37 protein-coding genes, 1 tRNA gene and 3 pseudogenes are annotated in these 40,893 nt (G+C 70.2%); 14 read left to right on the top strand and 27 right to left on the bottom strand.

What is annotated here, in order from left to right:
* Window positions 1-124: 124 nt before the first annotated feature.
* Window positions 125-1,432, bottom strand: a complete 1,308-nt coding sequence (locus tag ACGFZN_RS08520; RefSeq protein WP_393857724.1) for a restriction endonuclease — start codon at window positions 1,430-1,432, stop codon at window positions 125-127.
* A 380-nt stretch (window positions 1,433-1,812) separates the two neighbouring features.
* Window positions 1,813-2,754 (bottom strand): annotated as a pseudogene (locus ACGFZN_RS08515) (serine hydrolase domain-containing protein); the annotation flags it as partial.
* A 219-nt stretch (window positions 2,755-2,973) separates the two neighbouring features.
* Between ACGFZN_RS08515 and gltX the strand changes: the two are divergent.
* Entirely contained in the window at window positions 2,974-4,347 is a 1,374-nt protein-coding gene (gltX, locus tag ACGFZN_RS08510) for a glutamate--tRNA ligase (RefSeq protein WP_393858104.1), read from the top strand.
* Between the two features lie 7 nt (window positions 4,348-4,354).
* On the opposite strand, the gene ACGFZN_RS08505 is transcribed toward gltX, so the two are convergent.
* Genes ACGFZN_RS08505 through ACGFZN_RS08465 form a run of 9 tightly spaced genes read right to left on the bottom strand, consistent with a single transcriptional unit; the run spans window position 4,355 to window position 13,432 of the window.
* Window positions 4,355-5,341, bottom strand: coding sequence for a glycosyltransferase (locus ACGFZN_RS08505; RefSeq protein WP_393857723.1), 987 nt, complete (start codon window positions 5,339-5,341; stop codon window positions 4,355-4,357).
* Window positions 5,338-5,952, bottom strand: coding sequence for an HD domain-containing protein (locus ACGFZN_RS08500; protein ID WP_393857722.1), 615 nt, complete (start codon window positions 5,950-5,952; stop codon window positions 5,338-5,340). The genes ACGFZN_RS08505 and ACGFZN_RS08500 overlap by 4 nt, the downstream gene beginning before the upstream one ends.
* A gap of 5 nt (window positions 5,953-5,957) precedes the next feature.
* Window positions 5,958-7,673: a carbamoyltransferase C-terminal domain-containing protein gene (locus ACGFZN_RS08495; protein ID WP_393857721.1), complete on the bottom strand. Its 1,716-nt coding sequence runs from the start codon at window positions 7,671-7,673 to the stop codon at window positions 5,958-5,960.
* A 17-nt stretch (window positions 7,674-7,690) separates the two neighbouring features.
* Window positions 7,691-8,482 carry a radical SAM protein gene (locus ACGFZN_RS08490; protein ID WP_393857720.1) on the bottom strand — a complete coding sequence of 264 codons (792 nt, stop codon included), beginning with the start codon at window positions 8,480-8,482 and terminating at the stop codon, window positions 7,691-7,693.
* Between the two features lie 16 nt (window positions 8,483-8,498).
* The gene (locus tag ACGFZN_RS08485; RefSeq protein WP_393857719.1) at window positions 8,499-9,617 is read right to left on the bottom strand and encodes a hypothetical protein; all 1,119 of its coding nucleotides are present in this window, start codon (window positions 9,615-9,617) and stop codon (window positions 8,499-8,501) included.
* The gene (locus tag ACGFZN_RS08480) at window positions 9,617-10,726 is read right to left on the bottom strand and encodes a radical SAM protein (protein ID WP_393857718.1); all 1,110 of its coding nucleotides are present in this window, start codon (window positions 10,724-10,726) and stop codon (window positions 9,617-9,619) included. Before ACGFZN_RS08480 ends, ACGFZN_RS08485 begins: the two co-directional genes overlap by 1 nt.
* A 3-nt stretch (window positions 10,727-10,729) precedes the next feature.
* Window positions 10,730-11,728, bottom strand: coding sequence for a D-2-hydroxyacid dehydrogenase (locus tag ACGFZN_RS08475; RefSeq protein ID WP_393857717.1), 999 nt, complete (start codon window positions 11,726-11,728; stop codon window positions 10,730-10,732).
* Entirely contained in the window at window positions 11,725-13,035 is a 1,311-nt protein-coding gene (locus tag ACGFZN_RS08470; protein ID WP_393857716.1) for a glycosyltransferase family 4 protein, read from the bottom strand. The genes ACGFZN_RS08475 and ACGFZN_RS08470 overlap by 4 nt, the downstream gene beginning before the upstream one ends.
* Window positions 13,036-13,078: 43 nt before the next feature.
* Window positions 13,079-13,432, bottom strand: a complete 354-nt coding sequence (locus ACGFZN_RS08465; RefSeq protein ID WP_393857715.1) for an ATP-binding protein — start codon at window positions 13,430-13,432, stop codon at window positions 13,079-13,081.
* A 374-nt stretch (window positions 13,433-13,806) separates the two neighbouring features.
* Here ACGFZN_RS08465 and ACGFZN_RS08460 point away from each other — a divergent pair, with 374 nt between their 5' ends.
* The gene (locus ACGFZN_RS08460) at window positions 13,807-15,252 is read left to right on the top strand and encodes a carph-isopro domain-containing protein (protein ID WP_393857714.1); all 1,446 of its coding nucleotides are present in this window, start codon (window positions 13,807-13,809) and stop codon (window positions 15,250-15,252) included.
* Window positions 15,253-15,262: 10 nt separating this feature from the next.
* Window positions 15,263-16,216: an FAD-dependent oxidoreductase gene (locus tag ACGFZN_RS08455; RefSeq protein ID WP_393857713.1), complete on the top strand. Its 954-nt coding sequence runs from the start codon at window positions 15,263-15,265 to the stop codon at window positions 16,214-16,216.
* Between the two features lie 48 nt (window positions 16,217-16,264).
* Here ACGFZN_RS08455 and ACGFZN_RS08450 read toward each other — a convergent pair whose 3' ends face one another.
* Window positions 16,265-16,969, bottom strand: coding sequence for a nucleotidyltransferase domain-containing protein (locus ACGFZN_RS08450; RefSeq protein ID WP_393857712.1), 705 nt, complete (start codon window positions 16,967-16,969; stop codon window positions 16,265-16,267).
* A 189-nt stretch (window positions 16,970-17,158) separates the two neighbouring features.
* Between ACGFZN_RS08450 and ACGFZN_RS08445 the strand changes: the two genes are divergently transcribed.
* Both ACGFZN_RS08445 and ACGFZN_RS08440 read left to right on the top strand, forming a co-directional pair.
* The gene (locus ACGFZN_RS08445; RefSeq protein WP_053637912.1) at window positions 17,159-17,512 is read left to right on the top strand and encodes a DUF317 domain-containing protein; all 354 of its coding nucleotides are present in this window, start codon (window positions 17,159-17,161) and stop codon (window positions 17,510-17,512) included.
* A 68-nt stretch (window positions 17,513-17,580) separates the two neighbouring features.
* Entirely contained in the window at window positions 17,581-18,402 is an 822-nt protein-coding gene (locus ACGFZN_RS08440) for a DUF317 domain-containing protein (protein ID WP_393857711.1), read from the top strand.
* A 255-nt stretch (window positions 18,403-18,657) separates the two neighbouring features.
* On the opposite strand, the gene ACGFZN_RS08435 is transcribed toward ACGFZN_RS08440, so the two are convergent.
* From ACGFZN_RS08435 to ACGFZN_RS08415, 5 genes are all read right to left on the bottom strand, one after another.
* A complete protein-coding gene (locus ACGFZN_RS08435) occupies window positions 18,658-19,038 on the bottom strand; it encodes a hypothetical protein (RefSeq protein WP_093682113.1) in 381 nt (126 codons plus the stop codon).
* Window positions 19,039-19,141: 103 nt separating this feature from the next.
* Complete coding sequence (locus ACGFZN_RS08430) at window positions 19,142-20,689, bottom strand: relaxase/mobilization nuclease domain-containing protein (protein ID WP_393857710.1); 1,548 nt, start codon at window positions 20,687-20,689, stop codon at window positions 19,142-19,144.
* 410 nt (window positions 20,690-21,099) lie between these two features.
* Window positions 21,100-22,389 (bottom strand): hypothetical protein, encoded by a 1,290-nt coding sequence (locus ACGFZN_RS08425; RefSeq protein WP_393858103.1) that lies wholly within the window; start codon window positions 22,387-22,389, stop codon window positions 21,100-21,102.
* Between the two features lie 211 nt (window positions 22,390-22,600).
* Window positions 22,601-23,302 (bottom strand): ATP-binding protein, encoded by a 702-nt coding sequence (locus tag ACGFZN_RS08420; protein WP_393858102.1) that lies wholly within the window; start codon window positions 23,300-23,302, stop codon window positions 22,601-22,603.
* The gene (locus ACGFZN_RS08415; protein ID WP_393857709.1) at window positions 23,299-24,231 is read right to left on the bottom strand and encodes a hypothetical protein; all 933 of its coding nucleotides are present in this window, start codon (window positions 24,229-24,231) and stop codon (window positions 23,299-23,301) included. The genes ACGFZN_RS08420 and ACGFZN_RS08415 overlap by 4 nt, the downstream gene beginning before the upstream one ends.
* Window positions 24,232-24,741: 510 nt before the next feature.
* Between ACGFZN_RS08415 and ACGFZN_RS08410 the strand changes: the two genes are divergently transcribed.
* Genes ACGFZN_RS08410 through ACGFZN_RS08400 form a run of 3 tightly spaced genes read left to right on the top strand, consistent with a single transcriptional unit; the run spans window position 24,742 to window position 27,006 of the window.
* Window positions 24,742-24,999, top strand: coding sequence for a helix-turn-helix domain-containing protein (locus ACGFZN_RS08410; RefSeq protein WP_087774237.1), 258 nt, complete (start codon window positions 24,742-24,744; stop codon window positions 24,997-24,999).
* A 45-nt stretch (window positions 25,000-25,044) separates the two neighbouring features.
* Window positions 25,045-25,425, top strand: a complete 381-nt coding sequence (locus ACGFZN_RS08405) for a helix-turn-helix domain-containing protein (RefSeq protein ID WP_393857708.1) — start codon at window positions 25,045-25,047, stop codon at window positions 25,423-25,425.
* A 51-nt stretch (window positions 25,426-25,476) separates the two neighbouring features.
* On the top strand, window positions 25,477-27,006 hold the full coding sequence (locus tag ACGFZN_RS08400; protein ID WP_393857707.1) for a LacI family DNA-binding transcriptional regulator: 1,530 nt from the start codon (window positions 25,477-25,479) through the stop codon (window positions 27,004-27,006).
* 212 nt (window positions 27,007-27,218) lie between these two features.
* Here ACGFZN_RS08400 and ACGFZN_RS08395 read toward each other — a convergent pair whose 3' ends face one another.
* The 5 genes from ACGFZN_RS08395 to ACGFZN_RS08375 form a co-directional block, all read right to left on the bottom strand.
* Entirely contained in the window at window positions 27,219-27,926 is a 708-nt protein-coding gene (locus ACGFZN_RS08395) for a hypothetical protein (protein ID WP_393857706.1), read from the bottom strand.
* Window positions 27,927-28,134: 208 nt separating this feature from the next.
* A complete protein-coding gene (locus ACGFZN_RS08390; protein ID WP_393857705.1) occupies window positions 28,135-28,923 on the bottom strand; it encodes a DUF1883 domain-containing protein in 789 nt (262 codons plus the stop codon).
* 266 nt (window positions 28,924-29,189) lie between these two features.
* Window positions 29,190-29,263, bottom strand: a tRNA-Pro gene (locus ACGFZN_RS08385).
* A 65-nt stretch (window positions 29,264-29,328) separates the two neighbouring features.
* Window positions 29,329-30,105 carry a Pr6Pr family membrane protein gene (locus ACGFZN_RS08380; protein ID WP_393857704.1) on the bottom strand — a complete coding sequence of 259 codons (777 nt, stop codon included), beginning with the start codon at window positions 30,103-30,105 and terminating at the stop codon, window positions 29,329-29,331.
* 229 nt (window positions 30,106-30,334) lie between these two features.
* Window positions 30,335-31,261 (bottom strand): metallophosphoesterase, encoded by a 927-nt coding sequence (locus ACGFZN_RS08375; RefSeq protein ID WP_393857703.1) that lies wholly within the window; start codon window positions 31,259-31,261, stop codon window positions 30,335-30,337.
* 114 nt (window positions 31,262-31,375) lie between these two features.
* Between ACGFZN_RS08375 and ACGFZN_RS08370 the strand changes: the two genes are divergently transcribed.
* Window positions 31,376-31,843, top strand: coding sequence for a GatB/YqeY domain-containing protein (locus ACGFZN_RS08370; protein WP_393857702.1), 468 nt, complete (start codon window positions 31,376-31,378; stop codon window positions 31,841-31,843).
* Between the two features lie 133 nt (window positions 31,844-31,976).
* On the opposite strand, the pseudogene ACGFZN_RS08365 reads toward ACGFZN_RS08370, so the two are convergent.
* Window positions 31,977-33,203 (bottom strand): annotated as a pseudogene (locus ACGFZN_RS08365) (transglycosylase domain-containing protein); the annotation flags it as partial.
* A gap of 324 nt (window positions 33,204-33,527) precedes the next feature.
* Window positions 33,528-34,211 (bottom strand): annotated as a pseudogene (locus tag ACGFZN_RS08360) (transglycosylase domain-containing protein); the annotation flags it as partial.
* Window positions 34,212-34,789: 578 nt separating this feature from the next.
* On the opposite strand from ACGFZN_RS08360, the gene wblA reads away from it, so the two are divergent.
* Entirely contained in the window at window positions 34,790-35,128 is a 339-nt protein-coding gene (wblA, locus tag ACGFZN_RS08355) for a transcriptional regulator WblA (protein WP_018547931.1), read from the top strand.
* 419 nt (window positions 35,129-35,547) lie between these two features.
* On the opposite strand, the gene ACGFZN_RS08350 is transcribed toward wblA, so the two are convergent.
* Complete coding sequence (locus ACGFZN_RS08350) at window positions 35,548-36,942, bottom strand: ArsA family ATPase (RefSeq protein WP_393857701.1); 1,395 nt, start codon at window positions 36,940-36,942, stop codon at window positions 35,548-35,550.
* Entirely contained in the window at window positions 36,939-37,916 is a 978-nt protein-coding gene (locus ACGFZN_RS08345; RefSeq protein WP_393857700.1) for an ArsA-related P-loop ATPase, read from the bottom strand. The genes ACGFZN_RS08350 and ACGFZN_RS08345 overlap by 4 nt, the downstream gene beginning before the upstream one ends.
* Before the next feature lie 142 nt (window positions 37,917-38,058).
* Between ACGFZN_RS08345 and ACGFZN_RS08340 the strand changes: the two genes are divergently transcribed.
* The 4 genes from ACGFZN_RS08340 to ACGFZN_RS08325 are packed head-to-tail and all read left to right on the top strand — an operon-like array spanning window position 38,059 to window position 40,462.
* Window positions 38,059-38,223, top strand: coding sequence for a DUF4177 domain-containing protein (locus ACGFZN_RS08340; protein WP_136744038.1), 165 nt, complete (start codon window positions 38,059-38,061; stop codon window positions 38,221-38,223).
* A complete protein-coding gene (locus ACGFZN_RS08335; RefSeq protein WP_393857699.1) occupies window positions 38,220-38,684 on the top strand; it encodes a RidA family protein in 465 nt (154 codons plus the stop codon). Before ACGFZN_RS08340 ends, ACGFZN_RS08335 begins: the two co-directional genes overlap by 4 nt.
* A gap of 57 nt (window positions 38,685-38,741) precedes the next feature.
* Window positions 38,742-39,635: an NUDIX hydrolase gene (locus ACGFZN_RS08330; protein ID WP_393857698.1), complete on the top strand. Its 894-nt coding sequence runs from the start codon at window positions 38,742-38,744 to the stop codon at window positions 39,633-39,635.
* Complete coding sequence (locus ACGFZN_RS08325) at window positions 39,632-40,462, top strand: MBL fold metallo-hydrolase (protein WP_393857697.1); 831 nt, start codon at window positions 39,632-39,634, stop codon at window positions 40,460-40,462. The genes ACGFZN_RS08330 and ACGFZN_RS08325 overlap by 4 nt, the downstream gene beginning before the upstream one ends.
* Window positions 40,463-40,617: 155 nt before the next feature.
* Here the strand turns inward: ACGFZN_RS08325 and ACGFZN_RS08320 are convergent.
* A partial coding sequence (locus tag ACGFZN_RS08320; RefSeq protein ID WP_393857696.1) for a transposase occupies window positions 40,618-40,893 on the bottom strand: 276 nt, incomplete at its 5' end.

The following is a 40,893-nucleotide window of genomic DNA, read 5'->3' as shown; positions in this document are numbered from 1 at the left end:
CGCCCGGCCCCCACCGCCCCCCCCCCCCCCCCCCCCCCCCCCGGGGGGGGGGGGGGGGGCCGCCCCCGCCGCGGGCCCCCCCCCCCCCCCCCGGCCGGGGGGGGGGGGGGGGCCCGGCGAACGGCTACTGCAGCAGGATCTCCTCGGGGCGTCGGTTCGTGATCGCGGTCTCCCGACCGGCGAGGACGTGCTCGATGCACGCCGCCAGGTCGCCGCCGTGGTCGTCCCTGGCCATGCTCCGCAGTTCCGCGACCAGGCGCATGCCGTTGAGGAGGACGATCGGGTATTGATCCTCCACCATCTCCGTCTGTGCCGACTCGGAGTAGGCGCCGGTGGTGACGTAGACCCCGATCCATCCGCGTCGCAGCCGGGCGACCACCCTGGCGATCTGCTCCGCGCTGATGAGGGTGTCGGGTTTGACGCACTTCGCCTGCCCGAGTACGACGAGACTCGTGCCCGCCAGGCCGCTTCCGCCGCCGAGGTCGAGACGTCCGACGAAATCGGCTCCGCCGTCACCCGACCGACGTGTGAGCCAGCCTTCGACGTATCCGTGGCCCGCCCCACGCAGCACACGGGCCGCCACCGCGGCGGCCAACGCCTCGAAGTCGTGCTTGCGGCCGTCGAAGTACTTGTAGACCATTTCCAGGTCCGCGGCTTCACCGCTACCGGGCTTCGGACGCTGATCGCGCACTTTGGCGACCTGCGCCTGGGCGACCCGGCGACGAAGTCCGGGCAGGGCCGAGGAACCGTGCTTGACCCACTCCCGCCATGACCGTGGCGCGAGGTCGAGGGCTTGAGTATGGGACATGCCCTTGTTCCTGCGGGCTTCGATCCATTCCCAATCGACCGTGTCGTCCTCGGAGGTCAGATCGATGAGGGCGATGTCGTAGACGTAGTTCACGAACGGCGTGTGCTCGCGGCCTCCCCATTGCACCAACCGCTCGGTCCGCTCGATGACGCCGAGCCCGCAGAACGCCACATGGCCCTTGGGCTTGCCGTTCCGGGGAACGGCGCGGAACAGCAGTAGAGGAGTGGCGGCGGCCCGTTCGTCGGGAGTGCGGCCCTGGTGGTCTGTGAACGCGTCGAGCAGCGCGGCGTTGCCGGTGGTGGCGCCGGGCGAGACGCTCAAACCGGCTTTGTGGTCGCCGAAGTAACGGACGTGACCGTTGTCCATGTCGAAGACGTCGTGCCAAGGCGTCTGCTCGGTGCCGGCCTTCCAAGGACTGGACCGGATGAGGATCGCCGGGCGTCGGACGCCGTCGGGGGTGGCCACCTTGGCCATCCCGTTGATGCCGGCCTCCAATAGGGCGCGCTTGTGACCCGACGAGTGGGTCACGTGGTGGAAGTTCGGGAGGCCGTCGAGCAACGCCGGTTTCGGATCTTTGCCGCTCGCATAGCGATACACCTGCCCCACCCGCAGCTTCCCGCCCACAGCCGGCCCTCTCCCCGAAGTCGCTCCCCCGATGCTTCACCACGACAGTATCGGCGGGTACCGACAGATTGAGGCGCGCCGATCTCGAGATCCGGCGAGACTCGATGTTCCTGTCGGCAGGGGGAAGGGCACTGACGACCGAGGCTCGGCCGCGCCCTGAAGCGGTCGGCGTTCCCGACCGCAAGCGCCGGTGTGGCGCACGGAGATCGGCGAATCCACGGTGGCCCTCGCCGCTTCCACCGCCTACACACGGCAGGAGCCGAACGCGCACGATCAAGGAGCCGTCGTGCGGCATTTCGACGCCTTTACCCTCGGAAACCGGGGCTGGCGGTTTTCGAGGGGCATGCCGCCGCGGTCGTCCTCGACGACGCGATGAGACGCTAACGAGATTTCGCCAGAGATCTCCGCACCGCGTCGACCAGCGACGCCGCACGCACATCGTCGGTCCCTCCGACGATGTGGTCCATCACGTAGCCGAAGGCGATGCCGTGCTCCGGGTCGGCGAAGCCGAGTGAGCCGCCTCGGCCCGTGTGGCCGAAGGCGTTCGGACCGGTCATCGGATTGGCCTCGGTGGGCAGCATGTATCCGGCGCTGAAGCGGCTCGGGACCAGCATCACCTGGTCCTTCCCGCCGGCCTGCTCTCTGGTCGCCGACGCCAGGGTCTCCGGGGCCAGTCGCACGCCGTCCACCTCGCCGATCAGCGCGGCGTACATGCGCGCAAGCGCGCGTGCGGTGCCGATGCCGTTGGAGGCCGAGAGTTCCGCGGTCTGCACCTCGGGGGAGTCGAAGTCGATCTCCGCCGGATCGGTGACCGCGTAGGCCCCGTTGCTGAAGGAGCCCGGGGCGCGCCAGGCAGCGACCTGCTCGCGGAGTTCCTCGGGAAGCGACTCGGCGGGCACGGTGGTGAGGTCGACGTCCGGCCGCCGGTACACCATGCGGGTGACCCGGTCCCGCTCGCTTGCCGGCAATCCGATGAAGAAGTCCAGCCCGAGGGGGGCCGCGATCTCGTCGGTGAAGAAGCGGCCCGGCGAGCGGCCGGACACCCGGCGGATCACCTCACCGACCAGCCAGCCCCAGGTCCGGCCGTGGTATCCGTGCGCCGTACCCGGCGTCCACAGGGGGCGCTGAGCGGCCAACGCTGCTGCCATCGGGTGCCAGGCCAACGCCTCCTCCAACGGCACTGGCCGATCCAGCGCGACCAAGCCGGCCTGGTGGGACAACAGTCAGCGCACCAGGATGTCCGCCTTGCCGTCCGCGGCGAACTCCGGCCAGTACTTCGCCACCGGCGCGTCCAGGTCCAGCGCGCCGCGCTCGGCCAGCATGCGAAGTTCAACGCTACAGAGCGCTGACCGTCGTCGACCACCCGTAGAGTCGGTCGTCGAGGCGCCGGACGCATGCCTCGTGTTGTCATGGCGGGGACGGCCGAAAAACGTTGGTGTCGGGGTAGGGCGAGTGGTCCGGGGCGTAGGCCCCGCGTCGGTACCCTGGAGCGCATGTCTACTGCCCCGGTTCGCGTTCGTTTCGCCCCGTCCCCGACCGGCATGTTCCATGTCGGTGGTGCACGGTCCGCTCTCTACAACTGGGCGGTGGCGCGACAGTCCGGCGGCAGGTTCGTCCTGCGGATCGAGGACACCGACGCGGCCCGGAACAAGCCGGAGTGGACCGAGGGCATCATCAGCGCGCTTGCGGCGATCGGCATCCATGGCGAGGACCCGGCCTTCGAGGGGCCCTACTTCCAGTCGCACAACGCCGACCGGCACCGGGAAGCGGCTCAGCAGCTCTTCGCGGCCGGCCGGGCGTACTACTGCGACTGCACCCGGGAGCAGCTGAAGGAGCGCACGGGGTCGGAGCACCTCGGGTATGACGGGTTCTGCCGGGACCGGGGGCTGGCCTTCGAGGAGGGGCGGGCGCTGCGGTTCCGGACGCCGGACGAGGGCGAGACCGTCGTGGTCGACCTAGTCCGCGGGGAGCCAGCGTTCCCGAACAGCGCGATCGAGGACTTCGTGATCGCCCGTGGCGACGGGTCCCCGGTCTTTCTGATCGCCAACGTCGTGGACGACTTGGACGAGGGAATCACGCAGGTCATCCGGGGCGAGGAGCACCTGTCGAACACGCCGAAGCAGCAGTTGCTGTGGGAGGCGCTCGGTGCCAAGCCGCCCGTGTGGGCGCACCTGCCGGTGATCGTGAATGAGAAGCGGCAGAAGCTGTCCAAGCGCCGGGACAAGGTGGCACTGGAGGACTACCTCGCCGAGGGTTTCCTGCCCGAGGCGCTGGTGAACTACCTCATGCTGCTCGGCTGGGGCCCGGGTGACGACCGGGAGATCAGGCCGTACGAGGAGCTGGAGCAGCTCTTCCGGATCGAGGACGTGAACACCGCACCGGCCTTCTTCGACGTGAAGAAGCTGACGGCGTTCAACGGCGAGTACATCCGCGCCCTGTCGCCGGAGCAGTTCGCCGCCGCCTGCGCGCCGTGGCTCGTCGCCCCGTACGCGCCGTGGCGGCCGGAGGCGTTCGACAAGGACGTCTTCGAGGCGGCGGCTTCCCTTGCACAGACCCGGCTGGCGCTGCTTTCCGAGATCACCAGCTATGTGGACTTCCTGTTCCTCGACGAGCCGGTCGAGGACGAGGCGTCGTGGAACAAGGCGATGAAGGCGGGCGCCGGCGACATCCTGTCGGACGCCCGCGCCGAGCTGGCCGACGTCGCGGATTGGAAGGCGGACGACCTGAAGGCCGTCCTGCTCGCCGTCGGGGAGAAGCACGGGCTGAAGCTGGGCAAGGCCCAGGCGCCCATCCGGGTCGCGGTCACCGGCCGGACGATCGGACTCCCGCTGTTCGAGTCCATGGAGTTGCTCGGCCGGGACCGCGTGCTGGCCCGTCTGGACGCCGCCAGCAAGAAGCTGGCCGCGCAGGCTTAGCCGCTGGTCAGGCGACCTGCGCCAGGAGGTTGCCCCAGGCGTCGCCGAAGTAGTTCAGGTCGAACCGGGCCAGGGCCTCGTACGCGGCCTTGGCCTCGGTGCGGCGTGTCGCCGCGCGCTGCCGGACCTGTGCCGGGAGGCGGCGGAGGTCCGGGGCCGGCTGGCCAGCCAGCGCGGCGAGGTCGCCCAGGCCGGCCACCGGGCGGATGAGGCAGGGCAGGCCGAGGAGTAAAGCCTCGGCGGCGCAGCGGCTCCAGCCCTCCCGCATCCGCGGGAGGAAGACACCGACGTCACAGGCGCGCAGCAGACGCAGGTACCGCTCGCGCTCGACGTCGTAGTGCGCGCTGTCGAGGCCGATGGTGTTGCTGCCGCTGGTGATCACCCGCAGTCCGGGAACGCCGGCCAGGGCTGCCGAGACCTCCTCGGTCCCCTTCCAGTGCACGGCTTTGCCCGCGTAGACGCCGATCACGTCGGGTGGCAGGCCGAACTCGGCGCGGCACTCGGCCCGGTCGTAACCGCGTGCCTGCTCTACTTCGGCCATGTCGAAGGCGTTGTAGATCACCCGTACGTTGCGGACGCCGCGGGCGCGGAGCTGGTCGGCCCAGTACGGGGCGACGCACACGACGGCGGCGCACTGCGGCAGAACGCGGAACAGCCGCTCCCAGAGCATGGCCTCGATGGGGGCGGAGTCGTGTTGGAGCGGCTCGTAGTGGTGCAGGAGGAACACCGTGCGGGCGCGCATCTCGGGCGTGAACAGCAGCAGGCTGAGGTCGTCCCATACGAAGGTGCCGGTGGTGCCGTGCAGCGCCCGTATGGAAGGGGCCAGGCGGGCGAGGTGGCGGAGCTTGCGCCAGCGGCGGACCCGGTAGGTCCGCTTGTGGTCCGGGACGGTGCGCCATTCCACGTCGTTGGCCGTCACCTCGTGGAGAATTCGTAGGTAGACCCGGCCGCCGGTCCGGCCGATCGGGTTCATCGAGTAGACGACCCGTTTCACGGACGTACCTCCTGTATGTGGTGGACGTACTCGTCGTGCAGACGCGCGTGCATGGTCTCCAGATGGGTGTCGAGGCCGCAGGCGGCGTCGGCCAGGGGGAGGTGGAAATCGCCCAGGGTCTGGAGGAACCGTCGGCGCCGGTCGAGGTTCGGGGACGCGGCGAGGTCGCGCAGGTTGTGCAGGCGGTCGGCGAGCCGGACGAGGAGGCCCTCGGGCGGGAGCGCGGCCTGCTTGGCGCGCCAGCGGGTCTCGTCGCCGACGGACTTGGGGCGCTGTTCGAGGCGGTGGTCGGCCGTCATGGCACGCAGGCGGGCCGTGAAAGGGCCGCCGAGGTGATGGACGAGCAGTGCTTCCGACTCGGGCGCTACCTCCAAGGCGTCATGGAGGAGGGCGAGGAGGAGGGTCTCGGGGCGCCGGACGCCGATCTCCGTTCGCAAGAGCCTGACGACGGCCAGCGGGTGCTCCAGGTATGGCGTGCCCTGGTCGCGGGTGTGGCCGTCGTAGACCGTGAGCGCGAGGCCGGCGGCCACGCGGGCGCGGGACTGCTCGTCCGGGCTCCACGCGGCGGCACCGAGCACGGTCAGGACGTGGTCGAGATCGATGGGGTCCATTCGCCTCACCTCGTACGAAGGGACGCGGCACGGGGATCGGGGACGTGATCGGCGAGCAGCAGGGTGTCCCCGACGGCGAGGGCGTCGAGGCGCAGCTCCACCGCCGCCGCCACGGCTTGCTCAGCGGTCCGCAGGATCGGGGTGCCTTTGCGGTTGAAGGATGTGTTCAGCAGCAGCGGCAGCCCGGTGAGGTCGCGGAACTGCTCAAGGAGATCGCGCAGGCCCTGGTGGTCGGCGGCGACGGACTGGACGCGGGCGGTGCCGTCGTGGTGGGTGATCCCCGCGACGCGGTCGGCTCGGCACCGGCGGACGGTGGCGACACGGTTCATGAAGGGGTCGCCGGCCGACATGAACCATTCCGTGGCGTGCTCTGCGAGGACGGCTGGCGCGAACGGGCGGTACGCGGCTCGCTTCTTGATCGCGTTGAGCCAGTCCCTCGTTGCGGCGCGACCGGGGTGGGCGAGGATCGAGCGATGGCCGAGGGCACGCGGCCCGAATTCGAGCTGTCCCTGCACCCAGCCGACGATGCGGTGCTCGGCCAGCAGTGCCGCCACTGTGGGTGCCAATCCGGGCCCGAGGTGGGGCAAGGCGTGGTAGCCGGACGGCACCGTTGCCGTCGGCAGCGTGCCTGGGTTGGGGCCCCAGGCCGCGTCGGTGGGAACCGGCAGGCGCTCCTGCCCGAGTTGGTAGTGCCAGCCGTAGAGCGCGGCGCCCACGGCTGTGCCGGCGTCGTGCGGGGCCGGTGCGACGAAGAGGGTGTCAAAGCCGCTGTCGGCGGCCAGCTGGCCGTTGAGGTGGGAGTTCAGGGCGCATCCGCCCGAGAACACCAACGCTGAGGCCCGAGTGAGTCGTTGCAGATGGCGGGCGATGTGAACGACGGATTCGGCGAAGACCTCCTGGACGGCGGCGGCCAGGTCGGCACGCTTGTGCTCCGGCTGTTCCGCGACGTTGTCGGCGGTCCAGGCCCGGTCATCTAGCAGCAGCGGTGTGCTGCCGTCCGCGGAACCCCACGGGTGGTCGATGCGGACCTCGCCCTCGTCGCCGAGCCGGACCAGTTCGCGGATGTGTGCTCCGTAGCGCTGGGGATCGCCGAAGGCCGCGAGCGCCATCATGCTGCCCTCGGGCTCGTCGCCGGGCGGGATCACCCGCCGGGCGAGGTTCCGGTAGAAGTGCCCGAGGGAGGAGTGGACGCGCCGGGGCCCGACCGGGCCCGGCACGACGGCGGGCATGCCCTGGTAGAGGCGGTCGATGCGATCGGGCCACAGGTCGTACCCGGTGATGCGCTCCCGGCCAGGGCCGAAGTCGGAGCCCAGTGAGGAGCCGCCGGCGTCGATGACGAGGCCCGCGGCGTGCTCGTGCCCGGAGAGCAGGTAGCCGGAGAGCACGTGGGCCGTGTGGTGGGAGAGGAGGCGGAGGTGTTCGCCGAGCGGGGCGGGCAGGAGGGCGGCGAGTTCCTCCCGCTCCTCGGCCAGCCACCAGCCGGCCGCAGGGTTGGGACGCATGGAGGCGGCCCAGACGGCGTCCACGTCCTCCGGTTCGATGCCGGCGGCCTCCAGGCACCACTGGAGCGCGCGGGTCGAGGCTGTGAGCGTGCCCTTGCGGCTGGGGTGGTTGTGCTTGACGCCGCTCCAGCGCTCCTCTTCGGCCGCGTAGAGGCGGCCGTCGACGACTAACGCGGCGGCCGTGTCGTGGTGGAAGTTCAGTCCGAGGACTGCGGGCATGGTGGTGCACCTCCCGGTCAGACGGTTAGGGCGGGGACGAGTGCGGCGCCGGAGTCGGTGTACTCGTGGCAGCGCAGGCAGAACCGGAAGTGGTGTCTGCGGGGCGCGAACACCTTGGCCGCGAAGTCCTCGTCCCAGATGCTGAGCTCGCTGTCGTCCTTCGCCATGGCGTTGAAGCAGCGGTAGCAGGACCCGTCCATCTCGATCATCAGGTGCTGGTCGAGGTAGCGGTCGCAGAGGCCGCGCAGCTCGTTCGTGGGTTGGCCGACGTCGACGTGGTGCACGTGGTTGGTGACATGGATGGCGCCGTACTTCTCGCACAGCGTCCCGAGCTGTGTGAGCCGGGTGGAACTGATGCCTTCCAGGACGCTGTTGACGACCACGGTCTTGCCGGCTTCGCGGAGGCGGGGCACGACGGCGTGCACCTCGTCGTAGTTCCCGTGTTCGTCGTCGCAGCCGATGAGGATCTGGTCGTAGGAGCGGAGGGTCGCCTCCATGATCGGCTTGTTGCGGGCCAGGGTGATGGCGTTCGTGCCCAGGACCATGACCCTGTCCGGCAACCGCGTGCGGGCGGCGTCGCTGAGTGCCGGGAAGTCCCGGTGCACGGTGGGTTCGCCGCCGTTGATGTGCAGCTGCTGGAAGGGGATGGTCTCCAGCCGGGTCAGGATGGTGGAGAACAGCGACAGGGACATGTTCTCGCCCTGGGCGCCGTCGGCGAAGATGCAGAAGTCGCAGTGCCGATTGCACTTCGTGGTGATCTTGACCTTGGCCGTTTTGAGGGTGCGGGGCACCGGCGCACGCGCGGTCATGGCGAGTCTCCTTGGGTCAGAGGTGGACGTCGTCGGGCGTGAGGCTGAGGAAGTCCTGGACGGTGGTTTTCTGCTGCTGCCAGCGAGTGAGGGTTGCGCGGAGGGTGTCGGCGGTGGTCGGTCCGGTGGGGATCAGCGCCGCCATTCGGGCGGCCAGCCGCTGGGCGGCAGTCGCCTCGTCTGCCGCGAGCACGGTCAGGGTTTGTGCGGCGGAGGTAAGTTCCTTCGCCTCCCGCCGGATCAGGTACTCGGTCGCCACGCCGGGCGGCGGATCGAGGTAGTACAGCCAGCGGGCGACGCGTACACGGAGCATGCCGGCCGTCATCACCCAGTCAGTACGAGCGTGCTCATGCCCTTGGCCGTCTGGGCGGCCCCCGTCAGGAACGCGGCGCATGGCCGCCTCCAGAGCTACATGGGCCGCGCGGAGCAGGTGGCGCGGACTCCGCGGTCGGAAATCGGAGCGGTTCTCTGAGTGCCGGAGGAACAGCTCGGCGTATCCGTCCAGTCCCTCCGGCCGCCACTGGGTGAGGGCCGCCGTCTTTCCGGGGCAGCGGGTACGGGTGGCGAGTGCGGCGGCAGCGAACCAGCACGGGGCGAGGTAGTGCCACGCCACGCAGTGGCGTCGGTACGCGGCGATGTTCTCCACCACGTTGTCCGTGCTGTCTGCGGCCAGCTGGTATCGGCCGCCCATCCGAGCCTGGAGGATTCCCCGGTAGAACCGTTCATCGACCTCGCACCAGGGCGCCATCTGGGCCCGTGACTTCCAGCGCTGGAAGTCCCGCGCGCTGCCGCTGATCAGTGACCAGGTCGCGAGTTCGGGCGCGGAGACGAGTCTCCCGTCCGCCTCCGTCATGGTGAACGCGAAGCCGGGTGGGTGCTCCAGGAGACGTCGGTGGCAGACCTCTCGGCCGACCGCAGTGGCGTGTGTGGCGGCCAGGCGGTGGTTCCACTCTTCCCAGTCCGCAGGTGCCTGGCGCAGGATGACGCGTACGTCGATGTCGGAGTGCGGAGCCAGCAGGTCGGCCGGCTGCCACTTGTGGGTGAGCATCACAGCCCCGACGCCGTGAGCGTCCAGCTCGCCTTCGTACAGAGCGCCGAGTCCCTGGTAGAGAGGCGGCGCGTCGACCACGACCATCACCGCTCCCCGGTGGAGGCGCGGGCGCAGGAGGGGCCAGCCGCCCCCGTGGGGAGGACGGGCAGCAGGGGCAGGACCGGGGTGCCTTCAGGGCGCTCCATCCGGTCCCAGCGCAGGTCGTAGTCGACATAGTGGAAGCCCTGCCAGGCGTCGTTGGTGTTGCGGTCGAGCATGGCCTGGAAGAGGTGAGCGAAGGCGTCGCTGAGGGTGTCACCGGCGAGGTGGGGCTTCAGGGGGATGTCGCGGTTGTGCAGGATGCAGGGTCGCGCCACTCCGGTGGGCGTGATCTTGATCCGGTTGGCGTCGGAGCAGGTGGCGCAGCTGGAGTTGGAGATGAAGCCGATCGATCCTGACCACCCGTCGGGACGGAGGTACTGACCGGGGCTGCGGACGCCCAGCTGGTCCCGGGGGACTTCGCCGGCGTTCGCGAACCACTCGTGGAGACGGTCGCGGACCTCTGCCTCGGTAATGAACTCGGTGTCGAAGAGCGCCTGGGCGGGGCCGATGTTCTGGAGTTCGATCAGGCGGACGGCGACGGGCAGGTCGCGGGCGAGTTCGGCCACGGCGAAGGCGTCGTCCAGGTAGGTGCGCTGAAGAACGCAGTTGATCTTCACTCGCAGGCCGAGGGAGAGGGCGGCGTCAAGGGTGCTCCGGGTGATGCGTGGGTCGCCACCGCCCATGATCGCGGCGGACCGCGCCGGGTCGAGGCTGTGGAGGCTGAGGTTGAGGTAGGTCAGGCCGGCGTCGTGGAGCTGTTCGACGCTCAGCCCCCGGCGCAGGTTGCCGTGGCTGGTCATGCCGATCGCGGCGTCGGGCCCGAGGCCGTCGGCGAGGCCCGCGATGACGTCGAGGATGTCGGCTCGGAGGGTCGGTTCACCGCCGGAGCAGTGCGCCTTCCTGATCTTCCAGGCCCCGGCCTCGGTGGCGATGGCCGCGTAGTCGGAGGCGATCAGGGGCCGGTCCTTGTGCCCGTAGTCCGGCATGCACCGGGGCTTGCAGAACACGCAGTCCAGGTTGCACAGCGAGTTCAGGGTGAAGGCCAGGTAGGGGTGGTTGCGGCCTGCGGCGGCGAAGGTGGCGGCCAGGTCGTCGTGGTCTGCGGTGGGCATTGGTCAGCCTCCTACGAGCGGAGAGCGGGTGGGGGGCGCCTCGGACAGGCCGTTGAGGGGCCGGCCCGAGAGATAGCGGTGCAGGTTGTCGGCGAAGAACGACACCGCCTCGTCCATGTACGCGTGGCAGAACACCGAGCTTTTCGGGGTGAGTACGACCCGGGGGTGAAGCCGTAGCGGATGGCGGGCGGGAAGCGGTTTCGGATCGAACACGTCCAGGGCCGCGCCGCGCAGGTGACCGGTGTCGAGGGAGGCCAGGAGGGCCGACTGGTCGACGGTTGCGGCGCGGCCGAGGTTGAGGAAGAGAGAGCGGGGCTTGCACGCCGAGAAGAGTTTGCGGTCGAAGTAGCGTTGCGTGGCAGGGGTTGCGGGCAGCAGATTGACCACTACGTCGGCGACGGACACCGCCTGGTCCACCGCCGTCGTGTGCACCCACGTGATCCCGCCCTCGGAAGCCGCAGGTGGTGTCCGGCGCACTCCGATGACGTTCATGCCGAAGGTCCGAGCGGCCTGGGCGAGGTGGCGTCCGACGCTGCCGCAGCCGACGATGGTCATCGTCGCCCCCGCCAGGTCGAAGAACTCCTCGGCCAGATCGTCCTTCCACCAGGCACGGTTCCGCTGGACGCGCTGGCTGGTGAACAGCCCGCGGGAGAAGCCCAGGACCAGGCCCATGGCGTGCTCGGCCATGGGCCTGCCGTGGAAGCCGTACGAGCGGGTCAGGGCCACCCCGACGGAGTGCGCCTCGGCGACGGGCAGATGGTCAGTGCCGGCGGCCGGGGAAGCGATCCACTTCAGATGTGGCGCGGCGAACAGCCACGATGGCGCGAATCGCCACCCGAGGTAGACGTGTGCGTCGGCCAGCTGGTGAGGCACGGCCTCCTCGGTCGCCCTGCGGAACTCGACGCCGGGGAAGGCGGCGGATAGCGCACGCTCGTGCTCGGAGGACAGCCGCCAGAATGAGTGCGGGGACTCCAGGCTGATCAGCACCACCGGCTGGTTCATCGCGCGCGGCCCTCCACGGTGGCTGACCGCGCCATCGCCCAAGGGGCGATGCGGTCCATGACGGAACCGACGCTGGCCTCGTAGTCGTGGCGGGAGCGCACCAGGGCCGCCCCGGCGCTCCGGAGTCGATCGCGTTCTCGGGGCAGGACGGTCAGGGCCCGGTGCAGGGCGGATGCCAGGGATCTGGGGTCCTGCGGTGCGGCTGTGAAGCCGGTCTCGCCGTCGATGACGGTCTGAGCCAGGCCGCCGGCCGTGGTCGCGACCACCGGGCCCGCACCGGCTGCGAACGCCTCCAGGGGTATCCGGCCGAAGGGCTCCTCGCGAGAGGGAACGATGACCGCGCGCAGGGCCGGGCTGTGCAACCAGGCACGGATCGCGGGGGTGAAGCGAGTGATCAGAGTCGCGTCCAGATCGTGCGCGCGGATGTGTGCCGCCAGGTCCTGCTGGTACGAGGAGGGGTGCTTGTGTTCCTCCGAGGTCACGGCAGCCAGCAGCAGGTGAGGAAGGGGGACACCGCGTTCCTTCAGCAGGCGCAACGCCTCCAGCAGGTCTTCGAAGCCTTTCGTCGGGACTGCGCGGCCCATGGCGAGAAGGAATCCGGCGCGGGCCTTGAAAGGCAGCGGCAGAGCCGTGGTCGGCCTGACCATCTCCTCACGGATCAGTCCGTTCGGGATGCTCACGATGCTCGACCGAGGGACGGCGTAGTTGACGACGAGGTGGCCTCGCATGTGGGAGGAGATAGCCCCGACGCGCGCACCTCGGAGTGTCGCCGCCCGCAGGGCGTCCCGCTCCCAGCGGACGCGGGAAACGTCCTTGGGCCGCGTCAGCGCGGTCGTGGAGCGGGGCACGAGCAGCAGGTCCGTGGTCGGCGACGTGTAGGGGGCGAGCCCGAGGAACGGGATGTCGAGGCCGATGAGGAGGCACCGGCCTGCCCGCGCGGCGATGCGTATGGCCGCCTCGCCCGCCAGGTCGCACAGCTGAACCGAGCCGCGGACCGAGTCCGGCGGCGCGTTGACCGCCGGGATCGTGATGACCTCGGCTGCGACCTGTCGCAGCATCTGCCGCACCTCGCCGGCCCACCGCTGATCGTGCGCTCCCGCGGTCTCGGGCACGTGCGGGGTGATCACTGAGAGGCGGCCTGTCGGCAGGAGCCGGGCCAGTGCCGTGAGGAAGGCGCGGTTGCTGAAGCCGGTGCCCGACTCCGCGCCGTAGAAGCCCTCGTGGAGAGCGACGACGACCCTGGGCTGGCGAGCGGCCTCCGGCACAGCCGCAGGCGAGGGTGGGGAAGTCGCATGGTCGATGCGCACTGTGTGGTGCCTCCTTGAAGGACGGTTTGGGCAGGCGTGGACATCAGGCGCCGACAGACGAAGAGCACGGCCTGTGGGTGAGTCGGCACCAGGCACGAGACCTGTTGGCGCCAGTCGTCAGTGACCAGGCATCGGCCAAGGCATCGACGATGACCAGCCCCCGTCCTGATTCGGCCTGCTCGTCAGGAGCGGTAGGAGAAGCGGGTGCGGGTCGGGAACAGCCGCCGTCGGTGACGGTGATCTCGATCTCCAGGCCGCCACTGGCCAGACTCCTGCGGTCGACGCACAGAACCAACGGCGGACTGCCCGAGACGAAGGCGTTCGTCGCGAGCTCCGACCCGATCAGGCGGGCATCGGCAAGTACGTCCGCCTCAGTGCCACGCAGTGCCAGCGTCACGGCGCCCCGGGCGACCTCGGCCGCTTCCGGTCCGTACGGCAGATCCGTGATCAGGGAGGTCGTGCCCTCTCCAGCGACAAGCCCGTCTCCGGGGGCGGAGGTTGGTCGTCCGGCGTCACGGTCCAGGACACCGCCCGGTCGGCCTGGGGAGGTGCTCGTGTGCTGTCTCAAGGCCCACCTCTTTCTCCGTCGGCTCGGAAGACGGGCGCCTCCGCCGGGATCCAAGAACACAGGAGAGGGAAGGTCAGACAGGACCCGATCAGTGGGTCAACTCGGTCAACTTCCGTGCGGCGGTGGTGAATCGTCCGTCCAGGGGCATCACCATGGGGCTCGCGAAGTGATGGACGAACCACTGGAGCGAAGGGTGGTCGCACGTGGCACCGCAGACAGGCGAGCCCAACGTCGTACTGGCGGGGTGCCTCGACGAACTCGGGTGGAGCCCGAAGGCGCTCGCTCGCAAGCTCAACCGGGTCTTCGGCGCAGGGACGGTGGCCGAGTCGGCGCCGTACCACTGGCGGGACGCCGGCTCCCTGCCGCGCTCGCCGTTGCCGATGATGGCCGCCTACGTGCTCTCCCAGGAGCTGGGTAGGAATGTCTCGGTGGCCGAACTGTGGCAGGGCCGTGTGGGCGACTCGTCAGCGCTGGTCCCGGCGGACACGGATCTCGCGCGGCCTTGGACCGCGCAGGGCATGGAGGCGATCGTGGAGGACTGGGTGATGGGAGGGCTTGTCGACCGTCGTCGGTTCCTCGCGATCTCGGGCGCGGGACTCCTCGCGATCGTCGCCCAGTACCTCGACGGCACTGCGGGACGCGGTCAGTACACGCCTCGAATGACGTCGTCGCTCGGCACCGATCCGCTCGTGGACCAAGTCGAGCAGCACCTTCCCATGCTCCAGTTGCTCGATGACGAGCACGGAGGGGCACGTCATCTGCCCTACGTCGGAGCACAGTTCCGGGCTGTCGGGCTGCTGATTCGCGAAGGCGGTCACTCTCCGGCTGTCGCGAGCCGTCTGATCCGCGCGCTCGCGGAGATCGGCCAGCTGGCCGGCTGGATGGCCTTCGACGCGGCCGACCACGGACTGGCGCAGCGCTACTTCGTCACGGCGCTCCGGGCCGCCCATCAGGTAAACGACCTTGCCCTGTGCGCCCACATCCTGGGCGACCTCTCCTTCCAGGCGGCGAGTCGAGGACACCCCGCGGACGCCATCGCCCTCGGAGAGGCCGCCCGCCGTGCGAGTGACGCCGCCCCGCTGGCCGTCCGGGCGTCCGTCCTGTCCCGGCTCGCCTACGCGTACGCCGCCGCCGGCCGTGACAACGACTTCGCCCACACTCGTGGCGCTGCCCGCGAACTGATCGCAAGCCGGGACGGCGGCCAAGAAGAGCCCCGCTGGATGTACTTCCTCACCGACAACCACCTGGACTGTCAGGCCGGTTACGGCCTCATCCAGATGGGTCGTGCACAGCAGAAGGCGGAGAGCGGAAAGAAGAGCCGCCGCTTCCTCGCCCAAGGGACCGAGATGCTCAGATCCGGGGCGTACGACGTCCCGCGCGGCGACCCCAGCCAGCGCCGAGCCATGTTCGAGGGAGCCTGGCTGGCCCTGGGCCACAGCGCCCACGGAGACCTGGAGGCAGCCTGCGAGATCGGCCAGATCGCCGCCGACCGCCTCGATGTCGTCCGCTCGCCTCGCAGCGCGGCGCTGCTCCACCAGCTTGCCGCCGACCTCCGCCGCCGGCAGCGCAACCCTCACGTGCGCGGCTTCCTGCCAGCCCTGGAGGACGCCCTCGCCCAACGCGCCCCATCGACGCAACCCGGCCGTTAGGGTCGGGGTCATGACCGCAGGGGAGCGCGTTGTCGTTGTCGGGGCTGGGGTGGCTGGGCTCACCACGGCCGTTGTTCTCGCCGAGGCCGGGGCCTCGGTGCACGTGATCGCCGAGCAGGTGCCGGGGGTCACGTCGATGGCGGCCGGGGCGATGTGGGGGCCTTACCTGGTCGAGCCGAAGGACAAGGTCGACCAGTGGGGACAACGGTCCCTGGAGATCTTCCGAGAGCTGGCCCAGGACCCGGCGACGGGCGTCCGGCTCACCAGTGGCATCGAGGCATCCCGCACGGCCGAGGCCGCGCCGGACTGGGCCACCACTTTGCCGGGTTTCCGACCGTGCGAGCGAGCCGAACTGCCGGCCGGGTTCACGGCGGGCTACCGGTTCACCGTGCCACTGATCGACATGCCCATCTACCTCGACTACCTCCTGCGCCGGCTCCGCGATGCCGGGGGTGTGGTCGAGCGGCGACGGCTGACCTCGCTATCGGACGCCGGTCCGGCTTCGGTGATCGTCAACTGCGCGGGCCTCGGGGCACGCGACCTGGTTCCGGACCCTGACCTCCGGCCCGTCCGCGGCCAGCACGTCGTGGTCACCAACCCCGGGCTGACCGAGTTCTTCTCCGAGGACACCGGCCTTTCGCCCGATCTGCTGTGCTTCTATCCTCACGGCGACACCGTCGTCCTGGGCGGCACTGCGATCGACGGCGAGGGCGATCTGGCCCCCGATGACAAGGCGGCGGCCGGTATCCTCGCCCGCTGTGCCGAGGTCGAGCCCCGACTCGCCCAGGCCCGTGTCCTGGAGCACCGGGTCGGCGCTCGACCGACCCGCGCCACGGTCCGTGTGGAGGAAGAGGTGGGGGAGGACGGCACCGTGGTCGTGCACAACTACGGGCACGGAGGTGCTGGCGTCACGCTGTCGTGGGGGTGCGCCGAGGAGACTCGGGATTTGCTGTCGATCGCGTGATCTGCACGTGGAGGAACAGACGTTGCGACGTCCGCAGCGCGGGATCGCTCAGGGCGCCCCGACACGCTTGTAGCCGAACCACAACCGGCCACCGGTCTGCCCGAGCACCTCGTCCACGACGGCCACGAGGGTCTCGACTCTCCCGTCCAGTACCTCCTGTAGGCCGTGGTGGAGGCGTGTGCTGAGCCCTGGCGCGGTTGTCTCAAGGCGGCGTGCCAGCCACTTCCCACCGCCACCCCACGAACCGCCAACGGCCAGTGCCAGCTCACCGGTGCGTCGCACCAGTTCGGTCGCGATGAACAGGCGCTCGCTCTGGTCGTCGCTTCCCGCGAGGTCGTCGAGGAGGTCGGTGATCGCGTAGCGGCGGTCGTCGATCTCTTCCGACGACACCGGGGGTGGTCCGGCGGCGGTCAGCTTCCGGGCTTGTGCGGCGAGGCGGGCTCCGAGTCCATCGGTGTCGAAGAGCAGCAGCCCGTCGGCACACATCCACAGCAGCGGTGACCGGCGCTTGCGCAGCTCCCTTTCGACGTAGGCGTGCCACGTCGCCTCGGTGTGAACGAACATCTCCACTGGCCAGTCGGCGTACTGGAGGCTCGCCCGGTAGGGGGCTGGGGCGCCGTGGAGCAGGACCACGACGTCGAGGTCCGAAGTGGCCGTTCGGCGGCCGGTCACGACGCTGCCGCCCAGGAACGCGGCTCGTGCTTCGGGGTGATGTTCCTCTACGACAGCGCGTGCGGCCTCGATCGCATCCATGCGGCAACTATCAGCACTGTCCCCGCCGCGCGCACGCTCTTTCTCTGTGCGACTGCGATGTCTCGCCCTCTGCGTCTCAGTTCGCCGGGGGCAGACAGCGAAGATCCACGAATGACTGGCCAACGCGGCAGCGGCATGTGAACCTGGACGACCTTCTCGCGAAGCACCAGGTCAGAGAGGTGATTGTCTGTGACTGCGGCGCCCCAGGGGCCCGGATTCTCCACCACTGTCGAGGCCCTGCGGCTGCGCGAGTGGCTGCTCGGCCCGGGCCAGGCCACGCTCGTGATGGATCAGTTCTCCGCCGACGACTTCCACCTGGTCGTGGACGACCGCGCGGACGTACACGTCAATTCGAAGGACGGTCGCTTCTACCTTGGATGGTTCCCGCTCGGGCGCCCTGGCACCGACGGCGAGGGATGGAAGATCGCCGTCACCGGTACGGCCAAGGTGCGCGGCTACCAGATGTCCTTCGACACCGAGACGCCAGCCGATGTCGTCGCCGCCGCTGTTGCTCGCGTACTGGAGACGTCCCAGCAGCTGTGACTGCCAGAGGCTCCAGCCCCTCGGGCGCCCTCGACGCCCGCGCTAGCGGCATCAAAATCACCAAACTCTTGGAGGGGTACCTGCATCCCGACTTCCCGATCGGCCCACCCAGCCCGACGAACGTCCCGTCCGCGTACTGGGTCGGTCCACGGCACCTGGCCGGTGACGACGGGCGCCTGTACGACGCTGTCGCCGATACGCTCGCCGGCCTCGGCTGGACGAGCCTGACGATCGTCCGCGGGCGCCAGCAGCCGGACGAGGCGCTGGAGGACCGACAGGTCCTGCGCAGCACCGTCCTGCACATCAGTCCCGACTCCCTGCGGTGGGCGCAGTGGGTCTTGCCGGACGAGCCGTTCCACCTGGGGAACCTGCCGATCGCCTGGCAGGTGTCCGCTCGTTCGGACCCGAGCAGCCCGCTCGCCCAGTGGTCGGCCTACTTCACCCCCGATGTGCCGGGAGAGGTCCTCGGCACCTTCCTCGACGCGCTCGACGCCCGCGATCAGCCGGCCATGCCGCTCGGTGGCCCCGAGGTGGTCCTCGACGCGGTTACGGCGCACGGGTGGCTGCGTGACGTAGACCAGCCCGGCACGGGAGGGGTGGACCCGACGTTCGCCTCCCACGTCCGCCTCGGCGAGGTGCCGCCCCTCATCCAGGATGGCGACCCACTCGCGCTGGTGGCTGAGGCGGACGAGGCGGCCCTGGCCGGGTGGCAGGCGTGGGCGGAGCCGGTGCTCGGAGCGGGCTACCTGTGGGCGGCGTCCTTCGGCCCCAGCGTGCCGCACGACCTCGTCGCCGCCTTCGCCGATTCCCTCAGTTCCAGCGCACCGGTGCTGCGTCGGGTGGTGCCGGAGAGCACCCATGACCGGCTCCTGCGCGCTCCAGCCGGCTGAGGGCCATCCAACGCATAGAAGCCGGGCCTCCCCTCGGGGAGGCCCGGCTTCATGCTGCTGTGTCCTGGTCGGTGTCCTCGTGCGTCACGGTCTGAGGTTGTTGAGAGCGGTCCGCCTCCACGCCTGGTGCTTCGTTCGGCGTGACGAGTCCTACCGGCTATCGCATGGGACGCACACGCCTCTGTGTCAGATGCCGGATCGGTCTTTGGAGCCGGTCACCAGCGCGTTGGGTACGTATCGGCGCGGGGGCCAGGGTCAGAAGGCGTAGGGGGTGAAGGGGCGGATTGGGTCGACGATGAGCCCGAGGAGGCGATCGAGCTCGGCTCGCTCGTCCTCATTCATGAGCTCGACGGCGTTGCCGAGCCTCTTCACGTCGAGTCGCTCCCAGAACGGGGCCAGGAACTGGTCGAGGGCATCCGGAGCTTGGTCCATCGTGCGCCGGTAGTCCTCGTATCGCTTGTGCTGCGTCCTGATCTCGTCGAACTCGGCGCGAGTGGCCCTGCGGAGGAGGCTCAGCTCGTCCTTGCTGAACGGGCGTCCGTCGAGGTGGTACCACTTGCTGGTCTCACGCTGGCGCTCGACGTCCGTGTCGCAGAGCAGGACGACGATCTCCGGTCGGGCTTGGGTCTTGGGCATACGGGTGCTCCTCATGGGATTGGGTGGGTGGAGGCATCAATGGTCCGGAGGATCGCCGTTTTGCCCAACCGGCGATCGTCGGCTATGTTGCGCCGCTTTCCGGTCAGCGGCGGCGGCTGGAATGGTTCACAGTGCCCTGCGTCAGCGGCGTGCTGGGCGCCGAGGGCCCCTGGCGTCCACTGTCTCGGGCGGGCGTCTCGTGGGAGCTTTCGGGTAGGGCGGGCAGGTGGGCGCTGCGGCGCAGGCGCCAGACGAGGACGTCGCTGATGGAGGTCGCGGTGTCCAGCTCGCGCCGTCGGGCGGCTTCGGTCAGCAGGGCGGCCGGGTCGTGGCCGGCTTTCCGGGCGTCGTCGAGGGTGGCGGCCAGGGCGGGCCAGTCGTCCTCTGTCCGGATGCGTTCGGCAAGCTCCGGCAGCACTTGGTGGAGAAGGTCGGCTTGCCGTTGCCGAACACGCGGGGCCATACGGCGGCCTCGCTGGCCGAGTGCGGCCATGGATTCACTTGCGGCGGCCTGGTAGGCGGCGCGCAGATGTTCGGCGGCTTGCCGGGCGGCTGCGGCCTGCTGGCCGTGGTGCTTCTTCGCGTGCCAGTTCGCCGCGGCCATGGCGAGGAAGAACGCCATGTCTATGAGCATGGCGGTGGTGGCGCCATCTTCCCCTCGGCCGAGGGCTGACCCGCTGTGGACCAGATCGCGGGCGGCCTGGCGTAGGGCCCGGTCATGCCCACGTGCGGCTCTCACGTGGGAACGGCTGGCCCGCTCGAACGCGAAGGCTGCCTCGCGGAGTTCAGCGCGGGTGTGAGCGGCGGAGGTCTTGGCGAGCGCGTCCAGGATCTCTCCCGTCGCGGCGATCTGGGCAGCTGCCGTGCCGTCATCGCCGTGGTCGATGATCACGAGGGCCTGCCAGGTGGCGGCGGAGGCTCGGCGCCGCGCGAACGCGGGGCCGGTCACGTCCGGCAGGACAGGCTGCTCCGGCCCTGAGCCGTCCGCCGAAGCGGCCTCCGCGGGCAGCGCCCAGCGTTCACGGATGCGGGGCAGGGACAGATCGGGCGCGAGCGTGGAGCCCGCGTAGAACACCGGCTCCTTCTCACCGTTGCGGTCGTCGGGCAGGGCGACCTTGTAGCCGAGCAGGTCGCCGGAGGGCGCGATGCGCTTGCGGATCAGCAGGCCGGCGGCGGCCAGACGGTCGAAGAACTCCTCCGTGGAGGTGGTGCCAGCGACGGCGCGGCGCACGGTCTCACGCAGTTCCTCACGCGCGGTGCGCTTGCGGTCTTCCCGTTGGGCTTTGTGGCGTTCGGCGCTGGTGGGCGGCTGGGCGGCGGTGCCGTCGCCGGCGTGGAGGCGGCGCAGCCCGTAGTCGATCTCGATCTTGCGGGCTTCGGCCTGGGAGCGTTTGCCGTCCTGGCGGAGGCGGGCCTGGCGGCCGTCCTCGCGGACGATGGTGGCGATGATGTGAATGTGGTCGTCGGCGTGCCGGACGGCCGCCCAGCGGCAGGCGGCGTCGTCGCCGTCGGGGGCGATACCGGTTGCGGCGACCATCCTGCGGGCTATCTCGCCCCACTGCTCGTCCGACAGGATCGGGTCCTCGGGGGCGGCGCGTACCGACAGGTGCCACACGTGCTCGGCGGGCCGCCGGCTCTCGGGCAGGGCCATGACCGGCTGGTCGAGCAGCCGCTGCAGATCGCCGTACGTGGCGCCGGGGTCTCGGCCGGGATCGGGGGCACGTACTCGTCGTCGTTCATGCGGCAGCTGGGCTGGCGCACACGCTTCTTCTCATCACGCAGACGCTCACGCTGCTGCACACGGGGCTTCGACGGGACAGCGTGAGCGCAGTCGATGCTGTGGCAGGGACGCGGTTCCTCCCTCTCAGGATGCGATCCGCCCTCGGTCGCATCCTCAACGGTCGGCGCCCCCCGGTGCTGATCCGCTCCTGCACCAACTTGCTCCCGATGGGGCAGGGTTGGGCGGCAGGGATTCCTCGGGGGCCATGGGGTCTTCGGGGTGCGGGGGCTGCATGGGGCCTTCTGGTCGGGGTGTGGTCGGGAGTGCTGGTGCTGCGGGGATCAGCGGAGTGGATCGCCGGCTGCTGCCTTGAGCTGGGCCTTGAACTCGCGGACGACTCGTCCGACGCCGTCGCTGGAGACGGTGTAGCCGGCGGCGCGCAGGGCGTCCTCGACCCGGTCGCGGCCGACGCTGCCGGTCTCCTCGTAGATGCGGCGAGCGTGCTTGAGGATGACCTCGTCGGAGGCACGGGCTTTGCCGGCGTCGCGCTTCTTCCGGGCAGCCCCCTTCCGTTCGCGCTTGCCCGACACGCTGCCCGGGCTGTTGCCCGTCGGCGCCGGGCTCTCTTCAGCTTCTGCCCGTGCGGACAGCCCGGGCACCGGGCGGGCAGTCTCCGGGCGGGCAGCCGGAGGCACCTCGTCGTCACCCGCGTCCGATGGGTGTGGGCGGGCAACTTCCTCTGCCCGCGGCAGTGGTGCCGGGCGGCTGTAGCGCGGGCGGCTGTGTCCGGATTCCCGGAGAGGGATGGAGGCCGGAATCTGCCAGCGCGGCGGCAGCGTGATGGAGGCGAGGCCGAGGGCCTGCTTACGGGTGGCGAGCTTGCGCAGCAGCAGCTCGTCCTGGAGCGGGTCGCCGTCGACGCCGGCCCGCTCCAGGGCCTCGTGCAGGCGTTCCGTCAGGCGTCGTTGCCGTCGCTTGCCGCGCTGGCGGTCGGTCATCGACTCGGCGCGCAGGATCAGGGCGACGGCTTCGCTCAGGGCGCGGTCGCGGATGAGGCGGGCGGCATCGGCGTCCTGGTCGGCGATGCCGAGCCGGGCGAGCAGGCGTTCGCGTGCCTGGCGGACGAGGACGGCGGCCAGGCCGCGTGAGGCGGCGTCGGGGGTGCGGTGGCGCAGCTCGATGCCCATGGCCAGGTGCCACAGCATCGCGGCCATGACCGGGCCGACGAAGGCTCGCACGGTGCCGCCGACCAGCCCGGACTCGGCGTAGGCGGGCAGGATCTGCACGGTGGTAATGACCCAGGTGAGGGTGCCGGGCAGGCCGGGTGCTTGCTTCGGGCCGTTGAGGTTCTGCCGCGCCATCAGGGCGGTGGCGAACAGGGCCAGCTCGGCGGCGGCGAACATCGCGACGCGCTCGGCGGTGCCGCCCATGTCGAGGTAGTCGGCGGCGAACCGCCAGCTGGTGTCCGCGCTGTAGGCGGTGCAGCCGAGCGCGGCCATGGCCGCGACGGGCACCGCGACGGCCCCGCGCCAGCGTTTGCTGCCGGGCGGCCGGCGGCGCTGCTGGCGAATCAGCCATCCGGCGAGCAGGCCCAGCAGCACGAGAGAGATGAGGAGCGCCAGGGTTGTCACCGGGGAGGTGACCCAGTCCGGGCGGAGCGGCGTGCCGCTGTTCCGGGTGGCCAGGGAAACGAGGGTCAGAGAAGGCAGGAGGGTCTCCAAGGTGTAGAGGAACCGGGGAGGGCCGGACAACCACGGCGGAGCGTTGAGCGGTCCTGCCGCGCGGGCCGGCGCAGGCCAGGCGTGAGAGCGCGCGGCGCGGCGAGGCAGGTGGGGAGGCCGGTCAGGCGGAGGGCGCGGTGCGGCGTCGTCGGTCGGGGCCTTTGAGGATGACGCGCTCGGTCATCTCGGCGAGGCGGGAGGCGACGCGGTCACCGAGGGCGACGCGTAGCTGCTCCGTCGGGAGGTTGGTGGTGATGACGGTGGGGAGCATGTGCTCGTACCGGTGATTGATGAGCCGGTAGGTGAGCTCCTCGGTCCACTCGCTGGTCTTGGCCGCACCGAGGTCGTCCAGGAACAGCAGCGGGCAGCGCGCCAGAGTCTGCAGTTCACGTTCGGCGTCATGGCCGGCGCGTGGACGCAGGCGAGCGTGGAAGTCGGCGGTGGTGGTCGCCTCCCAGCGCAGGCGGACGCCACGGGCGAGCAGGGTGCGGATGGCGCCGTACGCCTGGTACGTCTTGCCCGTGCCCGTGGGGCCGGCGATCAGCAGCGACGGGCCTTCGGCGATGCCCGGCCCCCCGGGGCCGGGGCGTCCGGCGCGGGCGATCTCGTCGGCCCAGGCGGTGACCTTCGGGTGGTCGGCCAGGGCTCGGCGGTATCGGGCGGGGATCCTGGCGTCGGCGAGTTCCAGCGCGGTGACGGGCTCGGCGTGCCCTTCTTCGACGGCCGCGCTGGCGAGGTCGATACCGCGACTGGCAAGGATGCCGTTGAGCCGGTCGGCGAGCGGGCCGACCCGGTGGGGCTCGCGGGTGAGGGTGGCGGTCAGAGGTCACCTCCGTAGGCGGCTTCGACATCGGCGGGGTTTGTCCACGCCCTGTGGACAACCGGCGCGGCGGGGGCCGCGTTCATGGCTTCGTGCACGAGGCTCGGCAACGTGCTGGGGTGCAGGCCCTTGGCGCGGTGCAGTCCGAGTCCGGCCCGGATGTGATCGGGGGCTATGCCCTCGTCGAGCAGCTTGCGCACCTGCTGGCCGAGATGGCCCAGGACGTCCTTGGGTGGCCGGTGTGTGCAAGCGGCGGCGTACTCGGCGATGAGCTGGTTGGCCGAGACGGTGCGAGGTGCGGGTGCGCTCGCGCCCCCCGAAGGGGTATCTCCTAGATCCATGATCCTAGGTCCTAGATCCGGACCGTGAGGCGTCACCGCTCCCCCACCGAGCCCTCCCTGCTTCCTCACGGAGGACTCCGTGAAATCGTCCTGACCTGCAGGTTCACCATTCGGAGCGGGATTCACCGCAGGGTTGCGTACTTGCCCGGAGCCCTCACGGAGGGCTCCGGGAGACAGCGGTGCGGGCTCCGTGACGCCAGCCCCCGCAGTCGGCGTGGCGACACCGGAAGCGGTGCGAGCCGGCGTGTCGTGGCGCGGGCAGGCTGGCAGGCGGCTCGCGCTGGGGCGGTTGATCTTCTGATGCTGCCGCCAGGTGACGATGTGCAGGTAGCGCTTGTCATCCGGGCCCTTGTAGCGGCATATCAGCCCGGCGTCGGCGAGCTGGGCGAGGTCCTGCTCGACGGCGGAGGGCGTGTGTTCCGGGCGAAGGACCCACAGTTGCCCGGCGATGATCGCGGCGTGGTCACGGTGGCGGCCCTGGTCGTCAGCCTGGGTGAGCAGGCCGAAGAAGGTGCGCTCGGCGGTCAGGGAGACTGCGGCCAGGGACTCGGAGACGAAGGCTTCCGGCTTGATGGTGCGGATTCGTGCCAAGAGGGGTGGTCCTCACTCGGTGGCCGGTGGGCTGGGTGCCCACGGTTCACCGTCGGTCGGGGGCGGAGACGGGTGTGAAGGGCGGGAATGTACGGCCGTTGACGCGGGAGCGTTGATGGCCGCTCGTGCTTTCCGGGGTGTCGTCAACATAGCCACACCCACGGCGCGCAAGTCCAGCCCTATCCGGCGCAATCTCTCACGGCAGAAATGCCGCTGGAAATCGAATCGGCGAGGGCGGTGCGAAAACGGTAGGGCACGATCGGCGGTTGACCAAATAGTTGCCCCGAGTCCCGATCCGGAAGGATCACATCCGGAAGCCGTTGACACCCCGTGCACGGCGAAGCTACAACACAACACCCCACGTCAGAGAGGGTCTCTGGTGTTGGGACCCGTTCGGGGATCCGGCCTTGCGTAGCACCCCGACCGCCTCGCTCACCGATTGAGCGCGGCGCAACATAGCCGACGATCGCCGGTTAACCAAACCGGCGAATGCACGCTACAACTGGAGCCATGGCAGCACGATCTCTGGAAATAGGACCCGCAGGAATGCTGGCGGCTCGCACCATCGAAATTCTCCGCACGGAACGCGGCCTTGGGCAGCGCCAACTCGCCGCGCGATGTACCGCTTTGGGCCGTCCTATGTCCAACACGATGCTGTCCCGCATCGAACTCGCCAAGCGGCGATGCGATATCGACGACCTCGTCGCCATCGCCGAAGCCCTGCAGGTATCGCCCCTCGCCCTCCTCCAGGGCCCGGGCGCCACCTGAGCCGCCCACGCATCCCCGCCGCCCTCGCGACCAGGAGCCGCCCCCTTGCACCGACCCACGCCCGCGCCCATCCCCCACAGGCCGTCCGACGCCCCTCCACCCCGCCTCTACCGCCCCGAGGAGATCGCCGACACCCTCGGCTGCTCGTCCTGGTGGGTCAAGGACCGAGCGCGACGGCGCCTGATCCCGCACACCCGGGTCGGCCGCGCCTACCGCTTCACCGCCGAGCACCTCGCCGAGATCATCCGCCTCTACGAGGAGCGGCCGGCACAGCCTGCGCAGACAGCCGCCCGGGCGACCGAGCCGCTCTCCGAGCCCGGTACGCAGACCGACTCCGCGCAACGTCGCCGCCCCGCCGTGGCGTCGACGACTCGCCTGCGAGCCCGCCCGCCGCGTCGACAGCAGCAGTACAGCACTGTCGCGTGACCCGATCGCATCTGCCGTAGCCGAGGACAATGAAGAGGGGGACAGCGGGACTTGGGTTTCGCGGAGAAGCGCGGAAACTACTGGCGCGGCCGGTACAAGGTCGCGCCCGGCAAGCACAACACGGTCGTCGACGAGAACGGCAAGGCGATCAGGTTCGCCACCAAGGACGAGGCCCAACGGGCAGCGGCCGAGGCCGAGAACAAGTACCGTCGCGGCGACTGGCGCGACCCGGCCCTCGGCCAGGAGACCTTCGGCGAGTACGCGAACCGCTGGTACGAGGCCCAGGACCTGGCCGCCTCCACCATGCAGAACTACAAGCGCCACATCGAGGAGCACCTGCTCCCCGAGTTCGAGGACAAGGCGCTCGCCGGCATCCTGCGCACGGACGTCGACCTGTGGGAGAAGAAGGAGAAGGCCCTCTACGCGGCGTCCAGCGTCAAGACCTGGCGCTCGACGCTCCACCTGATCTTCGAGGACGCGATCGACGAGGGCTTGATCACGTCAAACCCGGCCGCTCGGCGTCGCGGACGGGGCAAGCGCGCGGGCCGGTCCCGAGACCGTGGTCCGGAGAAGGTGGTCACCGACGCGCTCGGCATCCTGCTGACCGCCGAGCGCGCCGCCCTGCTCTCGGGCCGTGACGACGAGTTCGTCGCCGTGGTCCTCAAGGGGTACACCGGCATGCGCTGGGGCGAGATCGTCGGCCTGGAGACCGCGTTCGTCCGCCCTGGAGCCGTCCGCGTCGAGTGGCAGCTGTACGAACTCGACACGGGGGAGTTGGTGCGTTGCCCGCCGAAGGATGACAGCTACCGCACCATCGACTCGATGGACTGGCTGTCCGCGCTGGTCGCCAACCACATCGCCCGCACGAAGCCCAAGCCGTGCCCCTGCCACGGCAAGACCTACGTCTTCCGAGGGCAAGGTGCGGCGCGCACGGGTGGTCACCAGGGCGCGAAGCTCGTCGACGTCGCCCGTCGTGCCGGCGTTTCGACCGGCACGGTGTCCAACGTCCTCAACCACCCCGAACGCGTCACCGAGGCCACGCGAGAGAAGGTCGAGCAGGCCATCGCGGACCTCCGGTTCGTACGGGGCGGCGTCGTGCCGGAGCATGCCGCCCACTGGCGCAGGAACGGTTTCGCGACCTGGCTGTTCACGCCGGCGGTCTCCGGCTGGTACCCGAAAAAGGCGCCGCAGGAGCCACGGCCGGTGCCCTTGCTCGGCGAGCCTTGGCCTGGCGTCCCGGCTCGGGGGCGAGGTGCCAGCGACCGGGCCGACGCCTGCTGGCTCCCGATAGCCAAGGGACTTACGCCCCACGGCCTTCGCCACACCCACCGGACGATGATGGAGGACCTGGGAACCGAGAAGGTGCTCATGGACGAACGCATGGGCCACATCGACGGCTCGGTCTCGGCACGCTACGCCCACGTCACCCCAGGCATGCGCAAGCGCCTCATGCTGGGGCTGACCGAGCAGTGGGAGGCAGCACTCGACGCCCGCCTGGTCATGAGTGGCACGTCACCAGTGCGCGTACTGAGTGATCTCCTGCGGACACGCGTGATGTCACGTGTGCCCACCAAGTCGTAGCAAACAGAGTGCTGTGCCCTCCGGCGACCCCTGCCGGAGGGCACAGTCATGTCCCCGAAGCCTGCGCGAGGCCGTCGTCTCGGCGCGGTCGGCCATGGGGGCACGTAGATCGCTTGGTCGTCCGGGGCCGACCCACGAGGCGTCTGCACCACGAAGATCGTCCCCTTGTCACCATGCGACACCGCGTCCGCTGTACGACTGCGCCGGGGGCCTCATTCCTGCGGCCCAGGTCTCGACCCGTCCTGCCGTGGAGCGACAAGTCGGGACTGCACGTAGCGGCCTGACGGGCGTAGGTGCCGCTCCGGATCACGGATACCGGCGATCTCTCCCAGCCCGATTACATACGGCTTCAGCCGTTCCTGCAGTTGGCTGAGCTCTAAGCGGAACGCGGCGTGCTGTGGCCACTCGGACTCGTCCTGGTCGGGGTGACGGTCTTCGAAGTCCTTGAGGCTGGGGTGCCACTTGGCCAGGAACGGAGCGAGCTCGAAGTTGAGAATATCCAGCGCCAGTTCGTACACCGAGTCCCCCTTGGTAGGGGGAGGAGGGGTTGTGTAGCCCTCCAGGGGCTCGCGATAGAGATCGAATAGCGTCTTGAGTGAGGTCAGGGCCTCGCGCAGGTTCCCGCTGCCTTCTTCCAGCGGGCGAGTGGCCACCCGGGTGGCGGCTTGGAAGAACATCCGTTGCGCGGCCTGACGCATGTCCGCCTTGGTGGTGAACGACATTTCGTTGCCGAGGAGGACGAGGCGGACTTCTGTCAGCTGAGCTGACCTGCGGTACAGCTCCAGACCGAGGACTGCGGCGACGCCGATTAGACACCCCACGATGGCCGACAGCCGCTGCCCGCCGGTCTGGCTGATCGAGTATGCGGCAATACCGATCACGCTGCCCATAACGCCGGCAAATACCGCGCGCAACGCCACGCGAACTGCGCCGCTTCCTCCCCGCCCACTCCACCTGGCCATCGGTCCCCCTGTCGTACTGACTCCGCCTTGATTGGCGTCCCTAGCATCTGACACGACGGCCACCTCCCGTTCTCCGGGGCTCGTGTGCTCCCTTCTCCGGTGAACGTGGCCATGCCACTTTAGAGGGGGTGTGCTGGCGGCTGACTCGGCGACAGTGCTCCCGGGCTCAAGCTGGGCCTTCTTCTCCAACCACGTCAGCGATCTGCCGTGCGATCTCCTCGATGGAGTATTCGCTTGTGCTCATAGCCACTTTGTCCGCGAGCGAGGGGCTGTAGCGCCGGACGTCATCAGCACTCAGGTTGTGCCAAATCGGCAGGAGCGACTGCTCGCCAGCCACGTTGCGGGTGACGAGTCCGTCGAGTTCGTGGTTGGTCCAGCCTTTGGCGAAGAACGGTTCGGAGAGCACGACGATGCCGAATCGGCTTGCCCTGATCCCTTCATCGATCTTGCGGCGGAGGCTGTGGCCGATCCGCATCTGGGCTTCGTCGAGCCAGACGGTCACGCCAAGCTTGGTAAGTGCGTCCCGAAGGGGTCGGGCAACAGCGCCTTTGTCCTCAGACGCGTGGGAGATGAAGACGTCCCACGTCTGGCCCCCGAGCACGTCCCCGGCAGGCTCCTCCGGCTCATGGACTGCGACGGAGCGGGCCGGGCTGCCCTGTGCTTGCTGAGCCGGGGGGAGGAAACCCCGCGGAGGCGGCTGGACCTGGACAGAGGCGGCGATACGACCGGAATAGCCACCCAGGTCGATGGCCACGACCCAGTGTCCGTTGCTGGGGATGGTGATCCGGTGAGGAGAGCGAGTGACACGACCGCCCAGGTATCGATACGTCCTCCCTGACTTGTACTTGTTGTACTCACTGCGCATCATCACCTGGACATTGGCTTGGTTGCGCAGAGTGACGATGACTGCGGAACCTCTCTTGAGGTTTCCGAGATCTTTGTAGAGGTGGTCCACGGTTGCTCCTGGGGACGTGCGGCCGAGCACGTCTCAGGGTAGGGACCGCCACTGACAACCGGAGGGTGATGCGGAGCAGGGCTAAACCCCTGCCGGTGGGACGCTCGACTCCCGTCGGTGGCGAGTCCTTCGGGGCAGCGCTCGCGGGAGCCGCCCGGGAGCCGGATTCCGTAGTCGGCTCCCAAATGGCTCCCAAAACGGGGCCACAAAGCAAATCAGGCCCGGCGCTGATCTCTCAGCACCGGACCTGACCTGGTGTTTCTCTGTCGGGGTGGCGGGATTTGAACCCACGACCTCTTCGTCCCGAACGAAGCGCGCTGCCAAGCTGCGCTACACCCCGATGTCGCTGCTCTCGCGGCGACGACGTTTACTTTAGCCCACCGGTGGCTGTAGACGAAATCCGGTTTAGACGCGGCGGCGGACCGGGGTCGGGCGGGCGTGGTCCAGGGCCACGAGGAGGACGGCCAGGGCGTACATCGCGAGGCCCAGGAGGAGGGCGTTCGCCAGGGTGCTGCGGTAGCCGTGGGTGGCGGCGTCCAGGAAGGGATAGAGGTAGCGGGCGGGGTTCGCCGGGGCGAGGACGGCCGCTCGGATCAGGTAGAAGGCCAGGTAGGCCAGGGGGTAGACGAGCCAGGCGGCTGCCTGGCGCAGGTGCAGGCGGGCCGCGGGGGTCAACAGCAGCCAGTCCAGTACGGCCGCCACCGGCACCAGCGTGTGCAGGATCTGCAGGGTCGCCCACGAGCCGTGCCAGCGCTCCGGAACCGTCGTCGCGCCGGTCATGGAGAACGGGGGCGTCGTGCGGGCCAGGAGCAGGTGGTAGACGAGCGCCGAGATCACGACGTAGAGGAGTGTGGCGCCTGTCACAGAGGAGGGGAGAGGACGGCGGGCGCGCCAACACCTGGACGCCGACATGAGCATGACGATGGCCAGCAGGATGGCGGCCTGGATGCCGAAGTAGCTCAGGATGCGGGACGGGGCGCCCAGCAGGAGTTCCAGGGCCACGCCGGCTGCGGCTGCCAGGGCGGTCAAGAGGCGGAACACCGCGACCATGGGGCGGCGAATCGGCGCCACCACCGCCGTGGCCGGGACGGGGGAGGGCACCAGGACGGGCGGGCTCGGGACCGCGGGCAGGTCCGGGATTTCCCTGGGTATCGGGGGTATCGGCGGCATCGAGGCGGTCATGCCCTCACGCTAGGAGCGGGGGGAGGGGGTGGCTATCGGGCGTAGGCCGGGTGGGTTACGGTCCTGTTCCTCGCGGCCCGCTCGCATAGCCTCGCCCGCTGCCTGCCGCGGCTCCGCCCGTCGCCCGCTGCCCTGCCGCGGCCCCGCTCTCCCCGCAGCCCCGGCCCCCGGCGCTCCGACACCCCCGACCCAGGGTGGGCCTCCGCCCTGAGTCTTGCCCCTGCTCCCCCTACTCCCTCCCCACCAACGTCAGCAGCGTCGCCTCCGGCGGGCAGGCGAAGCGGACCGGGGTGTAGCGGTTGGTGCCGCAGCCCGCTGAGACGTGGAGGTAGGAGGTGTGGCCGGCCGACGTGTGGGTGGACAGGCCCTTCACGCGGTCCGTGTCCAGGTCGCAGTTGGTGACCAGCGCGCCGTAGAAGGGGATGCACAGCTGGCCGCCGTGGGTGTGGCCGGCCAGGATCAGGGGGTAGCCGTCCGCCGTGTACGCGTCCAGCACCCGCAGGTACGGCGCGTGCACCACGCCCATGGAGAAGTCGTACGTCTGCGACGGGCCGCCCGCCACCCTGGCGTAGCGGTCCCGCTTGATGTGCGGGTCGTCCAGGCCCGTCAGCTCGATCGAGACGCCCTCGACCTTCAGGACGCCCCTCGTGTTGGTCAGGTTCAGCCAGCCGGCCGTGTCGAAGCCGTCGCGCAGGTCCTCCCACGGGTTGTGGACGACGCCGACGGCCGGCGGGTTGCCGTTCAGGCCGTGGCGGCCGCTCGCCTTCTCCAGCAAGTAGCGGGCGGGGTTGCGCAGTCGGGGGCCGTAGTAGTCGTTGGAGCCGAAGACGTACGCGCCCGGGAACTCCATCAGCGGGCCGAGCGCGTCCAGGACCTCGGGGACGCCCTCGGGGTCCGAGAGGTTGTCGCCCGTGTTGATCACGAAGTCCGGGCGCAGGCCCGCCAGCGACTGCAGCCACCGCTGCTTCTTGCGCTGGCCGCTCACCATGTGGATGTCGGAGACCTGGAGCACGCGCAGCGGACGCATGCCCGGCGGCAGGGCCGGGACCGTCACCCGCCGGAGGCGGAAGGAGCGGGCCTCGAAGCCCGCCGCGTACGCCAGACCGGCGGCGCCTGCCGCCATGATTCCCAGGGGTACTCCGTATCGCGCGCGCATGCTTCCATCGTGTCAGACCCCGGCGGTACGACGGCACCGGCCGGCTCCCCGCCGTCGCCGGCGCCCCTTAAATCAGCGGGCGTTCACGCCGGCACACCTGCGACAATCGACGGCATGACCACCACGCTCAAGTCGAAGCTGCAGGACGACCTCAACGCCGCGATCAAGGAGCGCGACGAGCTCCGCTCCTCGACGCTGCGGCTGACGCTCGCCGCGATCACCAAGGAGGAGGTCGCGGGCAAGGAGAAGCGGGAGCTCTCCGACGACGAGGTCCTCAAGGTGATCACTCGCGAGGCGAAGAAGCGCCGGGAGGCGGCCGAGGCCTTCGCGCAGGGCGGTCGCGCCGAGCAGGCCGAGCGGGAGAAGGCGGAGGGCGAGGTGCTCGCCCACTACCTGCCCAAGCAGCTGTCCGACGACGAGCTGAACGCGATCGTCGCCCAGGCCGTGGAAGAGGCGAAGGCAGCCGGCGCCGAGGGGCCGAGGGCCATGGGCGCCGTCATGAAGATCGTGAACCCGAAGGTGGCCGGTCAGGCCGAGGGCGGGCGCGTCGCCGCCGCGGTGAAGAAGCTCCTCCAGGGCTGAGCCGGGCTGACCCGGGAGAAGCATCGGACGGACACGGCGGCGGGCCGCACCCTCAAAGAGTCGAGGGTGCGGCCCGCCGCCGTATTCACACCAGGCGGTCGTCCTCACACCAGGCGGTTACCCCCACCAGGCGTTACCCCCACCGCCCTCCGGTGCCCTTGTTCCCGCCGTTGCCCTGGCCCTGGATGAAGTTGCCCGGCAGGGAGATGGTCGGGCTCGGGAAGGCGCCGCCGGTCGTGTCACCCGTTGTGCCGCCGGCTGTCGTTCCCCCGTCCGTCAGTCCGCCGATCAGTCCCCCGATCCCGCCCGTGTCCCCGTTGGTCCCCCCGTTGGCCCCCCCTGGGCCTTTTCCCTGACCATCCCCCTGGTGGTTGTCCTTGGTGTCGTCGGGGATGTCGACCAGGTGGAAGTCCTCCACGGGCTTGCCGCTCAGCGCGCCGGTCATCATGTCGCGCCAGATCGGGCCGGGGACCTCGCCGCCGTAGACCTTGTCGTGCGGGACGCCGCCGATCGTGATGTCGACCATGTGCCGCTTGTGCTGCGGGTCGCCGACCCAGACCGCGCCGGCCATGTTCGGGGTGAAGCCGACGAACCAGGCCGCGAAGCGCTCGTCCGTCGTGCCCGTCTTGCCCGCGCTCGGGCGGTCGGCGAGGCCGGCCTGCTGGCCCGTGCCGTCCTCGACCACGCCCTTGAGCAGGGTGGTGACGGTGTCCGCCGTCTTCTGCGACATCGCGCGCGAGCAGGTCGACCGCGGCACGTCCAGGGACTTCTCCTCGGTGCCGGTCCTCTGGGTGATCGACTCGATGGCGATCGGGGTGCAGTACATGCCGCGCGAGGCGAAGGTGGCGTACGCGTTCGCCATCGTCAGCGGCGACATCTCCTGGGCGCCGAGCGCGAGGGACGGGGTCTGGGCGATGGTCCGGCCGTCGGCGCGCTGGACGCCCATCTTCTTGGCCATGTCGATGACCGGGCAGATGCCGATGTCGCTTATGAGCTGCACGTAGTAGGTGTTGACCGACTTGGCGGTCGCCTCCTTCATGCCCATCGGGCCGCGCTCGGACTCGTTCTCGTTCGTCACCTTGGCCGGGTTGTTCGGGTCGTTGCGCCAGACCTTGCCGTCACACGCCTGCACGGGGCTCGGGTAGGTCATCTCGTACGGCGACGGGTACTTCTGCGTCGCGGGCTTGCCGCCCTCGATCGCGGCCGCGGCGACGATCGGCTTGAACGTCGAACCGGGCTGGTAGCCCGCGCCGCCGCCCATGTCCGAGTTGACGGAGAGGTTTATCTGCGTCTCGTTCTTGCCGAAGCCGTACGGCCGGGACTGGCCCATGGCGAGGATCTTGCCGGTGCCGGGCTCGACGATGGTCGCGGCCGTCGCCACGGCGTCGGACTGGTAGACGTGCTGCTTGATGGAGGCTTCCACCGAGTCCTGCGCCTGCGGGTCCAGCGTCGTGCGGATCGTCAGGCCGCCCTGGTTCCACAGCTTGGCCCGGGCCTGCCTGGTCTTGCCGAAGACCGGGTCGTTCAGGACGACGTCGCGGACGTAGTCGCAGAAGAAGCCGGCGCCCTTGACGGCGGTGATGCAGCCGTTCTTGGGCTGGCTCGGGTGCAGTCCGAGGGGCTGCTTCTTGGCCTGGTCGGCCTCCTGCTGGGAGACGTCGCCGAGGTCCGCCATCCGCTGCAGCACGACGTTGCGCCGCCTGGTGGCCTCCGCCTCGTCGTTGACCGGGTCGTAACGGCTCGGGGACTGCACTATGCCGGCCAGCAGCGCCGCTTCCTGGAGGTTCAGGTCCTTGGCGTGCTTGGAGAAGTAGCGCTGGGAGGCGGCCTCGACGCCGTAGGCCTGCTCGCCGAAGAAGGTGATGTTCAGGTAGTTCTCGAGGATCTTCTTCTTGCCGAGTTTCTCCTCGAGCTGGATCGCGTACTTCAGTTCCTTGATCTTGCGGCCCAGGGTCTGCTGGGTGGCCTCGGCGACCTTCGTCGGGTCGTCGCCGGCCTCCTCGACGAAGTAGTTCTTCACCAGCTGCTGGGTGAGCGTGGAGGCGCCCTGGGCGACGCCGCCCTCCTGCGCGTTCTTGTTCAGGGCGCGCAGCACGCCCTTGAGGTCGATCGCGCCGTGCTGGTAGAAGCGCGCGTCCTCGATCGCGACGATCGCCTTCTGCATGTAGGGCGAGATGTCCTTGAGGTCCACCACCGTGCGGTCGCGGGAGTAGACGCTCGCGATCTGATCGCCCTGGCTGTCCAGGATGGTCGTGCGCTGACTGAGCCGGGGGCTCTTGAGAGTGTCCGGGATCTCGTCGAAGCTCTGGACCGACCCCTTGGCGGCAAGGCCCAGCGCACCGGCAGCGGGCAGCGCGATGCCCGCCATCACGGCTCCGGCGAGCACGCTGACACCGAGGAACTTGGCGGCCTGCTGCATTGGCGACAGACCACTGCCCGAACGCTTCTTTGCCATGGGGGCAGCCTAATCCGTACGTCTGAGCGTTCCGAAGGGCGACCGCGTCACGGCACGGCAAAGCGGGATGTCTGCGTTCCCATTCGCCGGACACGCGCCCAGGCCTTGGCCTAAGCTGCTCTCAACTGTCACAGCAGTGCGGTCATGTATCAATACGTCCGGCGACCCCGAATCGTTCCGGGCGTACCCCGTTTTCTCGCACGGGGCGTGACCGGCATCTGAGGGTGGCGTGTCCGAATCCGCCTCGTGTGTCACCCGGCGCCCGTTGTGACGCACCACAGCTGTCCCGGTTTGCCGGGATGGTCGCGTATGTCGCCAGCTCACTCCCGCGGGTGATCTGCCGCTAACCCATAGTCCGTTCGGGCCATTCAAGATTGGGCCCGAAGGGGGTGTTGCGCTGTGCCCACCTTCCGTAACGTCCTCAACTGGCGGCGGTGAATATGCCGCTGCCGCCGTGGGGGAGCCTCGATTCGGGAGAGGACGGCGCCGGTATGGGCTGGGTTACCGACTGGAGTGCGCAGGCTGCCTGCCGCACTACCGATCCGGATGAACTGTTCGTTCAGGGAGCAGCGCAGAACAGGGCCAAGGCGGTGTGCACCGGATGCCCGGTACGCACCGAGTGCCTCGCCGACGCGCTGGACAACCGCGTCGAGTTCGGCGTGTGGGGAGGCATGACGGAGCGGGAGCGCCGCGCACTGCTGCGCCGCCGGCCCACCGTGACCTCCTGGCGCAGGCTGCTGGAGACCGCCCGCTCGGAGTACGAGCGCGGAGCGGGCATCGTGCCGCTCGACAACGACGAGGTGTACGAGAACTACGCGGCCGTGAGCTGAGGGAGCCCGAGGGCGTTCCCCGCGGCACATACCCGGGGCACAGGCCCCCCGGCCCGGCACGCGCGATCGGAAGCTTCCGGGCGTGGGCCGCGGACAGCGGGGCCGGGCAGACCCGGGTCCGGGTGCGCCGAGCGGTGTCCGCCCGGAACACGGCAAAACATGAGGTGAGAGAAGCGCCGGTCAGGCCTACGCCTGGGGAAGCCATGACCGGCCCTGCGGCACCCGGTTGACCGGACAGTGCCACGCGCGGTTCCGGCCTGCGCCCGCTGCCCCACACGGCTCCTGCTCGCGCGCGTGCCATCGACGCCGGCCGCGCATGCCACCCCCCACGCAGGACCGCCGGCGCGCGTGGACGACGACCGTCGCGCGTACGGCTTCGCCCGCGCCGGGCCGCCCCGCGGCAGTCGGCCGATGCCGCGTTACGGCAGCTCCGTCGGCTCCGCCGCGCCCGCTGCCAGTCGGGCGCCGATGTCGCGCAGGCCCGCGAGGTCGTGGACGTCGCCGGGCAGCGCGGGCACCTCCACGACCGCCACCTCGGGGTGGCGGGCGATGAAACGGTCACGCGTGCGCCGCTCGCGCGAGAGCAGGTGCATGCGGTCGGCGTGCAGGCGCAGCAGTCCCGCGGTGAGCCGGTCGACGGGGCGCTCCGTGTCGGCGGGGGAGCCTTCCTCGGAAGCAGGGGCGTCGGCTGCGGCCTCGGATGCGGGAGATCGCGAACTGCCGTATGTGTCGGGAGAGTTACGAAGTCCAGCTTTCCCGCCGCCCTGATCCACAATGCGGGGGTCCTCAAGATTTTCGGCGGCGGCGAGCGCCCGCTCCGCCGACAGCCGCCCGGCGCCGGTGCCATGGACCCGGTTCAGCACCAGGCCCACCAGCGGCATCTTCTCCGCGGCCAGCCGCTCCACGAAGTACGCCGCCTCCCGCAACGCGTCCCGCTCCGGCGCCGCGACCACCACGAAGGCCGTGCCGGGCGCCTGGAGCAGCTTGTAGGTGGCGTCCGCGCGCGTACGGAAACCGCCGAAGGTGGTGTCCATCGCGGCCACGAACGTCTGCACGTCCTTCAGCAGCTGGCCGCCGAGCAGCTTGCCGAGCGTGCCGGTCATCATCGACATGCCGACGTTGAGGAAGGCCATGCCCGCGCGCCCGCCGAGCTTGGCCGGCGCGGTCAGCAGGCGGATCAGCCGGCCGTCCAGGAAGGAGCCCAGCCGCTTCGGCGCGTCCAGGAAGTCCAGCGCCGAGCGGGACGGTGGGGTGTCGACGACGATCAGGTCCCACTCCTCCCGCGCCCGCAGCTGGCCCAGCTTCTCCATCGCCATGTACTCCTGCGTGCCCGCGAAGCCCGCCGACAGCGACTGGTAGAAGGGGTTCGCCAGGATCGCGGCCGCCCGCTCCGGATCCGCGTGCGCCTCCACGACCTCGTCGAAGGTGCGCTTCATGTCGAGCATCATGGCGTGCAGTTCGCCCTCGCCCTCGGTGCCCTTCACCCGGCGCGGGACGTTGTCGAGGGAGTCGATGCCCATCGACTGGGCCAGCCGCCGGGCCGGGTCGATGGTCAGCACGACCACCTTGCGGCCCCGCTCGGCCGCCCGCAGTCCGAGGGCCGCGGCGGTCGTCGTCTTGCCGACCCCGCCCGAGCCGCAGCACACCACGATCCGGGTCTTCGGGTCGTCCAGCAGCGGATCGACGTCCAGCACGCGCGCGGGGGACAGACCCTGGGGCTTGTCCCACCCCTCGGCCTTCGCGAGCCCCCGGGCCGTCTGAAGCCCGTCGGCCGCCACTGCCGTCTCGGATGCCTCGGCCGGGTCCGGACTCATGTCAACCCCTGCTTCCGCAGCTCGGTAGCGAGTTCGTACAGGCCCGCCAGGTCCATGCCCTCGGCGAGCAGCGGCAGTTCGCCCAGCGGCAGGCCCAGCTCGCCCAGGACCGCGCGCTGCTCCTGCTCCAGCGCGTACCGCTCGGCGTACTCCGCCGCCTGGTCCAGCAGCGGGTCCACCAGCTTCTCCGCGTTCCCGCCCCGCCGGGCCCCGCCGAGCCCCGCGGCCGAGAGCGCCTGTGCGACGGAGGAACGCTCCACGGTCCGTACGAGTTCCAGGTCGGCCGCGTCCAACACCTCGGGGCGGACCATGTTCACGATGACCCGGCCCACCGGCAGCCGCGCCGCGCGGAGTTCCGCGATGCCGTCGGCGGTCTCCTGGACCGGCATCTCCTCCAGCAGCGTCACCAGGTGCACCGCCGTCTCCGGCGACTTCAGCACCCGCATCACGGCCTGCGCCTGATTGTGTATCGGGCCGATCTTCGCCAGGCCCGCCACCTCGTCGTTCACGTTCAGGAAGCGGGTGATGCGGCCCGTCGGCGGGGCGTCCATGACGACGTAGTCGTACACGAACCTGCCGGAGCGGTCCTTGCGGCGCACCGCCTCGCAGGCCTTGCCGGTCAGCAGGACGTCCCGGATGCCCGGCGCGACGGTGGTGGCGAAGTCGATCGCGCCCAGCTTCTTCAGGGCCCGGCCCGCGCCCCCGAGCTTGTAGAACATCTGCAGATAGTCCAGAAGGGCCAGTTCGGCGTCTATGGCCAGCGCGTACACCTCACCGCCGCCCGGCGCCACCGCGATCTTCCGCTCCTCGTACGGCAACGCCTCCGTCTCGAAAAGCTGGGCGATGCCCTGCCGGCCCTCGACCTCGACGAGAAGCGTCCGCTTCCCCTCGGTGGCGAGGGCCAGCGCCAGTGCGGCGGCGACCGTCGTCTTTCCGGTCCCGCCCTTGCCGCTGACGACCTGGAGCCTGCTCACGTCTTCGAGACTAACCAGTTCGCCCGACACTCACGCGGGAGGCTGTGGATAACGAAGGTCACAACCGGCCGCCCGGCCTGTGGACGACGCCCCCGCCGGTCGGCCGCCGGCCCCGCCTGCCACAGCGGATACAGTCGGCCCCATGACCAAGAAGTGGGAATACGCCACCGTGCCGCTGCTCGTCCACGCCACGAAGCAGATCCTGGACACCTGGGGCGAGGACGGCTGGGAGCTCGTCCAGGTCGTGCCCGGGCCCAACAACCCCGAGCAGCTCGTCGCCTACCTGAAGCGGGAGAAGCAGGCATGAGCGGGGTCGAGGCCAAGCTGGCCGAGCTGGGGCTGACCCTGCCGGAGGTCGTGCCGCCGCTGGCCGCGTACCAGCCGGCCGTGCAGTCCGGCGTGTACGTCTACACCGCCGGTCAGCTGCCGATGGTCGAGGGCAAGCTGCCGGTCACCGGCAAGGTGGGCGCCGAGGTCACCGCCGAGGAGGCCAAGGACCTGGCCCGGATCTGCGCGCTGAACGCGCTCGCCGCGGTGAAGTCCGTCACCGGCGACCTGGACCGCATCGCGCGCGTGGTGAAGGTCGTCGGCTTCGTCGCCTCCGCGGCCGACTTCACCGGGCAGCCCGGTGTCGTCAACGGCGCCAGCGAACTGCTCGGCGAGGTCCTCGGCGACAAGGGCGTGCACGCCCGCAGCGCCGTCGGCGTCGCGGTGCTCCCGCTGGACGCGCCGGTCGAGGTGGAGATCCAGGTCGAGCTGGCCCGGTAACCCCGCTGACCTTGGGCAGGTCTCGAACATTCGCCCTACACGGGATAGCCTCCGGCCATGGCGAACGGTCAGTGGTACCCCCCGGAGTGGCCCGACCGCATCCGCGCGCTCGCGGCCGGCACCCTCACCCCGGTGTCCCCCCGGCGTGCGGCCACGGTGCTGCTGCTGAAGGACACGCCGGACGGCCCCGCGGTCCACATGCTGCGCAGACGCGCCTCCATGGCCTTCGCCGGAGGCGCGTACGCGTATCCGGGAGGCGGCGTCGACCCGCGCGACGACGACCGTCTGGTGCGCTGGGCGGGCCCCACGCGCGCGTGGTGGGCCGAGCGGCTCGGGGTGGACGAGCCGGACGCCCAGGCCATCGTCTGCGCGGCCGTGCGCGAGACGTACGAGGAGGCCGGCGTGCTGCTCGCCGGGCCGGACGCGGACTCGGTCGTCGGCGACACCACCGGAGGGGACTGGGAGGCCGACCGCGCCGCACTGGTCGCGCGCGAGGTGTCCTTCGCCGAGTTCCTCGACCGGCGCGGCCTTGTGCTGCGCTCCGACCTGCTGGGCGCCTGGACCCGCTGGATCACCCCGGAGTTCGAGTCCCGCCGCTACGACACCTGGTTCTTCGTGGCCGCGCTGCCCGAGGGCCAGCGCACCCGCAACGCCTCCACGGAGGCCGACCGCACGGTGTGGATCCGCCCGGCCGAGGCCGCCGCCCGCTACGACAAGGGCGAGCTGCTGATGATGCCGCCCACCATCGCCACCCTGCGCCAGCTGCTGCCGTACGCCTCCGCCGCCGAGACGCTCGCGGCCGCCCCCGGGCGGGACATGACGCCGGTGCTGGCCCGCGCCCGCCTCCAGGACGGCGAGATCGTCCTGTCCTGGCCCGGGCACGACGAGTTCACCAAGCACATCCCGACGGCCCCGACGGGCGCCGAGACCACGGGCGGAGGCCCCGCATGACCGAAGCAAGCACGCTGCCCGGCCAGCCGCGCGGCCAGGTGCGCTCCGGCCCGGCCACCGAACGGGCCGTGAACGTCCTCGCGCCCAACGCCTCCCCGATGACCCTGGACGGCACCAACACCTGGATCGTCGCCGAGCCCGACTCCGACCTCGCCGTGGTGATCGACCCGGGCCCTCTGGACGACGGCCATCTGCGCACCGTCGTCGACACCGCCGAGAAGGCCGGCCGGCGCATAGCCCTGACCCTGCTCACCCACGGCCACCCCGACCACGCCGAGGGCGCTGCCCGCTTCGCGGAACTGACCGGCACGCGCGTGCGTGCCCTCGATCCCGCGCTGCGCCTCGGCGACGAGGGCCTGGCCGCCGGGGACGTCATCACCGTCGGCGGCCTGGAGCTGCGGGTCGTACCGACGCCCGGGCACACCGCGGACTCGCTGTGCTTCCATCTCCCGGCCGACCGGGCCGTGCTGACCGGGGACACCATCCTCGGACGCGGCACGACGGTCGTGGCGCACCCCGACGGCCGCCTGGGCGACTATCTGGACTCCCTGCGGCGTCTGCGGTCCCTGACCGTGGACGACGGCGTGCACACGGTCCTGCCGGGCCACGGGCCGGTCCTGGAGGACGCCCAGGGCGCCGTCGAGTTCTACCTCGCCCACCGCGCCCACCGGCTCGCCCAGGTGGAGACGGCGGTCGAGGACGGCCACCGCACCCCCGCCGAGGTCGTCGCCCACGTCTACGCCGACGTGGACCGCTCCCTGTGGCCGGCGGCGGAGCTGTCGGTACGGGCCCAGCTGGACTACCTGAGCGAGCACGGGCTCATCTAGGCCCTGTCGTCAGACTCCCTCCCCCAGCCTCCGGCCGGGGGACCCCCAGAGCACACACCTACGGCATGCATCAGCTGCTTCGCAGCGGGCGCGAGGCCCGCCCTCCGGTCGGACGGCGGGAGTTTGACGACAGGACCTAGGGGGTTTCGTTTGGATCAGCGGGCGGACCACAGGAAGATGCCGGCGATGTGGAGTGCGGCCAGGTAGATGGTCGCCGTCTTCTCGTAGCGCGTGGCGATGCCGCGCCACTGCTTGAGGCGGTTGATGCACCGCTCGACGGTGTTGCGCTGCTTGTAGGTCTCGCGGTCGAAGGCCGGTGGCCTGCCGCCCCGGCTGCCTCGACGCAGCCGGTGGCCACGCTGATCTGCCGGGACCGGGATCACCGCCCGGATGCCGCGTTTGCGCAGGTGATTGCGAATCGCACGGGACGA

Origin of the sequence: Streptomyces sp. NPDC048192 (genome assembly GCF_043202415.1) — a bacterium.
Taxonomy (GTDB): Bacteria; Actinomycetota; Actinomycetes; order Streptomycetales; family Streptomycetaceae; genus Streptomyces.
Note: the sequence above shows the minus strand (reverse complement) of the source record. Positions and strands in the feature narration are given on the sequence as shown.

Bases quoted from the DNA above. Each gene is read 5' to 3' on its own strand.
- gltX (WP_393858104.1), top strand. From the start codon at position 2,974: ATGTTCCATGTCGGTGGTGCACGGTCCGCTCTCTACAACTGGGCGGTG.
- ACGFZN_RS08500 (WP_393857722.1), bottom strand. From the start codon at position 5,952: ATGGACCCCATCGATCTCGACCACGTCCTGACCGTGCTCGGTGCCGCC.
- ACGFZN_RS08495 (WP_393857721.1), bottom strand. From the start codon at position 7,673: ATGCCCGCAGTCCTCGGACTGAACTTCCACCACGACACGGCCGCCGCG.
- ACGFZN_RS08490 (WP_393857720.1), bottom strand. From the start codon at position 8,482: ATGACCGCGCGTGCGCCGGTGCCCCGCACCCTCAAAACGGCCAAGGTC.
- ACGFZN_RS08485 (WP_393857719.1), bottom strand. From the start codon at position 9,617: ATGGTCGTGGTCGACGCGCCGCCTCTCTACCAGGGACTCGGCGCTCTG.
- ACGFZN_RS08480 (WP_393857718.1), bottom strand. From the start codon at position 10,726: ATGCCCACCGCAGACCACGACGACCTGGCCGCCACCTTCGCCGCCGCA.
- ACGFZN_RS08475 (WP_393857717.1), bottom strand. From the start codon at position 11,728: ATGAACCAGCCGGTGGTGCTGATCAGCCTGGAGTCCCCGCACTCATTC.
- ACGFZN_RS08455 (WP_393857713.1), top strand. From the start codon at position 15,263: ATGACCGCAGGGGAGCGCGTTGTCGTTGTCGGGGCTGGGGTGGCTGGG.
- ACGFZN_RS08450 (WP_393857712.1), bottom strand. From the start codon at position 16,969: ATGGATGCGATCGAGGCCGCACGCGCTGTCGTAGAGGAACATCACCCC.
- ACGFZN_RS08435 (WP_093682113.1), bottom strand. From the start codon at position 19,038: ATGCCCAAGACCCAAGCCCGACCGGAGATCGTCGTCCTGCTCTGCGAC.
- ACGFZN_RS08430 (WP_393857710.1), bottom strand. From the start codon at position 20,689: ATGGCCCTGCCCGAGAGCCGGCGGCCCGCCGAGCACGTGTGGCACCTG.
- ACGFZN_RS08410 (WP_087774237.1), top strand. From the start codon at position 24,742: ATGGCAGCACGATCTCTGGAAATAGGACCCGCAGGAATGCTGGCGGCT.
- ACGFZN_RS08380 (WP_393857704.1), bottom strand. From the start codon at position 30,105: ATGACCGCCTCGATGCCGCCGATACCCCCGATACCCAGGGAAATCCCG.
- ACGFZN_RS08375 (WP_393857703.1), bottom strand. From the start codon at position 31,261: ATGCGCGCGCGATACGGAGTACCCCTGGGAATCATGGCGGCAGGCGCC.
- ACGFZN_RS08370 (WP_393857702.1), top strand. From the start codon at position 31,376: ATGACCACCACGCTCAAGTCGAAGCTGCAGGACGACCTCAACGCCGCG.
- wblA (WP_018547931.1), top strand. From the start codon at position 34,790: ATGGGCTGGGTTACCGACTGGAGTGCGCAGGCTGCCTGCCGCACTACC.
- ACGFZN_RS08350 (WP_393857701.1), bottom strand. From the start codon at position 36,942: ATGAGTCCGGACCCGGCCGAGGCATCCGAGACGGCAGTGGCGGCCGAC.
- ACGFZN_RS08340 (WP_136744038.1), top strand. From the start codon at position 38,059: ATGACCAAGAAGTGGGAATACGCCACCGTGCCGCTGCTCGTCCACGCC.
- ACGFZN_RS08335 (WP_393857699.1), top strand. From the start codon at position 38,220: ATGAGCGGGGTCGAGGCCAAGCTGGCCGAGCTGGGGCTGACCCTGCCG.
- ACGFZN_RS08330 (WP_393857698.1), top strand. From the start codon at position 38,742: ATGGCGAACGGTCAGTGGTACCCCCCGGAGTGGCCCGACCGCATCCGC.
- ACGFZN_RS08325 (WP_393857697.1), top strand. From the start codon at position 39,632: ATGACCGAAGCAAGCACGCTGCCCGGCCAGCCGCGCGGCCAGGTGCGC.